Raw genomic sequence first — 57671 nt, 5'->3', positions numbered from 1 at the left:
TGTCCTTCGGCATCAACACCCAGACCACCCAGGTCTCCACCGTCTCGGCCTGCGTGGTCAAGGCGGCCGACAGGACCGACGCCTGCCCCAAGGGCGCCAAGGACTCCCCGGCCAAGGCCGCGGGCCTGCAGCCGCGCGACAAGATCGTCGCGTTCAACGGCACCCGGACCGACGACTGGGCGACCCTCCAGCGGGAGATCCGCAAGACCACCGGGCCGGCCACCATCACCGTCGTCCGGGACGGCGAGCGGAAGACGCTCGGCGCGGACCTGATCTCCAACCAGGTCCAGAAGTACGACAGCAAGGGCAACCCCCTCAAGGGGCAGTACGTCACGGCGGGCTTCCTCGGCTTCACCCCCGCGACCGGGGTCGTGCAGCAGTCCTTCGGCCAGTCCGTGAACCGCATGGGCGACATGGTCCAGTCCGGCGTCGAGTCGCTGGTCGCCCTCCCCGGCAAGATCCCCGACCTGTGGAACGCGGCCTTCGACGGCGGCGAGCGCAAGGCGGACTCGCCGATGGGCGTCGTGGGCGCGGCCCGCGTCGGCGGCGAGGTCTTCAACCTCGACATCCCGCCGTCGCAGCAGATCGCGACCATGCTCTTCCTGGTCGCCGGGTTCAACCTCTCGCTGTTCCTGTTCAACATGCTGCCGCTGCTGCCGCTGGACGGCGGGCACATCGCGGGCGCGCTCTGGGAGTCCGTGCGCAGGGCCTTCGCCCGTGTCTTCCGCCGCCCCGACCCCGGCCCGTTCGACGTCGCCAAGCTGATGCCGGTGGCCTACGTGGTGGCCGGGATCTTCGTCTGCTTCACCCTGCTGGTGCTGATCGCGGACGTGGTGAACCCGGTGCGCCTGACCTAGCCGGGACCCCCGGGCTCCATGGCCGGACGGGCAGGATTGCGCGAACCCGCATTTTCCAGCCCGTCCGGCCTTGCCGTAACCTCGAAGGCCGGAGCCCGCCGATCTCGGGACCATGATTCAGACCTTGGGGTTGCTCGCCAGATGACAGCGATTTCGCTTGGAATGCCTTCCGTTCCGATCAAGCTCGCCGACCGCAGGGTCAGCCGCAAGATCCAGGTCGGTTCCGTGGCCGTCGGAGGCGACGCACCGGTGTCGGTGCAGTCGATGACCACGACCAGGACGTCGGACATCGGTGCCACGCTCCAGCAGATCGCGGAGCTCACGGCGTCCGGCTGCCAGATCGTGCGCGTGGCCTGCCCGACCCAGGACGACGCGGACGCGCTCCCGGTCATCGCGAAGAAGTCGCAGATCCCCGTGATCGCCGACATCCACTTCCAGCCGAAGTACGTCTTCGCCGCGATCGACGCGGGCTGCGCGGCCGTCCGTGTGAACCCCGGCAACATCAAGCAGTTCGACGACAAGGTCAAGGAGATCGCCAAGGCGGCCTCCGAGACCGGCACCCCGATCCGCATCGGCGTCAACGCCGGCTCCCTGGACGCGCGCCTGCTCGCCAAGTACGGCAAGGCCACCCCCGAGGCCCTCGTCGAGTCCGCGCTGTGGGAGGCGTCGCTCTTCGAGGAGCACGGCTTCCGGGACATCAAGATCTCGGTCAAGCACAACGACCCGGTCGTGATGGTCAACGCCTACCGGCAGCTGGCCGCCCAGTGCGACTACCCCCTCCACCTCGGCGTCACCGAGGCCGGCCCCGCCTTCCAGGGCACCATCAAGTCCGCCGTCGCCTTCGGCGCCCTGCTCTCCGAGGGCATCGGCGACACCATCCGCGTCTCCCTGTCGGCCCCCCCGGCCGAGGAGATCAAGGTCGGCATGCAGATCCTGGAGTCCCTCGGGCTGCGCCAGCGCCGCCTGGAGATCGTCTCCTGCCCGTCCTGCGGCCGCGCCCAGGTCGACGTCTACAAGCTCGCCGAAGAGGTGACCGCCGGCCTGGAGGGCATGGAGGTCCCGCTGCGCGTCGCCGTCATGGGCTGCGTCGTCAACGGCCCCGGCGAGGCCCGCGAGGCCGACCTGGGCGTCGCCTCAGGCAACGGCAAGGGCCAGATCTTCGTGAAGGGCGAGGTCATCAAGACCGTCCCCGAGTCGAAGATCGTCGAGACCCTCATCGAGGAAGCCCTCAAGATCGCCGACCAGATGCGGCAGGACGGCGTCGCCTCCGGCGAGCCCGAGGTCAGCGTCAGCGGCTGACCCGCACCACTCCCGTACGGCCGTGCCCCGCTCCCCGGAGCGGGGCACGGCCGCATCCCGGCCGGTCGGAGGGCGTCCGGGGGAGGTGCCGAGGGGAACAGAGAGGTAGAGTTCCAAGACCTGTTCCCATGGCCTCCGGCCCGCGACGGTGAGGCATACCGACACGTGTTGACGACGACCACCACCAAGGTCCTGGGGCCCGGCGACATCGACGCCGCCCTCGCCGTCCTCGACCGCGATCCCGTCGCCAACGCCTTCGTCGCCGCCCGTGTCCAGGTCGCCGGACTCGACCCCTGGCGGCTCGGCGGCGAGATGTGGGGCTGGTACGCGGGCGGCCGCCTCGAATCCCTCTGCTACGCCGGGGCCAACCTCGTCCCCGTCTGCGCGGGCCCCGAGGCCGTACGGGCGTTCGCCGAGCGCGCCCGCCGCGCAGGCCGCCGCTGCTCCTCCCTCGTCGGCCCCGCCGAGCCCACCGCCGAGCTGTGGTCCCTCCTGGAACCCCACTGGGGGCCCGCCCGCGAGGTCCGCCCCCACCAGCCGCTGATGGAGACCCGCGGCATGCCCGCGGACATCCCGCCCGACCCCCTCGTCCGCCGCATCCGCAAGGACGAGATGGACGTGATCATGCCCGCGTGCGTGGCCATGTTCACCGAGGAGGTCGGCATCTCCCCGCTCGCGGGCGACGGCGGACTGCTCTACCAGGCGCGCGTCGCCGAACTCGTCGGATCGGGGCGCGCCTTCGCCCGGATCGAGAACGGCCGGGTCGTCTTCAAGGCGGAGATCGGCGCCGCCACCACCCGCGCCTGCCAGATCCAGGGCGTCTGGGTCGCCCCCGAACACCGCGGCCGGGGCCTGTCCGAGACCGGCATGGCGGCGGTCCTGCGCTACGCGCTGCACGACGTCGCCCCGGTCGTCAGCCTCTACGTCAACGACTACAACACGGCCGCCCGCGCCGCCTACCGCCGCGTGGGCTTCCGGGAAGTCGGCGCGTTCATGAGCGTGCTCTTCTAGCCGTTCCCCCGAGGCCGCGCCCGTACGGTGATCCGGCCCGATCCCGCCCTCCGTACGCGGCGGGAAGACCCGCCGCCCAGGTAGCCTCCCCGCATGGATGACATCGTGGTCGGGCCGCTCGACCTCGCGGCGCGCGTGGACGAGGCGCTGGCCGTGCAGGCAGTGGCCTTCGGGCTCACCCCGGAAGAGGTGGGCGTACGGCGCCACATCGTGCTCCGCCACCTCGGCTGTCCCGGCGCACGGGCCTTCGGGGCGACGACGGGGGACGGACGGCTCGCCGGCTTCGTCTACGGCATGCCGAACGACCGCACCCAGTGGTGGTCCGGCGTCGTCGAACCGTATCTGCGCGCCACCGGCACCGAGGCCTGGCTCGACGACTCCTTCGTCATCACCGAGCTGCACGTCCACCCCGACCATCAGAAGCGGGGCATCGGCCGGGCCCTCATCACCGCCATCACCGCGACCGCGGCCGAACCGCGCAGCATCCTCTCGGCCATCGACGTCGAGAGCCCGGCCCGCGCCCTCTACCGGAGCCTCGGCTACCGCGACCTCGCCCGCCAGGTGCTCTTCCCCAGCGCGGCGAGCCCCTACGCGGTCATGGGCGCGCCCCTGCCGCTGCTGCGCTGACCACCGCGAAAACCCGTTTCCCCGCCGTCGGTTCCCGCCGCTAACCTCCTGTCACCTCGCACCGAACCCGCAGGAGACCACGATGGCCCACGTCCAGCGCATGTCCACGGCGATGCTGAAGACGCTGCGCGACGACCCGGCCGACGCGGAGACCGCCAGCCACAGGCTGCTGGTCCGCGCCGGCTACGTCCGCCGCTCGACCGCGGGCGTATGGACCTGGCTGCCGCTCGGCAAGAAGGTGCTCGACAACGTCTCCCGCGTCGTGCGGGAGGAGATGGACGCCATCGGCGCCCAGGAGGTGCTGCTGCCCGCGCTGCTGCCCAAGGAGCCCTACGAGGCGAGCGGCCGCTGGGAGGAGTACGGCGACCTCCTCTTCCGCCTGAAGGACCGCAAGGGCGCGGAGTACCTGCTCGGGCCCACCCACGAGGAGATCTTCACGCTCACGGTGAAGGACCAGTGCGCGTCCTACAAGGACCTGCCCGTGACGCTGTATCAGATCCAGACCAAGTACCGGGACGAGGCGCGGCCCCGCTCCGGGGTGCTGCGCGGGCGCGAGTTCCAGATGAAGGACTCCTACTCCTTCGACACCACCGACGAGGGCCTCGCCGAGTCCTACCGGCTGCACCGCGCGGCGTATGTGCGGATCTTCGAGCGGCTCGGCCTCGACTATCGCATTGTCTCCGCCGTCTCCGGCGCGATGGGCGGCTCCGCGTCCGAGGAGTTCCTGGCCCCCGCGGCCGCGGGCGAGGACACCTTCGCCGACTGCCCCGCCTGCGACTACGCCGCCAACACCGAGGCCGTGACCGTCTCCGTGCCGCCCGCCGACGGCACGGCGCACGGGCCCCTGGAGGAGCTCGACACCCCCGCCACCCCCACCATCGAGACGCTCGCCGCCCGCCTCGGCGTCCCCGCCTCCGCGACCCTCAAGAACCTCCTCGTCAAGGTCGACGGCGAGATCACGGCCGTCGGCGTGCCCGGCGACCGCGAGGTCGACCTCGGCAAGCTGGGCGAGCATCTGGCGCCCGCCGTCGTGGAGTTGGTGACCGCGGACGACTTCACCGGCCGGCCCGAGCTCGTACGGGGCTACGTCGGCCCGCAGGGCCTGGCCGTGCGCTACATCGCCGACCCCCGCGTGGCACCCGGCACGGCGTGGATCACCGGTGCCAACAAGGCGGACACCCACGCCCGGAACGTGGTGTGCGGCCGGGACTTCGAGGTCGACCAGTACCTCGACGTCGTCGTGGTCGAGCCCGGCGACCCCTGCCCCCGGTGCGGGGCCGGACTGGAGATCGGCCGGGCGATCGAGATCGGCCACATCTTCCAGCTCGGCCGGAAGTACGCCGACGTGTTCGGCCTCGACGTCCTCGGCCCGCAGGGCAAGCCGGTCCGGGTCACCATGGGCTCGTACGGCATCGGCGTCTCCCGCGCGGTGGCCGCGCTCGCCGAACAGACCCACGACGAGGCGGGCCTCTGCTGGCCCCGCGAGGTCGCCCCCGCGGACGTCCACATCGTCGCCGCGGGCAAGGCCCTCCAGACCGAACTCGCCCTGGAACTCGCCGACAAGCTGGGCGCCTCCGGTGTGCGCGTCCTCGTCGACGACCGGGCCGGGGTCTCCCCGGGCGTGAAGTTCACCGACGCCGAGCTGATCGGCGTGCCGACGATCCTGGTGGTCGGCCGGGGCGCCGCGGCCGGCATCGTCGAACTCAAGGACCGCCGCACGGGGGAGCGGACGGAACTGCCGGTGCCGGAGGCGCTGACGCGCGTGCGGGCGATGGTCTGACGGTCGGGACCCGCAGATTCAAGGCCACGGTCCGTGAAATCCAGCCCGTCCGGCGTTTGAGGACCGGGGAGGGGAAGAGATGCCCTACAGCAACCCGGCGAATTCCAGCAGGAGTTCACCCCGCGCCTGATGCCCGGCGGCCACCGCCGCGGCGCCTTCCGTAACAGCGCGGAACACCGTCCACCCCCGCACCCGCTCCGGCCCGACATCGAGAGAATCCGAAAGCTTCGACACCCGCCGCCGCGCAGCGGCCCCGGCCCCCGGCGCGGCCAGCAACGTGTCGGCCCGGTCCCGCACCAGCCACGCCAAGTCGTACGCCCGCTCGCCGACCAGCGGCCGTGGACCCACGGCCAGCCACGGCGAACGGTCACCGGCCAGCACGGTGCCCTGGTGGAACTCCCCGTGCAGCAGCACGGACTCCGCTTCCACGTCGGCCGCCAGGCCGTCCCGCAGTTCCAGCGCCTCGTCCAGGACGGCCCGCGCGTCCGCCGCCCACGGCTGTTCCCGGTGGCCGCGCAGGGTCTCCGCGAGGGCCGCCGTGCGGGCGGTCACGCTCGTGAACGGGTGGGTGTCGCCGGCTGGCACCCACAGCCGCTGGAGCACCGCCGCCGCCTCCAGCTGGGCCTTCGGCTCCGGCAGCGAACGCAGGCTGATGTCGCCGCGCAGCCGTTCCAGGAGCAGCGCCCCGCCCTCCGGGTCCACCCGGAGCACCCGGACCGCGCACCGGCCGTCCCACTTCTCCAGCGCCGCGTGCTCCAGCGCGGCCGTGCCGTCGGGCGGACAGAGTTTGAGGGCGGCGGGCGTGCCGTCGGACTGCCGGACGAGGAGGACCATGCTGGTCCGCCCGCCCGGTGCCTGTACCCGTTCGAGTGTCAACTCCCAGCGGCGCAGGTACTCCTGAGCGGTGGCCGGCAGCGCCGCCAGCCACTGGCGTGCCACCCCGTCCGCGGGCTCGGAGCTCAGGGTCCGCACCAGCCGCTCCGGCGGTTCGAGGCGGTTGTTCGCGTTGCTCATCCCTGCGCTGTCCTTTTCGTTCTTGCTGGTCAGGAGGTTACGCCGGACTGCTGGGAGAGCCGGCGGACCCACTGGGAGCGGCCCGCTCGGCGAGCCCTGGGAAGGCTACGCTGCCGCTCCGCCAGCGCACCGCCCGCACCGCCGCCTCCCGCAGCGCTGCGGCCGCGTCCCGGCGGAGGGCGCCCGTGGCGGCCCGTACGAGATCGGCGTAGACGCCCGCGACCCGGTCCTCCAGCTCCGCCCCCAGCCGCACCGCCGCCGGCGCGTCGGACACCGGGAACGGCAGGGCGTACGCCGCGGCCGCCGCCTCCGGCGTACCGCCCAGGTCCCGGACGGCGCGGCTCATCGCGTCGCGCCGCCCCCGGTGCGCGTCGTACGCCTCCCGCGCCTGCGCGGCGTGCGCCTCGTCGACGTGCGCCCCGACCACTCCGTACCCGTACACGGCGGCGTGCTCGGCGGCGAGGGCCGCCTGCGCCGCGTCCAGGGTCCGGGTCCGCGCCGTCGCGGTGGGTGACTGCGTCATGAGCTGCCTCCGAGCAGGAAGACGTGGCCCGCGCCCGCCGCGGCGACGGACGCGAGGAGCCGGGCGAGCTCGGGCGGCGCGCCGACGAGGGCGGTCGTCCGGCTGTCCATGACGCGGCGCTCCGCCTCGGCGAGGGCGGCCAGGGCCTCCTTCTCGTCCCCGGGCACGCCCGGTGCGGAGGCAGAAGCAGAAGCGGAAGGGGAAACGGAAGAGGAAGCAGAGGGTGATGCCCCGTCCGCGCCGAACGCCTCGGCGTGCCGGGCGACTTCGGCCCGTAGCGGCCCGAGCCGCTCCGCGAGTCCGCCGTGCGCGGCGATCGTCGCGTCGTAGCGCCCCAGCAGTGTCACCGAGTCCCGCCCCGCGTCGGTGCGCAGCCGGTTCGCGGTGGACGTCCGCTCGTCGGATCCCCCGGCGCCGGTGGAGCACCCGGTCAGCAGCGCCGCGGCGGCACCGCCCAGCAGGGCCGCACCGCCCGTCAGTACCCCGCGTCTGCGCGGGCCGGCAGCGTCCCGCGTCGTCGTCGTGCGCGCCACGAGCCCCTACTTTCCGTATTTCCGCCAGGTACCGTCATGATCACCGCACGTGAGCGTACCGGCGCGCGGGCACGAGGCCGGGGAGCAGGGACCGAATCGTCAGTCGGCTGCCGGAACAGATAGGCTTTGACCTGACACGCGACTTTCCCACAACAGCACACGCGGCCGAGGAGTCACCCGGATGAGCACCACCCAGAGCGAGCGGCTGCGCGAGCTGCTGGCCCCTCTCGTCAGCGCGCGGGAGCTGGATCTGGAAGAGGTCGAGGTGACCACCGCCGGCAAGCGCCGCGTGCTGCGCATCGTGGTGGACTCCGACGCGGGCGTCGAGCTGGACGAGTGTGCCGACGTCAGCCGCGCGGTCTCCGAGAAGCTCGACGAGACGGACGCCATGGGTGGCGCTCCGTACGTCCTGGAGGTCACCTCGCCCGGCGCCGACCGTCCCCTGACCGAGCACCGCCACTATGTGCGGGCCACCGGCCGCCTGATGAAGGCGCAGCTGACCGAGGGCGGCGAGCTCGTCGCCCGGATCGTCGCGGTGGACGACGAGGGGCTGGACCTGGAGGTCCCGGGCGTGAAGGGCCGCAAGCCCACCGCCCGACGGCTCGCGTTCGGCGAGATCGCCAAGGCGCGCGTGGAGATCGAGTTCAACCGCAAGGCCGCGGACAAGGCCGAAGAAACCGACGACATTCAAGAGGAGGCGTAGCCGTGGACATCGACATGAGTGCCCTGCGGGGTCTGGTGCGAGAGAAGGAGATCTCCTTCGACCTGCTGGTCGAGGCGATCGAGTCGGCCCTCCTCATCGCCTATCACCGCACCGAGGGAAGCCGCCGCCGGGCCCGCGTCGAGCTGGACCGGTCCTCCGGCCATGTGACGGTCTGGGCCAAGGAGGACCCGCAGGACCTGGAGGAGGGCGAGGAGCCCCGCGAGTTCGACGACACCCCGTCCGGTTTCGGCCGGATCGCCGCGACCACCGCCAAGCAGGTCATCCTCCAGCGTCTGCGCGACGCCGAGGACGAGATCACTTTCGGTGAGTTCGCGGGCCGCGAGGGCGACGTCGTCGCGGGCATCGTCCAGCAGGGCAAGGACCCGAAGAACGTCCTGGTCGACATCGGCAAGCTGGAGGCCATCCTGCCGGTGCAGGAGCAGGTCCCCGGCGAGGAGTACAAGCACGGCACCCGCCTGCGGACGTACGTCGTCCGGGTGGCGAAGGGCGTCCGCGGCCCGTCCGTGACCCTCTCGCGCACCCACCCCAACCTGGTGAAGAAGCTCTTCGCCATGGAGGTGCCGGAGATCGCCGACGGTTCGGTGGAGATCGCGGCCATCGCCCGCGAGGCCGGTCACCGCACCAAGATCGCGGTGCGTTCGACGCGCTCCGGGCTGAACGCCAAGGGCGCCTGCATCGGCCCGATGGGCGGCCGCGTCCGCGCGGTCATGGCCGAGCTGCACGGCGAGAAGATCGACATCGTCGACTGGTCGGACGACCCGGCGGAGCTGGTGGCGCACGCGCTGTCCCCCGCACGGGTGAGCAAGGTCGAGGTCGTGGACCTCGGCGCGCGCTCCGCCCGGGTGACGGTGCCGGACTACCAGCTGTCCCTGGCCATCGGCAAGGAGGGCCAGAACGCCCGCCTCGCAGCCCGCCTCACCGGCTGGCGCATCGACATCCGCCCGGACACCGAGCAGTCCGACCAGGGCTGATCGCGGGACCGGCGCGCGCACCGCGCCGGTCCGCCGGGTCTGCGGGGCCCGCTCCGGGCGGGCTCCGCGACAGGCCGCACAGGGTGGCCGAAACGAATACGTGCCCGATCTCCGCCCCCCAGGGGTGAGGTCGGCGCGGGGAGGTAGACTTAACCAGTGTCTGGCCGGACGCATGCCCGCGCATGCCCTGAGCGAACCTGTGTGGGATGCCGGGAGCGAGCGGCCAAGGGCGATCTGCTGCGGATCGTGATGATCGAGGGCGCCTGCGCCCCCGACCCTCGCGGTACGCTGCCCGGCCGGGGTGCTTCCGTGCACCCCACACTGGTCTGTTTCGACCTGGCGGTCCGCCGTAGGGCGTTCCCCCGGGCCTTCAGGGCCCAGGGTGCGCTCGACACGGCGGCCTTGCGCCAATACATCGAACGGATCGAGCGGTAAGAGTTCGACCCCGCGCTTTCGCGGGGATGTCCCAGGCACGGGCGACCGTGCAGTCAGGTACCTCGCGAGTTGGAAGTAGGTCGAGATTGCGATGAGCACTCGATGAGTACGCGATGAGTACGCCCATGAAGTAGCGACGGTCCGGTGGACACCCCGGACCTAGAAGGAGCGAAGTGGCTAAGGTCCGGGTATACGAACTCGCCAAGGAGTTCGGAGTGGAGAGCAAGGTCGTCATGGCCAAGCTCCAAGAACTTGGTGAATTCGTCCGTTCGGCGTCCTCGACGATCGAGGCGCCGGTTGTCCGCAAGTTGACTGACGCACTGCAGGGCCCCGGCGGCAACGCCAAGCCCGGTGCGAAGCCCGCGGCGCCGCGCAAGGCTGCGCCCGCGAAGCCGGGTGCCCCCACTCCGGGCCCCCGTCCCGCCGCACCGGCCCCCAAGCCGGCGGCAGAGACCCCCGCCCCCAAGCCCGCGGGCGCCGCGCCGACCCCCGGTCCGCGCCCCGGCCCGAAGCCCGCTCCGGCGGCTCCGGCCAAGCCCGCCCCGGTCACCCCGGTCCCGGCCGCGGAGTTCTCCGCCCCGGCTCCGGCCCCGGCTCAGCAGGCCCCCTCCGGCCCGCGTCCCGGTGCCACCCCCGGCCCGCGTCCGGCCCGTCCGGCTCCGGCCGGCGGCCAGCGTGACGGCGGCCGTCCCGAGCGCGCCCCGCGCCCCGGCGGCCAGGGTCAGGCCCCGCGCCCCGGTGGCGCACGTCCGGCCGGTCCCCGTCCGGGCAACAACCCCTTCACGTCCGGTGGTTCCACCGGCATGGCCCGTCCGCAGGCCCCCCGTCCCGGTGGCGCCCCGCGTCCCGGCGGCGAGCGTCCCGGCCAGGGTGCCCCGCGTCCGCAGGGCGGCCCCGGCGGCGCTCCGCGTCCGCAGGGTCAGGGTGCCCGTCCGACTCCGGGCGGCATGCCCCGTCCGCAGGCTCCGGGTGGCGCTCCGCGTCCCGGCGGTGCCCCGGCGGGCAACCGTCCGAACCCCGGCATGATGCCGCAGCGTCCCGCTGCCGGCCCGCGTCCGGGCCCCGGTGGCGGCGGTCGCGGCCCCGGTGCCGGCGCAGGCCGTCCCGGTGGCGGTGCCGGTCGTCCGGGTGGCGGCGGCTTCGCCGGCCGTCCGGCCGGTCCCGGTGGCGGCGGTCGTCCGGGTGGCGGCGGCGGTTTCGCCGGTCGTCCCGGTGGCGGTGGCCCCGGTGGCGGCGGTGGCTTCGGCGGCGGTCGTCCCGGTTTCGGTGGCCGTCCCGGTGGCCCGGGTGCCCGTGGTGGCACGCAGGGTGCCTTCGGCCGTCCCGGCGGTCCGGCCCGTCGTGGCCGCAAGTCGAAGCGGCAGCGGCGCCAGGAGTACGAGGCCATGCAGGCCCCGTCCGTCGGCGGCGTGATGCTGCCGCGCGGCGGCGGCGAGACGATCCGTCTCTCCCGTGGTGCCTCCCTCACCGACTTCGCGGAGAAGATCGGCGCCAACCCGGCGTCGCTCGTCGCCGTGATGATGAACCTCGGCGAGATGGTCACCGCGACCCAGTCGGTGTCCGACGAGACGCTGACGCTCCTCGGCGACGAGATGAACTACCAGGTTCAGATCGTCAGCCCCGAGGAGGAGGACCGCGAGCTGCTCGAGTCGTTCTCCATCGAGTTCGGTGAGGACGAGGGCGGCGAGGAGATGCTCGTCGCGCGTCCGCCGGTCGTGACCGTCATGGGTCACGTCGACCACGGTAAGACCCGACTGCTGGACGCGATCCGCAAGACGAACGTCGTCGCGGGCGAGGCCGGTGGCATCACGCAGCACATCGGTGCGTACCAGGTCTCCACCGAGGTCAACGGTGAAGAGCGCGCGATCACCTTCATCGACACCCCGGGTCACGAGGCGTTCACCGCCATGCGTGCCCGTGGTGCGAAGTCGACCGACATCGCGATCCTCGTGGTGGCGGCCAACGACGGTGTCATGCCGCAGACGATCGAGGCGCTGAACCACGCCAAGGCGGCCGACGTGCCGATCGTGGTCGCGGTCAACAAGATCGACGTCGAGGGTGCCGACCCGGTCAAGGTGCGCGGTCAGCTCACCGAGTTCGGTCTGGTGGCCGAGGAGTACGGCGGCGACACCATGTTCGTCGACATCTCCGCCAAGCAGGGCCTGCACATCGACAGCCTGCTGGAGGCCGTGGTCCTCACCGCGGACGCCTCGCTCGACCTGCGCGCCAACGCGGAGCAGGACGCGCAGGGTATTGCGATCGAGGCCCACCTCGACCGCGGTCGCGGCGCCGTCGCCACCGTGCTCGTCCAGCGCGGTACCCTCCGCGTCGGTGACACGATGGTCGCCGGTGACGCCTACGGCCGTGTCCGCGCGATGCTCGACGACAAGGGCCAGAACGTCGAGGAAGCGGGTCCGTCGACCCCCGTCCTCGTCCTGGGTCTGACCAACGTCCCGGGCGCCGGCGACAACTTCCTCGTCGTCGACGAGGACCGCACGGCACGCCAGATCGCCGAGAAGCGCGCTGCGCGCGAGCGCAACGCCGCCTTCGCCAAGCGCACCCGCCGGGTGTCCCTCGAGGACCTCGACAAGGTGCTCAAGGCCGGTCTGGTGCAGGACCTCAACATCATCATCAAGGGCGACGCGTCCGGTTCGGTGGAGGCTCTCGAGTCCTCGCTGCTCCAGCTCGACGTCGGCGAAGAGGTCGAGATCCGGATCCTGCACCGCGGTGTGGGTGCGGTCACCGAGTCCGACATCAACCTGGCGACCGGCTCCGACGCCATCGTCATCGGCTTCAACGTCCGCGCCGAGGGCCGTGCCACGCAGATGGCCGAGCGCGAGGGCGTCGACGTCCGCTACTACTCGGTCATCTACCAGGCGATCGAGGAGATCGAGGCGGCCCTCAAGGGCATGCTGAAGCCGGAGTACGAAGAGGTCGAGCTCGGTACGGCGGAGATCCGCGAGATCTTCCGCTCGTCCAAGCTGGGCAACATCGCGGGTGTCCTCATCCGTTCCGGCGAGGTCAAGCGCAACACCAAGGCGCGCCTCATCCGCGACGGCAAGGTCATCGCGGAGGAGCTCAACATCGTCGGCCTGCGTCGTTTCAAGGACGACGTCACCGAGATCCGCGAAGGCTTCGAGGGCGGTATCAACCTCGGAAACTTCAACGACATCAAGATCGACGACGTCATCGCGACGTACGAGATGCGCGAGAAGCCGCGAGGCTGATCGCACAGCTCGAACCGGGGCCGGTCGGCGGGAAGAAATTTCCGTCGATCGGCCCCGGCCGTTGCATGTACGGTTCCAGTAGCCCGTACACCAGGTGCGGGATACACCTCACGCCTCCCGGGTGGGCCTCACCCGTCATGCATGTATGTAGGGACGCTGTCCTTCGACCTTCTCCTCGGCGACGTACGGTCGCTGAAGGAGAAGCGCTCCGTCGTCCGTCCGATCGTCGCCGAGCTGCACCGCAAGTACGCGGTGAGCGTGGCGGAGGTCGGCGATCAGGACCTCTACCGGCGGGCCGAGATCGGCCTGGCGGCGGTCTCCGGGGACGCGGGGCACCTCACCGACCTACTGGACCGCTGCGAGCGCTGGGTCGCCGCACGTCCCGAGGTGGAGCTGCTCTCGGTACGGCGGCGGTTCCACGGCGACGACGACTGAACGCGACGGCGATCGCGTCGGCGGCGCGCCACAAGCACAATGGACAAGAAGAAGGAGAAGGACCAGTGGCCGACAACGCGCGGGCGAAGAGGCTGGCGGACCTCATCCGCGAGGTCATCGCCCAGAAACTGCAGCGTGGCATCAAGGACCCGCGGCTCGGCACCCACGTGACCATCACGGACACCCGGGTCACCGGCGACCTCCGGGAGGCCACGGTCTTCTACACGGTCTACGGCGGCGACGAGGAGCGCGCGAGCGCGGCGGCCGGGCTGGAGAGCGCCAAGGGCATCCTGCGCTCCGAGGTCGGGCGCGCGGCGGGCATCAAGTTCACGCCCACCCTGACGTTCGTGGCCGACGCCCTCCCGGAGAACGCCCGGACCATCGAGGACCTCCTCGACCGGGCCCGTGCCTCCGACGAGCAGGTCCGCGAGGCCTCCTCGGGCGCCACCTACGCCGGTGAAGCCGACCCGTACCGCAAGCCGGGCGAGGACGAGGGCGCAGCGTCCGAATGAAGCAGAAGGCACCAGCTCCGCCGGACGGCCTGATCGTCGTCGACAAGCCGGCCGGTTTCACCTCGCACGACGTGGTCGCCAAGATGCGCGGCATCGCGCGGACGCGGCGCGTCGGCCATGCGGGGACGCTCGACCCGATGGCGACCGGTGTGCTCGTCCTCGGCATCGAGCGGGCGACCAAGCTGCTCGGCCACCTCGCGCTGACCGAGAAGGAGTACGTCGCGACGATCCGCCTCGGGCAGGACACCGTGACGGACGACGCGGAGGGCGAGATCACGTCCTCCGCCGACGCCTCGGGGGTCACCCGTGAGGCGATCGACGCGGGCGTCGCCAAGCTGACGGGCGCCATCATGCAGGTCCCGTCGAAGGTCAGCGCGATCAAGATCGACGGCAAGCGGTCGTACAAGCGGGCGCGCGAGGGCGAGGACTTCGAGATCCCGGCCCGGCCGGTGACGGTCTCCTCGTTCGCCGTGCACGCCGTGCACCCGGCGGAGGCGGCGGACGGCACCCCGGTGCAGGACCTGCTGGTCTCCGTGGTGTGCTCGTCCGGCACCTATGTCCGTGCCCTCGCCCGCGACCTGGGCGCGGACACGGGCGTAGGCGGCCATCTGACGGCGCTGCGGCGCACCCGGGTCGGCCCGTACGGCCTGGGCGAGGCCCGCACGCTGGACCAGCTCCAGGAGGAGCTGACCATCATGCCGGTCGCGGAGGCGGCCGAGGCGGCCTTCCAGCGCTGGGACGTCAACGAGGAGCAGGCCCGCCTGCTCGCCAACGGCGTACGGCTGCGGATGCCGCTGTTCGACACCACCGGCCCGGTCGCGGTCTTCGGGCCGGACGGCCGCTTCCTCGTCCTGGTGGAGAACCAGGGCGGGCGGGCGAAGAGCCTGGCCGTCTTCGGCTGAGGCCGGCGGGCTCCCGGAGCGGAGCCCGGACGCACGCACAACGTGGGGCGGGGCGCGTATGACACGCCCCCCGCCCCACGATTCCCCTCCCTCGGCTGTCATATCCACCCCACGCCGAGGATTCACCCCATTGGGCAGGCGCTCGGAGTGAACCGAGGGGGTGGAAGGGGGCGCGTTCCTGGTGCTGTCTGTCCCGCCGATCATCCGCTCCCTACCGTCGACGTAAGTGCACGGCGGGGAGGTTCGACGGATGAACGGTCGGCGGACCGATGCGGACGAGTACCTGGTGCGCATCAGAGACCTCGCCGGGCGGCCGCGCGGCACGGGGTTCCTCGCGGACGACCGCGGCACGATGATCACCAGTCACGAGGCGGTCGACGGGCTCGCCCGCCTCGTGCTGCTGGCGCCCGGCGACCGCACCTGTCTGGTCGGCGCCGACGCCGTGACGCCGCTGCCCGGCTCCGATCTCGCGCTCGTGCGGACCGAGGGCCTCGGGGTGCAGCCGCTGCCCGTCGCCGCGGCCGAGTGGCTCGAGGACGGCGCGGAGGTGCGGCTGCGGGCCGGTCGCTGGCAGACCGCGCAGATCATCGGCGAGGCCCTCGTCACCTACACCGCCACCGACCGCTTCCACCTGCTCGACGCGGCGGTCGAGCTGTCCCTCGGGGAGCGCGACGGCCTGCGGCTCGGCGAGGAGGCCACGGGCGGGCCCGTCCTCGACGCCCGCACGGGAACCGTGACCGCCGTCCTCGGTACCGCGCTGCATGCGGAGCGCCGGACCGGCGGCTTCGCGATCCCGCTCCGGGCGGCCGCCGGCGTCTCCCCGAACGGTCCCCTGGCCGCCCTCCTGGAGCGCAATTCGGCCACCATCCCCGCGTTCGGCCCCGACCTCAACCTCGCGGGCGCGCTCCAGCTCACCGCGACCTCGCTGGGCACGGTCGCCACCTCCCGGGCCTGGCGCGACCCCGTGCCGCGGCCCGAGATCGCCAGGGAATTCGAGCGCTTCCTGGAGGACCCCCGCCGCCCGGCCGACAGCGCGCGGGCCGCCCCCGACACGGACGGCTGGGCCGGGCCCACGGGCGAGCGCTGCGGCCGGGCGCCCTACGCCCCCGGGGAGCCGCCCGACGGCCTGGCGGCGCCGGACCCCGACGGCACGGAGGGCGCCGCGGACCCGGAGACGGATCCGGACCTGGGCGATCCGCCGCCCTGCCCGCCCCTCGTCCTCGGGCTCGTGGGCGGCCCCGGCACCGGCCGCACCACCGAGCTCGGCGCGCTCGCCTCCCGCCGCGCGCGCGGCTCGGAGCCCGCGCCGACGATCTGGCTCCGGGGCGCCGACCTGCGCGACGGCGACGAGAGCGTGCGGGACGCCGTCGCCCGCGCCCTGGAGTCCGCCGGGCGGATCGTCACCGCCTCGGCGGGCGCGGCGGGCACGGTCGGCGATCCGGCCGACGCCACCCCGGAGGCCGTCGCCGCCCTGGCACACCGCGTGGGCCGTCCGCTGCTCGTCGTCCTCGACGGCCCCGAGGAGATCCCCCCGGTCCTCGCCCACGGGCTGCCCGCCTGGACGGCCGCGACCGCGGAGTGGCTGGAGGAGACGTCGGCCCGGCTCGTCGTCGCCTGCAGGCCGGAGCACTGGGAGACGGCGGGCGCCCTCTTCCCGTCCGCCACGCTCCATGTGTCGGAGGCCTCGCCCGCCCCCCGGGGCCTGCCGCCCTGCGTCCGCCTCGCCGACCTCGCCCCCCGCCAGGCCGCGGAGGCCCGCGCCGTCTACGGCGTGCCCGAGTACGCGATCCACCCGGCGGACGCCGCCCACCCGCTCGCCCTCCGGCTGCTCGCCGAGGTCCGCGCCGCCCTCCCGGACCGCGCGGCACGGCCCGGTGAGACCGGACCGGACGAGGGGGCCCGGCCGCCCGACCGCTGGGACATCTTCTCCGGCTACCTCGACCTGACCTGTCTGCGGATCGCCGTGCGCCTGTCCGCCGACCGGAGACCACCGCTGCGCGGCACCACGGTGCGGCGGCTCGCGGCGCGGGTGGCGGGTCAGGTGCACGAGGCGGCCCGCCGCTGCCTCGGGCCCGGCCAGGGCGAGCTCGAGCGCGAGGCATTCGAGGAGCTGTTCCCCTGGCGCAACGGCTGGGCCTCCGCCGTCCTCACGGAGGGCCTCCTCGTACCGGCGGGCAGCGGCTACCGCTTCGCGCACGAGGAGTTCGCCGACTGGCTGCAGGGCGCCCACCTGGACCTCGACGCCGCGCTCCACGCCCTGGTCCACCGCTGGTACGAGCCCGAGGGCCCGGCCGTGGAGGCCGACGAGCGGCTCCCGTCCCGGCCCGGCGCGGGACCGGCCCCCGAGGGCCATGTGCCGCCGCCCCCCGGCTCCCGGCGGCCACCGCGGGGAGCCGGCCGCCGCCGCACCCGGCGCGGCGGCACGGCGGAACGGGACAAGCCCAGGCCCCTGCCCGTGCCCCGGCACCGCATCGGCCCCGTGCTCCAGTCCCTGCTGCTCCTCGCCCGCCGCTCCGGCCCCACGGCGCTCGCCGACCGCCTCAGCACCCTGGTGCACGCGGTGGAGGCCCTCTCCCCGGCCGGGCGCGCCGCCCTCGGACAGCCCGCGGCCGTCGCCGACGGCCGGGTGCCCACCCTGCCCGACCCCGCCTGGTGGGCCGCGCACCTGCTCGGCGAGACGCTGCTCCGCGTCCCCGACGCCGCCCCCTACCTGGGCACGCTGCGGCTGCTCGCCGAGCGGATCACCGACCGCGCCGTCGAGCTCGGCGGCTTCGACGCCGACGCCGGCCGGGCCCTGGGCGGCCTCGCCGAGTTCGGCCCCTGGTTCTGGCTCCGGCTGCCCCTCGGCCTCGCCGACCGGCTCGACCTGCTGCGCCTGCTGCTGCCCGCCGACGGCCCGCCGCCGGGCGCCACCCAGGCGCCCGCACAGGCGCACATCCAGCCGCACTCGGGCGCGCAGGCGCCCCCGGCCGACCGCTTCCTGCCCGCCGTGGCCACCGTCCTCGCCGAGGACCCGTGCGCCGCCCAGCCCCTCATCTGCCGCTGGTTCACCGACGAGCGCCCCTTGCAGGCCGCGCCCTACCCCGGCAGCGCCCGGCTGACCGTCTCCACCGCCGCTCAGGTCCTCCTCCACACCCACCGCCACCGCGCCGTCGACGACCTCGCCGAGGCCCTCGTGGACGCCGGGCACCCCCGCGCCGACGAACTCCTCACCGCCCTCGCCGAGGACGAGCCCTCCGCGCTCTGCCGCGCCGTGGACCGCTGGGCACACGACGACCGCCTCGAACGCCATGTGGCCGCGGCCTCGTACGCCCTCAAGACCGCGCCGCACGTCACCATCGGCGCCGACCGCGAACTGCTGCGCTACTCCGCGCTCGCCCTGCTCGCCCGCCCCGCCGAGGGCGCCCTGCACGGCACCGCGCTCGCCCTGCTCGTCCGCGACCCGGAGACCCGCGCCAAATACCTCCCGCAGGCCGTCGTCCGCTTCGCCGCCGGGGATCCGCACCTGCCCGCCGAGGCCCTCGCGGCCGCCCTCACCACCCACCCCGAGCCCGTGTTCGCCATCTTCCGGGCCCGGCTGTACGAACCGGGCGACGGCCCCGGGCAGGTGCTGCGCGCCCTCGCCGGGGTCAGCAGGCCCACGCTCGCCCGCCGGGCCGCCGCCCTCGTCCAGGAGCACATCGAGCACCGCCCCGAGGGCGCCGGGCACGCCGCGGCCTTCGTCGACCGGCGGCTGGAGGACGGCCCCGCCGCCCGGTCGGTCCTGTTCCCGCTCGTCGTGCAACTGCTGAGCAGCCGCTCCGCCCAGGTCCGCCGCGCCCTCGCGCCCGTCCTGGCCGCCCCCGGCACCTCCCTGTCGCGGCCCCTGCGCCAGGAGTTGCTGGAAGTGCTGCTGGAGCGCGAGCAGTACGGGCCGTACGAGCGCGACATCACCGTCCTCGACGCCCTGTTGCGCGCCGTGGCCGCGGGCGCGGGCGAGCGCACCGAGGCCCGCACCCGCGATCTGGTGCACCGCACCGGGCTGCTGATGGCGCGCTCCGCGGAAGGGGCGGCCTGCTTCGACCGGCGGCTGGTGCAGCTGGCCCGGGAGATCCCGGTGTTCGGCGGGCAGGTGCGCCGCTGGCTGCGGTCCGCGCCCGCACAGTGGGCCGTGGTGGTGGGCCCGCGGGCCCGGATCAAGCTCACGGCAGGGGTGGACGAGGCCGATCTGACCGTCGGTGGACCGGCCGATGCGGACCGTCGAGAACCGGCATGGCACTCTTAGTCCTGCGTATATCGACAGACAACAGTTCGGGTTCGGGCGAGGAGCGGGCACAGTGCAGCGCTGGCGTGGCTTGGAGGACATCCCCCAGGACTGGGGGCGCAGCGTCGTCACCATCGGCTCGTACGACGGGGTGCACCGCGGGCACCAATTGATCATCGGGCGTGCGGTGGAGCGGGCGCGCGCGCTCGGTGTGCCCGCGGTGGTGGTGACCTTCGACCCGCATCCGAGCGAGGTCGTGCGGCCGGGCAGTCACCCGCCGCTGCTGGCCCCGCACCACCGGCGCGCGGAGCTGATGGCGGAGCTCGGCGTGGACGCGGTGCTGGTCCTGCCGTTCACGGCGGAGTTCTCCAAGCTGGCGCCCGCGGACTTCGTGGTGAAGGTCCTGGTCGACAAGTTGCGCGCCAAGCTGGTCGTGGAGGGCCCCAACTTCCGCTTCGGGCACCGGGCCGCGGGCAATGTCGACCTCCTCAAGGAGCTCGGTGTCACCTACGACTACGACGTCGAGGTCATCGACCTCTATGTGACGGGCGAGGCGGGCGGCGGGCTGCCGTTCTCCTCCACCCTGACCCGGCGCCTGGTCGCCGAGGGCGACATGGCGGGCGCGATGGAGATCCTCGGCCGCCCGCACCGCGTCGAGGGCGTCGTCGTCCGCGGCGCGCAGCGTGGCCGCGAACTGGGCTACCCCACCGCGAACGTCGAGACCCTGCCGCACACCGCGATCCCGGCCGACGGGGTCTACGCGGGCTGGCTGACCGTCGGCGACGAGGCGATGCCCGCGGCCATCTCGGTCGGTACGAACGTGCAGTTCGACGCGACCGAGCGGACCGTCGAGGCGTACGCCATCGACCGCACCGACCTCGATCTGTACGGCCTGCACGTGGCCGTGGACTTCCTCGCCTATCTGCGCGGCATGGAGAAGTTCGAGTCCATCGAGGCGCTGCTGCACTGCATGGCGGGCGATGTGAAGCGGGCCCGCGACCTGGTGGCGGCGCACGAGGCGGCCCACGTCGGGGCGTGAACCTCAGGGCGTGAACCGCTGAAGGAATCGGGAAGGGCCCCGGGCGCTGTCGCCCAGGGCCCTTCCCTGTCGTCCGCTCAGGTCTGCTGCGGCGGGTACTGCTGGGGGTAGCCGTAACCGCCGCCGGGCTGGGGCTGACCGTACGGATAGGGCTGCTGCGGATAGGCCTGCGGCTGCGGCTGTCCACCCGTGTACGGGTCGTACGGCTGCGGCTGCGGCTGCGGCTGCGGCTGGTACGGACCGGGCGCCGGCTGCCCGGGAACGTACCCGCCCGGCACCGGCGGCGCCTGGTGCGCGGGCGGGTTCTCCCCGGTCCACAGCCCCCGCTGCTGCTGGGCCCGCGTGAAGTCCTCGGCCACCAGGGCGGACAGGTTGAAGTACGCCTCCCGCGTCTTGGGCCGCATCATCTCCAGGTCGACCTCGGCACCCGTCGCCAGGTGCTCGTCGAACGGGACGACCACCACACCGCGGCAGCGCGTCTCGAAGTGGGAGACGATGTCCTCCACCTTGATCATCTTGCCGGTCTCGCGAACGCCCGAGATCACGGTGACGCTGCGCGAGACGAGGTCGGCGTAGCCGTGCGCGTGCAGCCAGTCGAGCGTGGTGCTCGCGCTGCTCGCGCCGTCGACGGACGGCGTGGAGACGATGATCAACTGGTCGGCGAGGTCGAGGACCCCGCGCATCGCGCTGTAGAGCAGTCCGGTGCCCGAGTCGGTGAGGATGATCGGGTACTGCTTGCCCAGCAGGTCTATCGCCCGCCGGTAGTCCTCGTCGTTGAAGGTCGTGGAGACCGCCGGGTCCACGTCGTTGGCGATGATCTCCAGCCCGGACGGGGCCTGCGAGGTGTAGCGGCGGATGTCCATATAGCTGTGCAGGCCCGGGATCGCCTGCACGAGGTCACGGATCGTCGCGCCCGTCTCGCGGCGCACGCGGCGCCCGAGCGTACCGGCGTCGGGGTTGGCGTCGATCGCCAGGATCTTGTCCTGCCGCTCGCTGGCCAGCGTCGCCCCGAGCGCCGTCGTCGTGGTCGTCTTGCCGACGCCGCCCTTGAGGCTGATGACGGCGATCCGGTAGCACGACAGCACGGGCGTGCGGATCAGCTCCAGCCTGCGTTGCCGCTCCGCCTCCTCCTTCTTGCCGCCGAACTTGAACCGGCCGTTGCCGAGTTGCTTCTTCGGCTTCGGCTTGCTCCGCAGCAGCCGCTCCGAGGACAGCTCCATGGACGCCGTGAAACCGAGCGGCGCCCCGTGCACGGACCGCTGCCGCTGCTCGGGCGTCACGGTCGGCCACCCACCGGCCCGCGGGTCGACGGGCACCCCGCCCTGCGGGTTCGCATCCGCGAGGGGCGGCAGGGCACCGGCGCCCTGGCCGTCCTGCTGCGGGACGGCGGGGGCTTGCGCCTGAGCCTGCGGCATGGGGGCGTACGGGGACGGCGCGCCCTGCTCCGGGGCGCCGCCGGAGACGGGTGCCTCCGGCTGCGGCCGGTTGTCCTGCTGCGGGACGACGGGTGCCACGGGGGCCACGGGTGCAACTGGGGCCACGGGTGCCTGAGGCGGTGTCACCGGCGGTGTGTACGCGTGGTGCGGCGCGGGCGCCGGGGGCGTCACGGGCGCTGCCGGAGCGTAGGGCGACGGGGGAGCGTACGGGGTCGGGGCCGGAGTCTGGGGGGCGGGGTAGCCGTACCCGGCTTGCGGCGTGCCGGTCGGCGGACCGGGATACCCGTACCCGCCCTGCGGCGGCATCGCGGCGGCAGGCTGGAAGTCCGGCGGCAACGGCGGCAACGCCCCCTGCGGCAACGGCGGCGGAGCCCACTGCGCGTTCTCGCTCCGGGGAGCGGCGGACTCGTGCGCGCGCTGCGCGAGTTCGTCCTGGGGCGGGACGGGGGCGGCCGGTGCGCTGTCGCCGGTGGGCTCCTGCGTACGGTTCGCGATCTCGTCCTGGAGCGCGGCCGCGGAGAACCGCATCGTGCCCCGGTCGGCGGCGGGCTTCTCGTCCTGCGGGGCGGCGGGGGAGAACCGCATGGTCCTGTCGCTGCGCACGTCACCGCTGCCCGACGGCGCCTGCGCGCCGTCCGCGTCCGGGACGTCGACCGCCTCCGCACCGAACGGAAGCCGGTCGGCTTCGCCCCACGGTGCGTCGGCGTTGTCAGGGGCCGCGCCTGCGGCGTCAGTTGCCTTCGCGCCGAACGGGAGCCGGTCGGCTTCGCCCCACGGCGCGTCGGCCTGCGACGCGTCGGCACTGTCGGGGGCCGTGCCGCTTCCTTGCGGTGCGTCAGCCGCCTCCGCACCGAACGGGAGCCGGTCGATGCCGTCCCACGGTGCGTCGGTCCGCGGCGCGTCGGAGGTATGCGCGGCGGCGAGCCTGAAGTCCTCGCTCGGCGGGGCGCGATGGACGTCGGCCTCCGGCGCGTCAGCCGAAGCCGACCGTACGCTGTCGCCTTGCGGCGCGTCGGGTGTCGCTACCGCCTCGGCCGTCGCCTCGCCGAACGGAAGTCGGCCGGCGTCATCCCACGGTGCGCCGGCCGCCTGCCCGTTGCCGCTCGGGTCGCCGTCGGCGAGGGGCGCGTCAGGGGTACGCACGGCGGCGAGCCCGGGGTCCGCGCTCAGCGGGGCGAGCCCGGCGTCGGCTCGCGGCGCGTCAGCCGGACGTACGCCGTCGGTGCCGGTGCCGGTGTCGGAGCCGTTGCTGTACGGGGCCCGCTCGGCATCGTCGACCCGTGGACCCTCGGGGTTCCCGGAGCCCGCGCCGTCGGCCGCGGCCATGCCGAACGGGGGCCGCATGCCGTCGCCCTGCGGCGCGTCAGGCGTGTGTGCCGCCTCCGATGCCGTATCGGTACCGAACGGAGGCCGCGCGCCGTCCCCTTGCGGCACGCCAACCGGACGTACCGCCCCAAAATCCTCCTCCGCGGCGCCAGTCGCACCCGTTCCGAGCGGGAGTCGGTCATCGCCCCGTCGCGCCTCGGGCGCCGTACCCGTACCGGACGGGAACCGTCCCACGCCCTTGTCCTGCGGCGAGTCGCCCGGACGTACCGCCTCAAATCCCGCACCCGCGGCGGCAGCCGCCCCCGCACCGGACGGCAGACCAGGGGAAGCCAAAGGTTCACCCGAAGGCGGCGGCGGGGCCACCGGGCCCGCGTCACCCGGGGCGCCGAAGGCCCCGGGGCCCGCCGCGTCGGCGGCACCCGCATGACCCGGGCCCGCCGCAGGCGACACCGCGTTCTGCGTGTACCAGGCAGGCGGCGTGTAGTCGATCGTGAACTCCCCCGTGTGGTCGGGTTCGTTCTCGTGGCCCGCGTCGGACCGGTCCTCGCCGGCTGTGGTCCCGCCCGCGCGGAGCCCGTCCCGATCGCTGCTCACATTGCCTCCTGCTGATGTGGTCCGATGCCCTTGAATTGCCTGTCGGGCCCGACCGTTCCCGTCGTCCGACCGCCCGGGGTTCCCCCATGTGCGACGGAGAGGCCCGGCGTGGGGTTCTCCAGTACGTACACCCACCAAGACTAATCGTCATACGCATCGCTACGGCAGGGCTGCCCCCGGCCCACCGGCCGCCCCCTCCGCCACCTGTGGAATCCCGCCCGCCGCGACCGCCCCCGCGTACCGCCGTGGTCAGGTGATAGAAAGACTTCCCGCTCAAGTGCCATGACGGCGCGGGATCCGCGCCCGATTCGCTCCTTTCCGATGGATTGTCATGTTCCGTCGGATCGCGGGGGGAGGCAGAACGAGCGGCGGGCCCGCACACAAGAGGTATTGCGCTGATGGTCCAGCCGCCACCACCCCCACCGATGCCCCCGAACCAGCCCTCCGAAGGCGGCTTCGGCGCACCGCAGGATCCGGCCGCGAACATGCCGCAGGCGCCCCAGCAGCCCCCGACGACTCCGGGCGAGCCCCCGGCGGTCGCTCCGAACGAGAGCCCGGCGGCCGCTCCGGCGACCCCGACCGCGGTCGCCCCGGCTACGCCCGCCGAGCCCCCGGCGGCCACTCCGGGCGCGCCCGCCGAACAGCCCGCTTCCCTGACCAAGCCCCCCACGGCCCCCGCGCAGCCCGACGCCCCGGCCCAGCCGCCGATGCCCCCGGCCCAGCCGCCCGCCTGGGGCGGACCCCCCGCCCCCGCGCAGCCGGGTCCGGCCGGGCCCACGCCGTACCCGCCGAACCCGTACGCCGAACAGCAGCCGAACCCGTACGCCCAGCCGCAGGCGCACTCGTACGCCCAGCCGCAGGCGCAACCGCAACCCCAGCCGCAGCCCGGCCAGTTCGGCGCCTACCCGCCGCCCCCGGGCCAGCCCTTCGGCGCGCATGGCATGCCCGGCGCACCCGGCATGCCGCCCGCCGGTGGTCCCGGCCGCGGCCCGGACAAGAAGCGGACGGCCGTCATCATCGGTGCGGCCGTCGCGGTCCTGGTCGCGGCGGGCGGCGGCGTATGGGCGCTGACGGGCAGTGACGACAAGGGCGCGGGCAAGCCCAGTGCCCACAGCAGCACCACTCCGGGCAAGGGCGGCAAGAGCGACAGCGCCGGCACCGCGGGACCGCGCGACGGAGGTGACGACGACAACCCCAACAACCGCCGCGCGGACGGCGAGGCGAAGGTCCTCATCGACCAGAAGGGTCCCGACGTGGACTCCGCCAGCGCCTCGGTCCCCGGTTTCTGGACGATGGGCGACTACGTCGTCAAGACCGTGCAGGACAAGGTGATCGCCTACTCCACGGCCGACGGCAAGGAGAAGTGGACCATCCAGCTGCCCAAGCGGGTCTGCGCGGCGCCCAAGGACACCACCGACGACGGCAAGGTCGTGGTGGCGTACGACGGCGACAAGAAGGACGAGTGCGCCAACTACGCCTTGCTCGACCTCAAGTCGGGCAAGAAGGGCTGGGACAAGCCCATCCCCAAGTCCGGCGGCTTCGCCGAGAGCTTCATCGGCCTGGACATGGCCATCAGCGGCAACGCCCTGGGCGCCTCCTGGTTCGGCGGCTCCGGCATGGTCCGGGTCAGTGACGGCGAGACGATCGCCACCCCCGAGATCAAGGCGGGCTGCGGCGTCGACGGCTACGCGGGCGGCAAGGCCCTGCTGCGCTCCTGGCAGTGCGTCGACGACAAGACCTCGCACATCGAGAAGGTCGACCCGGCCACGGGCAAGGCCGTCTGGACGTGGGACGGCCGCCAGGGCCTGATGACGAAGAAGATCTACTCCACCGAACCGGCCGTGGTCTCCCTCGCCTCGGACGACCGGAAGAGCGGCGGCGTCTTCGCGCTCAAGGACGGCAAGGAGCGCTCGGTCATCGACCTCGGCTCGCAGTCGTACACCCCCACGTGCGGGATGTCGATCGTGAACCGCGACCTCGGCGGCTGCCAGGGCGTGGCCGTCACGGACGACACCCTGTACCTGCCGACCGAGGGCAACTACGGGTCGGGCAACGAGATCCACGCCTTCGACCTCGACACCGGCAAGCGCAAGTGGGCCGCCAAGAACAGCGACAAGCGCGAGCTGATGCCGCTCAAGGCGGACGGCGACAAGGTCATCGCCTACCGGAAGGGGCCGTACGACCAGGCGGGCGCGGTCGTCAGCGTCGGCTCCGACGGCGACCCCAAGGTCCTGCTCCAGATCCCCGACTCGATGAAGTCCGCCGAGAACTACTTCTTCGGCGCGCGGTACGTGTACGACAGCGACCGCTTCTACATCGTCTCGACACGCCTGTCGACCGGTAAGTCGGGCGACGGCAACAAAATACTGCTGGCCCTCGGCAAGGGCTGACGGGCATGACCGTTGGACGGGCCGGGAACGGCTCGTCCAACGGCGACCACCGGTCGGTCCATCCGGTCAGTCCATCCGCCGTGCCGCCCCCAGCAGCCCGGTCTCCGCCGACGTCGCCCGCGTGTCGACGTACATGCGGGAACGCCGCGCACACCACAGCGTGACCCCGTCCCGGAGCGTGGGCAGCGCCGCGACGTCGTCCGGCCCCAGCCCCAGCAGCCGCCCGAGCTCGGCCGCCTCCTCCGGGGATACCCGCTGCACCCCGACGAGATCCGCGCTCCCCATCAGCCGCGGCGCCTCCGGGCTCACGAAGGGCAGCAGCGTGAGGACGGGCTGCCACGGCGCGGCGACGACCCGCCCGCGCGGCGGACGCGCACCGCAGTCACGGACGACGAGCACCGGGCTGTGCACCGAAGCGCCCTGCGGCGGCACCCGCCCGACATCGTGCAGAGTGACGCACGGCTGGCCGCTGTTGGCGGCCTGCGCGAGCGGGGTCCACAGCTCGCGACGGCCCGTCTCGACGGCGACGCGCGCACCCGTACCGACCGTGCGCAACGCGATGACCTGCGCCGTCCACGCGCCGCCGACCAGAACGGCGTCGAACGGCGCCGGACGGCCCACTCCGAGGACGGCGGGTGCGTCGCGCGAGTCCGTGCCGATGACGACACCGTCGTCCCCTACGGGCAGCGCCAGCGCCTCGAACTGCTCCGGCGCGAGCTCGTGCCGCCCCCGGTGGGGCCCCAGCAGCCCGAAGCCGAAACGCCGACGTGCCGGGGGAGCCGCCGGGGGAGCGGGAACGGGCGGCGAAGAGGCCGTGGTCATCAGCGAGTCCCTCCCAGCGGCAGCGTGGCGAGGACGCCCGGCACCTGCTCGTTGTCCAACCGCACCAGCCCGGCCCGCACGCCTCGCGCGGCCCGCTCCAACTCACCGCGCGTCGCCGCGAGTTCATCGGCGCTCCGGCCGGTGACCCGCACATGCGCGGATATGCTCGGCGCGTGCACGCCGCCCGGAGTACGGCCCCGCCCGAGCGTCAGACTCAGCGTCGTCGACAGCGCGGGCAGCGAGGTGAGCAGCGCGGCCAGCTGCGGCAGGGGAGTGGCCTCCGGCCCCAACTGGGGCCAGCGCGCCACCCAGTACGTGCTGTGCCACCGGTCGTCGCACCGCCAGGCCCGCGAACTCTCGGCCGTCCGCCGCGTCGGCGTACCGCTGCGGCCCGCCTGCGCCGAAGCCGTCGGATTGACGCTCGCGGCGGTCGAGACAGCGGCCGCCAGACCCTCCTCGGACAACAGCTCCGCCCGGAACCCGGCCCCCTGCAGCCGGCTCGCGAGCTGATCCGCGGCCCGCAGCAGACAACGCCGCGCACCCTCCGCACCCGACCCGCGGGCCTCCACCGCCTCCCGGCACAGCTCCGGGTCGAGCTTGAGCGCCACCCATGTCAGCCGCACGGCCGGGGTCCCGGCCATCGCCTGCAGCGGCGCGTAGTTCCGGGCCGCCAGAGCGTCCGCGGGCAGATGCCGAGCAGGCGCGGGCAAGGTGCTCTGCACCACCTGTACGGACTCCAGCCGGATGCCGTCGACATCCATCGCGTCCCGCAACAGGCCGAGCGGCAGCGCCTTCTCCACCCGCAGCGGCCGCAGCGGCGCGTCGACGGCGTCGACCCGCAGCACAGCCGTCAGGAACGTACCGTCCCCGACCAGACCGACCTCGCGCCGCTCCCGGTCGGTGAAGGAGCCCGTCCGCAGTGCCGGTTCCCACTCCAGGACCGGCGCGAGCCCCGGATCCGTACCCGCCGGAGCGGCCGCCGCCCGACGGGCACGCCGCCGCAGCAGCACGGCCGCGGCCAGCCAGTCCGCTATCGGCCGCCGGCCCCGGCGCACGAGCGCGAGGAGCACCAGCACGGCGGCCACCACGACCGCCGGCACCAGCAGCAGCGGACCGGCGACCCACGCGACCAGCACCAGCGCCGCCGCCACCTCGATCAGCACCAGCTGCTGGAGCCGCACCGGCCCGACGCTCCCGGGCCGCGACACGGCCCGCGGCGCGACCGCGCCCGGCGGCGTCGCGGTGACCCCCGACGCCCGTACGCGCGTTGCGGCACCCATGCCGTCAAACCCCCTCGACCTCACGCTGATCCCTTACCGGCATAGTAGGGGGCCGGTACGACAACCGGACCGAGAGCAAGGCCCGCTCGTCCGGTGCGCCTACTGTCCGTCCACCGAAGCCGACCACTGGGGAGAAGCGGCGACACATGGCATCACGCCGGGATCAGCTCAACGCCTACACCTTCGCGAAGAAGCGGACGGTCGCCGCCTTCCTGCAACCTTCCCCCAGCGGAACGGAGGAAGGGGCACCGCGCCCGTTGCGCGCGGTGCTCCCCGGGGTGGTCGTCGGGGCGCTGCTCGTCGCCGGATTCGGGGCCTGGGGCATGTTCCGGCCGGTCGCTCCGAAGGGCTGGGACGACACCGCCGCCCACGTCATCGTCGGCAGCGAATCCACCACCCGCTACGTGGTGCTGGAGACGGACAACAAGAAGCAGCTCCACCCCGTCCTCAACTTCGCCTCCGCCAAACTGCTCCTCACCCCCGACAAATCCACCGTCATCAAGGTGAAGGAATCCGAACTCGACAGCGGCCACATTCCGCGCGGCCCGACGCTCGGTATTCCGTACGCGCCCGACCGCATGCCCGGCGCCGACGAAGCGGGCCGGAAGAAGCAGTGGGCCGTCTGCGAACAGCCCGGAGGAAACGGGAAGACCACTCAGAAAGCCGTCTTCCTGTTCGCCGACCGCGACCCGAAGTTGAAGAAGCTCACCGGACCGGACCGCCTGCGCGACAACCAGGCCCTCTACGTCCAGGGCCCGGACGACGCCCGCTACCTCATCGACCCGCAGGGCACCAAATACCTCCTCGGCGGCGCTGATTGGAAGGCCCTCGCGGACACTCCGGACTACAACCTGCTGCTGCGCTCCGTCTTCCGCGACGGCGCCCAGCCGCACCGCGTCACCAAGGACTGGCTGGCCACCTTCAACGACGGCGCTCCCATCGCCTTCCCCGAGATCCGGGGTGAGATCGGCGCGAACGCCGGGGTCGGCACGCTCTCCCCGAAGGCCGATCGCGTGGGCATGGTCCTCCAGGCACCGACCGGCACGGGCACACAGCACTACCTCGTGCTCCAGGGCAAGGTCCAGCGCGTCTCCGAATTCGTCGCCAAGCTGCTCCTCAACAGCAAAATGCTGACGCCCCTCGGCCAGGCGGGCATCCCCGAGCACGTGAGCGCCGCCGACTTCACACCGGACGACGAAGAGTTCTACGGACAGAACCACTGGCCTTCCCGCGTGCCCCAGCAGGCCAATTCCCTGGAGGCGGCCGCGGGCGGCGACGCCAAGAAGACGGTGTGCAGCATTTTCGGCGGGCTCTCCTCCTCGGGTACCCCCGAACTCGCCACCTGGGCCGGTACGGAATACCCGGCCACCATCCCCGACGGCGCCACCAGTGCCTATGTCACCCCCGGCTCCGGGCTGCTCTACCGCCAGGTCACGGGCCGCCAGACCAGCAGCGGCGCCATCTTCCTCGTCACCGACACGGGGCTGCGCTACGCGGTGCAGTCCAACAACGACAGCGACTCCGGAAAGTCGAAGATCGGTGAGAAGCCCGCGCCGTCCCCGGGGACGGACGATTCACCGGACGCGGCACCGTCCGCGGCGCCCTCCGAAACCGACACGGCCCGCAACCGGCTCGGCTATCAGAACGTGAACCCCATGGCCGTCCCCGCCAACTGGTCGCAATTCCTGCCGACAGGCCCGCGCCTGGACACCAACAGCGCCCGGCAGCCGCAGGGATCGTGAGGCGACGCATGCGACGTATCGCTACGGCGGTTGTGGCAGCCGCGCTCGCCACGCCCATCATGCCTATTACGGGTGTCTCGGGGCCGGTTGTTCCGGGGCCGGGAACTGCCGCCCCCTTGGCGCTGGACGGTGTCGGCGAATGCCGATATCCCGCCAAACCCATCAAGGGCACCCCTTGGTCGCTCCAACGCGTCCTCCTCGACCAGCTCTGGCAGGACACCAAGGGAAAGGACGGCGACGGCCGACCGGTGCGCGTAGCCGTCATCGACACCGGCGTCGACATCCGCAACCCTCAGCTCAAGGACGCGGTCGACGCCAAGAGCGGAGCCGACCTGCTCACCGGCGCCCAGACGGAGGCCGCGGACGGCATCGGCGTACGGGAAGCCGACAACGACCGCCGCGAGGTGGCCACGAAGGACCGGACGGAAAAGGCGAAGCCCACCCCGAAACCCTCGGACGGACCCAAGGCCACGCCCGCCCCGACACCCACCCCGAAGCCCTCGGATTCGGCGTCGGCTTCGGCGAAACCGAGCCCCAAGCCGTCGGACAAGCCCACGCCGAAACCCGAGCCCGAAAAGCCGGCGGCCCAGCCCGATCCCACGCTCGACCTCGTCGGCCACGGCACGAAGGTCGCCGGCATCATCGCGGCCCGCCCGTCCGCGAGCAGCGGTTTCGTCGGCCTCGCACCGGAGTCGGTCATCATCCCGATCCGGCAGAACGACGAAAAGGGCACCGGCACATCACGCACTCTCGCCCAGGGCATCAACCTGGCCGTCGCGGCCGGCGCCCAGGTCATCAATATCTCCCAGGACACGGCAAAGGCCCTGAAACCCGATTCCGATCTGGAACTCGCGGTGAAGGACGCGCTCGCCAAGGACGTCGTCGTGGTCGCCTCCGCGGGCAACGACGGTCTCGACGGCACGGTGAAGGAAACATATCCCGCCGCCTACAAGGGCGTTCTCGCCGTGGCCGCCTCGGACCGGAACAATGAGCGGGCACCGTTTTCCCAGCCGGGCGAATTCGTGGGCGTCGCCGCCCCCGGTGTGGAAATGGTCTCGACGGTTCCGTTGGGTGGTCAATGCGTGGACAACGGCACCAGTTTCTCCGCCCCGTATGTCGCCGGGGTCGCCGCCCTCATCCGCGCCAAACACCCCGACTGGAAACAGCACCAGGTCGTCGCCCAGATCGAGCAGACGGCGGAGCGCGTCACCAATGGGCACGACCGCTATATCGGCTGGGGCGTGGTCGACCCGGTCCGCGCCCTCACCGACGACGCCCACCCCCTGGACCGGGTGACCCCCGACAAACCCATGTCCCGCAACGTCAAGGCCCCGGCCCCCGCCCGCATGGCGGCGGGCGAATCCCCGGAACAACGCCAGGAACGCCTGGCCACCTACGCCCTCGGCGGCGCGGCCCTGCTGGTGGCGGCGATCGCCGGAGTGGCGGTGGTGCTACGGGACTTGAGGCGCCGCCGTTCACTCTGAGGTGTGAACCGCGGCACATCGCGGGTGCGGTGACGAGGGGGCGTTTGAGTACGCGTACTCAGGCGCCCGGGGCATGCCTGCAGGCACCATGAAAGCCAAGCCGGGAGTGACTAGAGTGGCGTAGTGTCTCGCTGATGTCACAGGGGAGGGGCGCAGTGGGCAAGAGCGATCTGGCGAAGGAAGCCGAGACGCTTGCGACGTTCAAGGGCCGAATCGACAAGATTCTGGAGAACCTGGAGGATTCGTCGTCGTCGCTGAAATCCATCGCCGACCAGACGATTACCAAGGACGCCTACGGCACGGGATTCGATTCGGCCCAGCACTTGGCCGAGCTGTATGAGCAGGTCCACGAACGGCTGAAGACTTTGTCCAAGACCTTCGGCGACCAGGTGGAGGCCATGGGCCTCGCCGCCCTGATCGCCGACCGCGGCTACGACGGCATCGATGCGGAACAGGCCGCGCGCATGCGGGCGATCGAGGAACGGACGCGGAAGTTCCACAAGGGTCCGGTCGTGCCGCCGAGAACGACGGACGCGCCGGGCAGCGGCGCACAGCCACAGCCGCCGGCGGACAAGAGCGTCAGCGGTACCGGCGGGGCCGACGGACTGTGACCTCGGGGGGAGGAGAAACAAAGTGAGCAAGGGAAAGTTCGACGACCTGAGCCACGAAAAGCTCTACGCGATGATCGAGCACGCCAAGCCCGACCACTTGACCCGTGTGGGGTCCGCCCTGACCAGCGCGGGCGACTCACTCGATGCTGTCAGCCTGATGTTGAAGGTGTTCATCGACCAGGTCCACTGGCAAGGCGAGGGCGGCGAGGCCTTCCGTAACTGGGGCGCCGAAATGACCAATCAGGCAGCCCGGTTGGGCGACCATGTCCGATCCGTCGGCACCCACGTGGGCCACGCGGGCAATGGCCTCGCCGAGGTCAAGTCAGCCATGCCGAAGCCGGCGGTGGATGGTCAGTGCTTCGCGGATGCGGAGAAGGAGAAGCAGCGGCTGGCGAGCAACGAGGAGCATCGCAAGGCTGCTGTTGACTTGATGAACAAGCTTGATTCTTATTACTCGGTGGCGCGTACGGACATTAAGGGGCTTAAGGAGCCGCAGTTTCCGTTGTTGCCGCCGACGCTTAACCCGCCGGAAGACGCCTACAAGCACCCGAGCGCGGTCCCTTCAATAGAGGGAGCTGTGGCACCTAGAGGCGGCATCGTGATGCAAGCTGCATCTGCAACCGCGTCAGGTGATCCGTCTGCAGTGGGGTATTCCCGTCACAGAACAGAAAACTCCAGCCCTCGTGTGCATCCAGGTATTGATTCGTCGGTACACACAAGTGTCGATTCCACGACGGTGACTCCGAAGCCGCATGTTCCTGTTGGCCCGGGGTCCAACAGCCATGTACCTGATGGCCCCGGGCAGCAGTCGGGGGCTCCGGAGCCACGTGTTGTTCCAATACCGCGCCCTGTGGTGCCCAGCATGCCCTCCGCAACGCCGGGCGGTACGCGTGCGCCTGGAATCCCTGGTGGTCGTTCTGAGAGCAAGGTAGTTATGCCTCGCCCGGTGGGCAGCAGCGATGGGATCGTTGGTGGTACCCCAGCCCGTCCCGGCACTCAGCCGGGTGTTGCGCGGCCGCCAAGAGGCGTAGTCATCGGGGACGAGAGGTCACCCGCCGGGCAGGGTCTTGTGGGAACGGGGAGCCCAGCCCGTGGCACGGCAGTAGGCGGGGAGCCCGGTGCGACAGGGCGGGGGCCCATGGGAATGGGGCACCCTGCCGCCGGAGGTGGCGCTGCCGCTCCTAGGCAGATCAGTCCTGGACGGCGGTTCGCCTCGGAGCCCGGTGGCGTCGTCGGCGACCTCCGAGGAAAGAGTCAGGGGCGTTCCGAATTCACTCCGGGCGGTACGGGGCTCGTACGTGGTGGCCAAGGTTCAACCGGTATGCCACTCATGAACGGTGCTTCGCCTGGAAAACCTCAACGGCGCCAAGGCACCCAGCGGCCCGATTACCTGACAGAGGATGAGGAGACCTGGACAGGCGGGCAGCGTCATACCGTCCCCCGAGTCATCGAGTAGCGCACGCCATAACCGTCAGATGCCAAGGAGAACATCGGCACATGTCATTCACCACCTCGAGAGTGCTCGTTCGCACCCTGATGGTTCCGGTGTTGACCGGTGCCGTGCTCATGGCTTCTGGCGGTCTCGCCCCTGCGATGGCTCAGGGCATTCGCTCGAAGCAGTGGTACCTGGATGATATGCAGGCCGACCGCATGTGGGAGGTGAGTAAGGGGCAGGGGATCACCGTTGCCGTCGTCGATACCGGGGTAAAGGACGGGCTGCCGGAGCTGCGCGACCAAGTGCTGGACGGTACGGATGTGTCCAACACTCCGACAGGTGCGCACAGGGATGATGACGGCCACGGAACGGATATGGCCACTCTTATTGCGGGAACTGGGGCCGATGGCGGGGTGCAAGGGCTGGCTCCTGGAACGAAGATCCTCCCAGTGAAGGCAGTGGTCAATCAACGAACCGATGCAGTTGACCCCTTGCTCAGCAGAGCTATCCGGTACTCGGTTGATCATCAAGCCCGAATCATCAATATCTCGCTGGGGCCAGGAGGGGGGAGTGAAAACTACCCCGAAACGCAGCGAGCTGTGAATTATGCTCTCGGCAGGGGTTCGCTTATTTTTGCTAGCGTGGGCAACGAAGGCGACAAGGGTAATGCCCCCATTTTTCCCGCAGCCCTTCCGGGCGTTGTTGGCGTCGGAGCTATTGATCGCACGCGCACAGCAACCAAGTGGTCCACCCACGGCGAGCAGGTATCGCTGGCAGCTCCGGGTGACGAACTCCCTGAACGCTGCTCCGATACAGAAGGCGTCTGCATTGGTGGCGGAACAAGTCAAGCCTCCGCCATCGCCTCCGCCTCCGCTGCCCTCATCTGGTCCAAACACCCGGACTGGACCAACTACCAAGTCCTCCGCGTAATGATGGACACGGCCGGTAAGCCGGTGGACGGCAAGGTCCCCAGCCCGTATCTCGGCTATGGGATCGTCCGCCCCCGCAAGGTGCTTCTCGACGGTGAGGGCAACCCCGGACCCGCGAACGTCAACCCGCTCCTCACGGGTCGGACGGCAACGTCAAAGCCGTTGCCTGCCCCGAAGCCCAAGCCGTCCGATTCCGACAAATCCGCCGCCGCCGAATCGGGTTCGGGTGACGGAGGCCTCGGAACCATCGCCTGGGTCTCCCTTGGCGCAGGCGCAGCCGTCCTGGCGGCAGCCACCGCCTTCACCGTCCTCCGCCGCCGCAAGGCATAAGCACAGACCCCACCACCAGCAACAGAAGAGAGGTGACGCATGTCGGACACTCAGAAGATCAGTGATCCCGCATTCATCAAATTCGAGGGGAAGATCCGGGAGACGAGCGAGGCCCTCTCGGGCAACCTCCGTGCCCTGGCCGATGCCATCGCCACCGTCGAAAGCGCCTGGACCGGCGCGGGCGCCCAGGCATTCCGTACGGCTCAGTTGGCGCTCAACGACGACCACGACGCTCTGCGTCGCCTGATCGACGGCATTCACGACGCCGTGGCCCTGACCCGTAAGGCCAGCCACGCCAACGACGCCGACATCATGGCCACGTTCAACAAGATCGACGTGAACGGTGCCGCCCCGGGCGGGCACCTCGGCTCCCTGGGAGCCGATGCCGGCATCAGCGCCGGTCTCGACAGCAAGATCAACGGTTACTGAGCACAGCGGCTCAGTTCCGCACCCGTAGGACCCGTAGAAACACCAACCACCAATAAGGGGGGTACATGTCCGGGGCGAATGACGACCTCAAGGTTCATTACAGCTCGGTCGAGAAGACCGCGGATGACATCACCAAGGCGGCCGGCGTCGTCGACCAGCAGCTGAAGGACATCTGGGCTGCGGTCAACGAGGTCACCTCAGGCTGGCAGGGCGAGGCCCACACGATGATGCTCCAGGCCAAGGCGCAGTTCGACGCGCGTGGCACGCACATCCACGGGATCCTGACGGAGATCGCGGCCAAGATCAAGCAGGGCAGCATGGACTACCAGCACACGGACCGCAAGGCGTCCCAGCTGTTCGACATCAGCTACTGATCCGCTGATGGCCGACCTGGTGGGGTGGGCGGCTCGCTCACCCCACCGCGCCCGTGCTCAGGTCAGGTCGAACTCGCCGTCCCGCGCGCCCAGGACGAATGCCCGCCACTCGCCCTCGGTGAAGCGCAGCACGGTGTCCGGGTCCTCCGAGGACCGCATGGCCACCGCGCCGTCGGGGAAATACGCGATTTCGACGCGCACCTCGGTCGTGGGCTCGGGCGCGCTCAGCCACTCAAGACCGCTGATGTCCCGGGCATAGAGCTCTTCCGTGATTTTTGCTTTCTCGAGCGGATCCATGAGGAAGGCCGCCTTTCAGAGTGCGCGAATGTCTCCATATCGCCGCGCGTGCACGCGAGTTGACACGTCGCGGACTGGTCCGTGAGCAGCGTACTCCCGCAGGGGTCCGTGCATCCGTGGATCACGGATCACAGCAGCCTCAGAGCTGCGCGTAGTTCCGCGCCGCTTCCCGCGAGAAGGCCACCCACATCTTGCTGCCGTCCATCGGCCCCTGCGCCTCGTCCAGACCGCAGCAGAGTCCGCCACAGGCGGCCAGTACCGCGTCCAACGTACCCAGCGCCGCCCGCCGCTGTGCCTGGCAGGACTCCAGCTCGGCTTTCGCGTGCCGCGGGTGCTCGTCGAACACGGTGAGCCGCAGCACGCCGAACCGCCAACGGATGGACAGGGTTGTCGCCCGTCCGGGCGTGAAGAGGCAGGCGTTGCCGAGGAGTTCGGACGCGGCGAGCGTGCCGAGTTCGGCCATGTCGGCGAGGCCGTGTTCATGCAGCAGGCGGCACACGGTCGTACGGGCCATCCCGAGGCAGTACGCACTGCCGGGCATCCCGAGAGAGTAGTTGAGGTTGCTCGGCAGGGGAGCCGACGGCGTCGGGGCTTGTGGGGCATCGGCCATGCAGGGCGCGTTGTTGCTCATGCGCGGTCACTCCAGACACGTGGATGAGGTGGTGGAGCCGTCGCACGCAGGTGGCCACCGGTGGCTCGCCTCCCTGGACGCGGGCACACCCGTACCAGGGAAGGCAGGCATGCTCGCGCGGTGCACTTCCGGTGCTCTCGCGTGTGAGCGGTGCGTTACTGAATGTAGGGGCAACGGCGTCGCGCGGACAACCTTGTCTGCAAAGACAACCCTGTCGGTGGACCGGCTCGGGGGCTGCACGGCATGCTTCGCATAGATCGCGAGGAGGGGCAGGCATGCCGTCGAGGAGTCATCCAACCCAGCGGCAAAGGCGCTTGGGTATCGAGCTACGCAAGCTGCGTGAAGCCGCGAGGGTGAGCGCGCAAGACGCGGGCGCGGTGGTGGGCATCAAGGCGTACCAGGTCAGTCACATGGAAGCCGGTCGTGTCGGCGTCCCGCCCAACAGGCTGCGCGCATTGGCGAGCAGCTATGGATGTATGGACGAGACGTTTGTCGACGCCCTGGTGGTGATGTCCGACGAACGCGACAAGGGGTGGTGGGAGGAGTACAGGGGCCCACTGCCCGACTTCTTCCTCGACATCGTGGAGATCGAGTGGACTGCGAAGAGACTCCGCAATGCCTTGACGTCGCACATCCCCGGCCTCCTGCAGACAGAGGACCACGCCCGAGCGATCTTCGAGATGGTCATTCCCGAGCTCACCGCCGAGGAAGTGGACGTCCGTGTGGCGCATCGCTTGCGGCGCTGCGCTGTTTTGGACCGCAAGAGCCCTCCGGCGTATGACGCGATCATCCATGAGAGCGCCCTGCGGATGCAGTTCGGCGGACGCGACGTGGCTCGTGCCCAGTTGCGACATCTGCTCGATTTCAGCGAGCGTGATCTCGTCAGCCTGAGAGTGATTCCCTTCGAGGCCGGTGGCTTCCCCGGCGCGGGCCAGACTGTGCTCTACGCATGCGCGGCAGTGCCTCAACTGGACACCGTTCAGCTGGACACTTCCTATGGCTCTGTCTTCGTAGACTCCGAAGTGGAACTCGCCAACTACCGGCGGCTCTTTAGCAAGATGGAGATCTCTGCGCTGGACGAGAGCGACTCGCGCCAGTTCATCCATTCAATTGCCCAGCAGCTTTGAGGGAAGTAGACGATGTCTGAAATCAAGTGGCAGGAACCGCTCTGCGGCGGTGGTGGCAACGCCTGCCTGCAAATCGGCCACACCTCCACCGGCACTCCCATACTCCGCGAAACGACCCGCCCCAACGAGCTGGTCACCACGACCCGCGAGGGTCTCCGCAACTTCATCGAAGCTGCCAAGCGGGGCGAACTCGACCACCTCGTCTAGGCCGGCTTGCGGGCCAGCAGGCACGCCTGCGGCGTCCGCTCCGGGAACGCGCCGTCGACATCGGGCTCGCGCAGGAGCCGAGCCCGTACGTCGAAGCCCGCCCGGCTCAGCAACTCGGCGATGAGATCCGGCCGACGCCGGTGGAAGTCGAGTGAGACCTTGTGGCCCAGCGCCTCCGCCAGGTGCAACGGCTCGTCGCCGACCTGGAACGCGAGCTGTACGTAGCCGCCGGGCGCCAGCACTCGGTGGAACTCGGCGAAAACATCCGGCAGGCGCTCCTCCGGGATGTGAATGATCGAGTACCAGGCCATGAGCCCGCCGAGGGCACCGTCCGGCAGGTCCAGGTCGAGCATCGACCCCACATCGAACCGCAGTCCAGGATGCGCCCGCCGGGCCACCGCGACCATCTCCGGCGACAGATCGACCCCGAAGACGTCCACCCCCAACCCATGCAGATGCGCCGTCACGCGCCCGGTCCCACACCCGACATCGGCAACCGCCCCGCCCCCCTTGACGAGCTCGGCGAACGCGGCGAGCATCCCCCGCTCCAACGGCTTTGCCGCCAACTCGTCACGGAAGCGCTCGGCGTAGCCGGCGGCGATGGCGTCGTAGGACGCACGGGTATCGCGCAGGAAGTCAGGTTCGGTCACGGACGGGAACCCTACCCCGCAGGCCCAACTGACCGTGACGCGACGGCGGAACAAGCATGCTGCATCAGAGGTGAGCGTTCGAATACACGCCCTTTGGGGGCAGCGTTTTCTTGCGTCCAGAACAATCGTGTCTGCAGCGCCGTTGCATCCTTGCTGTGATGCGGTTGCAGGGTTTCGCTGTTCGCGGAGACGAGTTCGTAGCCGACGAAGAACCGGGAGGGAACGTCAGCCATTATCAGGACTGTTGGAAACACTAGAGTCTCGGAAACACCTGGAATACAGGGTGACTTCAATCAGCGGGGCTTTGCCGTCAAGCCCTTTCATCCACGTGACTTCAAGCTGAGTGTGAGTCTCCGAGTGGATGGCAAGAATCTCCAGGTTCTTGTTCCTGCTGGTGTCCGTCCCGTATCTTTCCACCTTCCAACCCTGCGTCGGGAGCTTGTCGTTGAGGTTGTTCATCCCTTGCTGCAGAGTGTCGTTATCCACCCCGTACAGGGACCAGGGGTGCCTGACACTGCGGTAGCCCGCTGCGTCACCCCCACTCGTGCCGCATGCTCCGACTCCGGGGCCGGGTTCAGTGACCTTCCCTTTGACCTGCAGCATGTCCAGAACCTTGCTGGACAACGAGCCGACTTCCTTCTCGACAGCCCGGCTGTCGCGCGTTTTCGGCTCATAGTCGAGATTGCCGGATTTTTTATCCATGGCAGAACACCCCATAGTCAATGTCAAGATGCCTAGGATTACCAAACCCGTCTGGGTGCGACTTGCATTCCGTCGGGTCATCAATTCCTACTCTTCCAGCGTGACGTCGCCGTATCTGCCCACTATGACTCTGGCCTGATTTTTCAAGCTGATCGATGCCTTCTCCCCGTCCTCGTCCCAGAATCCACCGTGGTCCTTGGCGTCGCTTTGCATCACGTTTGCACCGAACTCCTTGTCCGTGGGAATGGTCCAGTCGCCCCCTAGGCCAACAAGCCGTCCGCCTTCCCGGACGAAATTATCGCTACCGCCTCCCTTCATCGCCCACATGTGGTGGGGATCGATACCAAGGTCGGCGGCGCGCTTCGCTTGCATACCGGGGCTGCCTGCGACCACCACGTCGTTGGCGGCCATGGGGCGGTCTTGGAAGGAGCCGGACTTGGCCGCGTCCCCAATGGCTGTGCTCCCATAGCTGTGCCCGATAACGGTAGTGTGCGCAGTGTCCCCGGTTGCGTTCGTATGGGCTGCTCTGTTGCCGTCGAGGAACTGCCGTAGTACGGGGCCGGCTTTTTCCGCGTACCGGTCGTGCATGGCTTCGGGGAGAATGTCTCCCTTATCGCCGGGGTATGCCGAGCGTGGGGCGTTGTAGTCGAACCAGGTGATGGTGGAAACTTTGTCGCCGGGGGAGAGCCTGTGGCTTTCCCGCCAGAGCTTTGCGCCGCGATCGAGGTTGCCCTCGATGCCGCCGAGGTCCGTTCCCGTTCCTGGCACGTACACGGCCGTATGGTCGGCGGTGTCCGGGTTGCCGTTTGCCACTATAACTTTTCCGTCACCCTTGCCCTCTGGGTCAAAGCCGAGCAGATAGGCCTCGGGCAAGTCTTTTGCTCCCCCAGTGCTGTCGAAGCGTTTCTGGATGGCGTCCATTCCTGCCAATACGCTTTTGAGGTGCTGAACCTCATCCCCATATTTCTTGTTCCATGCGAGCCACTCGCCGGTGTATGCCATGCCGGGGACGGCGTGGCGGATGTCAACGAATTTTTTGGGTTCGTCGGGTATTGCGTCCAGCCGTGCCCTGTACTCGCCGTGCTTCTCGTCGAGCACGATACGGTTGGCTTCGTCACGGACATCCGCAGGAAGGCCGTCCAGCGCGCCGACCGTAGCTGGGTGGACCGAGATGTAGTCGGCCTTCTCCCGCTGGGAGAGCCTCTTCCACCAGTCGGCGTTAGCTTCTGGGTCGCCGTTCTCAGGCGGGGGCTTGATGTGGTCCAGGTAGTCCTTCGCACCCTCGCGGACGCCACTCATATCCCCCTGTGCGTCAGCCCAGTCGCTGTCGGAGACCGTCAAGTCGTCATCGGCCTTCAGGCTCCGCAATTTGGGGGCCCATTTTTCGTCCGCCGCCGTGGCCTGTTTGATGGCTTCGGCTATTCGGTCGGCGCACTCCTGCGCGTGGGCGTAGTTCGGGTTGGGGGCGAAAGTGGCCGCTTGGTGGTTGATCGCGCGGGCGGTTTCGTCGGTAGCGCCTTGGGCTGTGCCACCCTGCGGCGTCTTGCCGTCGATCTTCTCGCCTGCGGCCGGGTAGGCAACCGAGCCGTCGGCCGCCACCGTGAACTTCCGGGCACGCGCATCATCGACCGCTGCATCGAGCTTCTTCTTGGCCGCTCGCATGTCGGAAGCGAATGCGTCGAGAGCCGTGCCGATCAGGCCGCACTCGACCTGCACGTAGTGGAAGTCCTTGGCGAGTTCTCGGAGTTGGTTAAGGGCCGCATTGGCCGCTTCGCCTTCGAGTGACTTCCGCATGCTGGCAGTGATTTGATTTTCCAGGCTGTCCTTGGCCTGGCTGGCCATATCGCTGGTCGTGCGGTACCCATCCGCCGCGTCCTCGTACTGAGAGGGGCTGAGGGCACTGAGCGCTGCGTAGTCCACCGGTCCCGATCACCGACCCCGGCTCTGCCCACCGACGGCGGGGGTGTCCTTGTATCGGTCCTTCAGCTCGTTGAAGGCGTTTGAGGTGTCCTGATCGTTCTTGTACAGGTGGTTGCCCGCTTTCTCAAGCCGTTCCTGGAGCGCACCGCACCTGCCGGTCACCTCGTCCAAGTAGTGCTTCCACGATTGGTGGACCTCCCGTTGGGCTGTCGCGCTCACCACGCCACCGCCGGTTTCGTTGCCGAGGTGTTTCTGCCCTTGCTCAAGAGCCGTCTGTGCCTTCTTAACGTTTCCGCTCAGTCGACCGACCCCGTCTCCCGCTGAGGTCCACGCGTTCTTTGCGGACTTCACACCACTCGAGCCGCCGTCAGTCCAGCCGCTCTTACCATCGGCACCTGCGAGACTCATTCCGGCATCGGCGGAGGTTTCCCGCTTGATCTGCGCCCACTCTTGCTCGAACGACACCATGGCCCTTGCACCCCACCCTTGACCGCGGTCCACGACAAACGACCGTCAGCCTAGGTAGATGGGTGAGGTACGCGCATGAGTACGCGTACTCATGCGCATACCAACAGCCGACAGTCCCTACTCCTCCGGCAGCCACCCCACCTGTACCAGCGGAGCCCCCCGCTTACGGGAGACGAAGAAGCCCCGGCCCGGTGGCATCGGGCGCGGGCGGACGCCGCCCAGCAAGTCGCCCTCGCCCGGGTCGCCCGACAGAATGACGCCCTGCGCGCCGAGTTCCTTGATGCGCTGCATGAAGGACTCGTACATCGAGCGCGACGCGTCGGCCGAACTGCGGGCGATGATGAAGCGGATGCCGACGTCGCGCGCGAACGGCAGGTTTTCCGTCAGTACCGACAGCGGGTTGCCGCTGCTCGTGGAGACGAGTTCGTAGTCGTCGACGATGAAGAAGAACCGCGGGCCCGACCACCAGCTCCGGTCGCGCAATTGCTGCGGGGTGATGTCCGGCTGCGGGGCGCGGCGTTCCATCAGGCCGTTGAGGGCGGTCGCGTGGGCCGTGAGGGCGGAGGTGATCGGCGCGTATTCCAGGAGGTGGGTGTCCGGGATGACGTCGAGGAGCGTACGGCGGTAGTCGCCGACCACGATCTTCGCCTCGTCCGGGCCGTAGCGCTCGGTGATCTGTTTGGCCAGCAGACGCAACAGCGCCGTCTTGCCCGATTCGCTCTCGCCGAACACCAGGAAGAACGGGTCGGTCTCGAAGTCGACGAAGACCGGCTCCAGATTGGTCTCGTCGATACCGATGGCGACACCCTGCTGCGGGTTCTCGAATCCCTTGGGGAGTTCGTCGGCGCGCAGCTTGCGGGGGAGGAGCCGGACGCGGGGAGCGTGCGGGCCCGGCCATGCCTCGTCGACCGCGCGGATCAGTTCCGCGGTCGCGTCCGTCATCGTTTCCGGGTCGCTGCCGGAATCGACGCGCGGCTGCCCGGCCATGAAATGGAGCTTTTCGGGGAGCTGGCCGCGGCCCGGTACGCCGGCGGGGACGTTGGCGGCGACCTTGCGGTCGAATTCGGAGTCCATGGTGTCGCCCAGCCGCAGCTCCAGACGGTTGAGGAGCTGGTCCTTGAGCGAGGCGCGGACCTCCATGTTGCGGGAGGCCGTCACGACGAGGTGGACGCCGTAGCCGAGGCCCCGCGCCGCGAGGTCGGTGACGACGCCCTCCAGCATGTCGTATTCCTGCCGGAAATTGCCCCAGCCGTCGATGACGAGGAAGACGTCGCCCCACTGCTGGTCGGCGAATCCGCCCGCCGCCCGCTGCCGCCGGTACGTCGCGATCGAGTCGATGCCCTGGGCGCGGAAGTACTCCTCGCGCCGGGCCAGGATGCCGGCCACCTCGGCGACCGTACGGCGCACGCGCTCCGGGTCGAGCCGGGACGCGACCCCGCCCACATGGGGCAGCCCCGCGACGGCGCTCATGCCGCCGCCACCGAAGTCGAGCCCGTAGAACTGCACTTCGGCGGGGGTATGGGTGAGCGCGAAGGACGCGATGAGCGTCCGCAGGAGCGTCGACTTGCCCGACTGCGGGCCACCGACGACGAGCATATGGCCCGCCGCGCCCGAGAAGTCGCGGTGCAGGACGTCACGCCGCTGCTCGAAGGGCTTGTCGATGAGGCCGATGGGAACGACGAGCCGCCCGAGGCGGCCGTGGCCGGGGGCCGTCAGCCCGCGGCCCTCCACCACGGAGAGCGGCGGCAGCAACTCGTCCAGGGACGGGGCCCGGTCCAGCGGCGGCAGCCACACCTGATGGGCGGGCGGGCCCTGGCCCTCGATCCGCCGCACCACGACGTCCAGGACCGTATCCGCGTGCGGGTCGTCGCCCGCACGGGCCGCGGTCGCGCCCGCGCCCCCGGGCTCCGGCACGGTGTACGTGACCGGCACGGGGTCGGCGGTGAAGAGCACCGGACGGCGCTCGATCGGCAGGTCGCCGTCCCCGAGCCCGGCGGCGGGCGCCGTGCGGTACGGGCCCGAGACGTACGCCGCCTTGAAGCGCGTCATCTCGTCCGTGCCGAACTTCAGATAGCCCGAGCCCGGCACGGACGGCAGGTGGTACGCGTCCGGCACGCCCAGCGCCGTCCGCGACTCGGCGGCGGAGAAGGTGCGCAGACCGATGCGGTACGACAGATAGGTCTCCAGACCGCGCAGCCTGCCCTCCTCCAGACGCTGCGAGGCCAGCAGCAGATGGACACCCAGCGAGCGGCCGATACGCCCGATCTGAATGAACATGTCGATGAAGTCCGGCTTCGCCGTCAACAGCTCGCTGAACTCGTCGATCACCAGGACGAGTGAAGGCAGCGGCTCCAGGGGCGCACCGGCCGCCCGCGCCTTCTCGTAGTCGTGCATGTTGGCGTAGTTGCCCGCCGAGCGCAGCAGTTCCTGCCGCCGCTGGAGCTCGCCGGTGATCGAGTCCCGCATGCGGTCGACCAGTGTCAGATCGTCCGCCAGGTTGGTGATCACGGCCGCGACGTGCGGCAGCGCCGACATGCCCGCGAAGGTCGCACCGCCCTTGAAGTCCGCCAGGACGAAGTTCAGCGTCTCCGAGGTGTGCGTCACCGCCAGCCCCAGCACCAGCGTGCGCAACAGCTCCGACTTGCCGGAACCGGTCGCGCCGACGCACAGCCCGTGCGGGCCCATGCCGTCCTGCGCGGCCTCCTTCAGGTCGAGCATCACGGGGCTGCCGTCCTCGCTGACACCGATCGGCACCCGCAGCCGCTCCGCCGACGACCGCGGCCGCCACGTCCGCGCCACATCCACCGAACCCGCGTCGCCCAGCCCCAGCAGATCGGTGAAGTCGAGGTTGGCGAGCAGCGGCTCGTCACCGTCGTCACCGCCCGTGCGCAGCGGCGCGAGCTGCCGCGCCAGCGCCTCCGCGGCCTCCATGGACAGCGTGTCCGGCACCCCGTCGTACGCGGCGACCTGCGACATCAACTCCAGCCGCCCCGGCTCCACCACGACCGACAGACCGCCCCGCGGCTCACCGAGATCCCCCGGCACCACCTCGACGATGGTCACGCCCTGGAGCCCCTCCGGCGCCGCGAACACCGAGTCCGCCGGGACCGAACCGCCGTCGAGGACGAGGACCACATGCGGCTGGTCCAGCACCGGCTGTCCGTCCCGGCCGAAGCGCGTACGCCCCTCCAGCCGGGGCCGCAGCAACTCCTCCAGCTCACCGGACTCGTCACCGATCAGCCGCCGCGAGCCCGCGCCGTCCACCGCGCCCGGCACCTGCACGTGCGGCAGCCACTTCGCCCACTCCCAGTACGAGGCCGCGCCGCGCGCCGCGACCACCGCGACCACCAGGTCGTCCGGCGAGTGCAGCGTCACCAGCTGCGCCACCAGGGCGCGCGCCGTCCCGTGCACCGTCTCCGGGTCGCCCGACAGCGTCACGTGGTAGAAGGCGCGCAGCGACAGCGCCATCGGCATCCCGTCCAACGACCCGTGCGTCGCCAGGAACCGCTGCATCGCGCCCGTCGTCAACGGCTCCAGGTCGTCTATCGGCGCGGTCTCCGGAGCCACCAGCGGCGTCGCCAACTGCTGCGCCCCCAGCCCGATCCGCACCTGCCCGAAGTCGTCGTCGGTCGCCCGCCGCTCCCACAGCCGGGTGCCCTCCGCGACGACCGACCACAACTGGTCGGGGGAGGGGTGCAGATAGAACTGCGCGTCACGCTGCGCCCGCGCCGTCCTCCGTACGGTCCGCCGCGTCTGCGCGAGGTACTTGAGGTAGTCGCGGCGCATGTCCGCGGTCTGCCCCTGGGAGCCCTGACGGTGCCGCACGACCATCGCGACGGTCATGCCCAGCGTCGAGCACATCATCATGACGCCCATGATCTTCATCATCGGGGCGGCGCCCGGCATGAAGAAATAGACCATCGACGAGGCCATGCCCAGCGTCGGCAACAGCTGCATCAGCACGCTGTCCTGACGGCCCCGCGGCAGCTCGGGCGGCGCCTCCAGCCGGATCTCCTCGCCGGGCACCTCCGGCGGCAGGCTGCGGGGCGGGCGATGGACGACGACCTGGCTCACCGGATGCCTCAACCCCTTCTCACGGCCGAGGACATCCGCCCGGCGCCCCTCCGGCACCGGCCTCCCCTCCGCGGAACGGTGATCCTATCGACGTACGGCCGGAGGCTCCCGATAGGGTTGCCGCCGCGCGCATGCGTGAGCGAGGACCGTGAGCGAAAGACGCGGCGAAGGCAAAGGCACACGGCAACGAAGGCCACCGCCCGTCCGCGCGGCGGCGAAGAACACTTCAGTGAACCAGGGGGCCCGACAGGTGAGTACGTCCGCTGCGACCGGCTTCTGCAGGGTGACCGTCGTCGCACCCGACAGCCGGATCGATGTCGCCCTCCCGGACGGCATCGCCGTCGCCGACGTCTACCCGGAGATCCTGCGCCTCACCGGCCAGACCCAGCCCGTCGGCACCCCCACCGGCTACCACCTCGTACGCCGCGACGGCACCGTCCTCGACGGCTCCCGCACGCTCGCGGCCCACCGCGTCCTCGACGGGGAACTGCTCTCGCTGCGCCCCTTCGCCGAGTCCCTGCCGCCCGCCGTCCACGACGACGTGACGGACGCCGTGGCCTCCGCCGTCACCCGGGACCGCACCCTGTGGGACGACCGCCTGCTGCGCGCGGCCGGACTGTGCGGCGGCTCGCTGCTGCTCGCCCTGATGGGCTTCGCCCTGTGGTTCGCCGACCCGGTCCGGCACGACATGAGCGGCACCCCCGGCGCCGTCGCCGCGGCCGTCGGCGTCCTGCTGACCGCCCTCGCGGGCGTACGGGCCCGGGTCTACGCCGACCGCGGCTCCGCCGTCGCCCTCGGCCTCGCCGCCCTGCCCCACCTGATGATCGCCGGGTCCGGGATCCTCGCCCCCGCCGCGGGGGAGGGCGCGGGCCGCCTCCAGTTCCTGCTCGGCTGCGCCGCCGTGCTCGTCGCCGCCGCCGTGCTCGTCGCCACCGTGCCCACGGGGGACGCCCCCTTCGTCGCCGCCGTCGCCGCGGCGGCCACCGGCACCCTCGCCGCCTTCGGTACGGTCCTCGCCGGATCGGGCCCCGCCGACGCCGCCGCCGTCTGCGCCGTCGTCGCGATCGGCGCCATCGCCTTCCTGCCGGGCCTCTCCGCCCGCGTCGCCAGGCTCCCCATCGGCTACGCCGCCCCCCGCTCCGCCTCCGGCACCGACCCCGACGCCCCCGGCGGCGACCAGCCCGCCGACCCCATAGACGCCGAGCGGATCGCCGACCGGGTCCGCCGCGGCCACGAGCTGCTGCTCGGGCTCGTCGGCGGCTGCGCGGCCGTCGTCACCGTCTCCGCCGCCGTCCTCGCCTTCTCCGACGACGGCGGCCCGTGGGCCCGCCTCCTCGCCCTGGCCGCCGGGCTCACGATGCTGCTGCGCGCCCGCCTCTTCCGCTACACCGCGCAGGTCACCACCGTCCTCGGCGCCGGGCTCGCCGCCCTGGCCCTGCTGGTCCTCGGCATGTCCCTGAACCCGCCCGCCGGTGCCGCGGGCGGCCCGGCCGACGTCCGCACCCTCTGGCTCGCCGCCGCCGTCACCGTCGGCGGCGGCCTCCTCACCGCCGTCGCCCTGATCGTCCCGCGCAAGGGTCTGTCACCCTTTTGGGGGCGCGTCTCCGATCTCTCCGAGAGCGCCCTCCTGCTGGCCCTCGTACCGCTGTGCCTCGCCGTGCTCGGCATGTATGGGACAGCCCGCGGTCTGTCCGCCGGCTGACCGGGTCCGGACCGGACCGGACCCGGCCCGGGAGGGGCCCGACCGGGCCGGACAGGGACGGCGGGCCGGGCCCACTGGCCGGGCTGGTACTGTGGGCGATGGCCGTTTGTGTACGCGCCTCCGGAAACGCCCTTCAAGGCTTCTGGGGACAGCGCCCAGCGGACCTCGCCTCCCGAGTAACGGAAGCTCCCCTGAGACCAAGACCAGGGGCACTCGGTGGCCGAAAACAGAGATTTCAAGAGGAGTACGCGTGTCGCTCGACGCCGCTACGAAGAAGCAGATCATGGCCGAGTTCGCCACCAAGGAGGGCGACACCGGCTCCCCCGAGGTCCAGGTTGCGATGCTCACCCGCCGCATCGCGGACCTGACCGAGCACCTCAAGCAGCACAAGCACGACCACCACTCCCGTCGTGGTCTGCTGCTGCTGGTCGGCCAGCGTCGCCGCCTGCTGCAGTACCTGGCCAAGAAGGACATCACGCGCTTCCGCGCCCTGGTGGAGCGCCTCGGCATCCGCCGCGGTGCCGCGGGCGCCAAGTAAGACATCGTGAAGGGAGCGGTTCCCACCGGGGGCCGCTCCCTTTGCGTATCTCGTGGAACGCCGAAGCTTTGTAGTCTGGTGTCCACGACGAAGTAACAACAAAACAGTATGAGGAGGCGCGCCCCGCTCGCCGCCGGTCCTCGGTAGTGGCCCCCGGATCAGGGAAATCCGGGTGCTTCGATCGAAGACCGGCCAGCCGACGCGCACCTCCACCCACCGTCCCCGCCACACGGGCGAGGACGCGGACGAGGAGATATCCCTGGTGGAGAACGAGACCCACTACGCCGAAGCCGTCATCGACAACGGTGCATTCGGTACCCGCACGATCCGCTTCGAGACGGGCCGCCTGGCCCGTCAGGCCGCCGGCTCCGCCGTGGCCTACCTGGACGACGACACCATGGTGCTGTCGGCCACCACCGCTTCCAAGCGCCCCAAGGACCAGCTCGACTTCTTCCCCCTGACGGTGGACGTCGAGGAGCGGCAGTACGCGGCCGGCAAGATCCCCGGCTCGTTCTTCCGCCGCGAGGGCCGCCCCTCCGAGGACGCGATCCTCACCTGCCGCCTGATCGACCGCCCGCTGCGCCCGTCCTTCGTCAAGGGCCTGCGCAACGAGATCCAGATCGTCGAGACGGTCATGGCGCTCAACCCCGACCACCTCTACGACGTGGTCGCCATCAACGCCGCCTCCTGCTCCACGCAGCTCGCGGGCCTGCCGTTCTCCGGTCCGATCGGTGCGACCCGTGTCGCCCTGATCAAGGGCCAGTGGGTGGCGTTCCCGACCCACACCGAGCTCGAGGACGCCGTCTTCGACATGGTCGTGGCCGGCCGCGTCCTGGAGGACGGCGACGTCGCGATCATGATGGTCGAGGCCGAGGCCACCGAGAAGACCGTCCAGCTGGTCAAGGACGGCGCCGAGGCCCCGACCGAGGAGGCCGTCGCCGCCGGTCTCGAGGCCGCGAAGCCCTTCATCAAGGTGCTGTGCCGCGCCCAGGCCGAGCTGGCCGCCAAGGCCGCCAAGCCGGTCGGCGAGTTCCCGGTCTACCTGGACTACCAGGACGACGTCCTGGCCGCCCTGACCACGGCCGTCCGCGACGAGCTCGCCCAGGCGCTCACCATCGCCGGCAAGCAGGAGCGCGAGGCCGAGCTGGACCGCGTCAAGGACGTGGCCGCCGAGAAGCTGCTCCCGCAGTTCGAGGGCCGCGAGAAGGAGATCTCCGCCGCGTACCGCTCGCTGACCAAGTCCCTGGTCCGTGAGCGCGTCATCAAGGAGAAGAAGCGCATCGACGGCCGTGGGGTGACGGACATCCGTACCCTCGCCGCCGAGGTCGAGGCCATCCCGCGCGTGCACGGCTCCGCGCTGTTCGAGCGTGGCGAGACCCAGATCCTGGGCGTCACCACCCTCAACATGCTCCGCATGGAGCAGCAGCTGGACACCCTCTCCCCGGTGACCCGCAAGCGCTACATGCACAACTACAACTTCCCGCCGTACTCCGTCGGCGAGACCGGCCGCGTCGGTTCGCCGAAGCGCCGCGAGATCGGCCACGGCGCGCTCGCCGAGCGTGCGATCGTGCCGGTCCTCCCGACGCGCGAGGAGTTCCCCTACGCGATCCGTCAGGTGTCCGAGGCCCTCGGCTCCAACGGTTCGACGTCCATGGGCTCGGTCTGCGCCTCCACCATGTCGCTGCTGAACGCCGGTGTGCCGCTGAAGGCCCCCGTCGCCGGTATCGCCATGGGCCTCATCTCCGAGGAGATCGACGGCAAGACGCACTACGTCGCCCTCACCGACATCCTCGGTGCGGAGGACGCGTTCGGCGACATGGACTTCAAGGTCGCCGGTACGAAGGAGTTCGTCACCGCCCTCCAGCTCGACACCAAGCTGGACGGCATCCCGGCCTCCGTCCTGGCCGCGGCCCTCAAGCAGGCCCGCGACGCGCGTCTGCACATCCTCGACGTGATGATGGAGGCCATCGACACGCCGGACGAGATGTCCCCCAACGCCCCGCGGATCATCACCGTCAAGATCCCCGTGGACAAGATCGGTGAGGTCATCGGCCCCAAGGGCAAGATGATCAACCAGATCCAGGAGGACACCGGCGCCGAGATCACGATCGAGGACGACGGCACCATCTACATCGGTGCCGCCGACGGCCCGGCCGCCGAGGCCGCCCGCGCCACGATCAACGGCATCGCCAACCCGACCATGCCGGAGGTCGGCGAGCGCTACCTGGGCACGGTCGTCAAGACCACGACCTTCGGCGCGTTCGTCTCCCTGATGCCGGGCAAGGACGGCCTGCTGCACATCTCGCAGATCCGCAAGCTCGCCGGTGGCAAGCGCGTGGAGAACGTCGAGGACGTGCTCGGCGTCGGTGCCAAGGTCCAGGTCGAGATCGCCGAGATCGACCAGCGCGGCAAGCTCTCGCTGATCCCGGTCATCGAGGGCGAGGACGGCGACGAGGCTAAGGACGAGTCCGCCAAGTGACGTCCCGTAGTACACGGAAGACGGCCCGCACCTCTTCGGAGGGGCGGGCCGTCGCCCGTACCCAAACGCTTCTCAAGGGCGAGAACGGCATCGGCACGGTCCGTCGCACCACCCTCCCCGGTGGCCTGCGCATCGTCACCGAGACCCTGCCGTCCGTGCGCTCCGCCACCTTCGGCATCTGGGCGAACGTCGGTTCCCGCGACGAGACGCCCACGCTGAACGGCGCCACCCACTACCTGGAACACCTGCTCTTCAAGGGCACGGCCAAGCGCAGCGCGCTGGACATCTCCGCCGCCATCGACGCGGTCGGCGGTGAGATGAACGCGTTCACGGCGAAGGAGTACACCTGCTACTACGCCCGGGTCCTCGACACCGACCTGCCGCTCGCCATCGACGTCGTCTGTGACATGCTCACGGGCTCGCTCATCGACGCCGCCGACGTCGACGCCGAGCGCGGGGTGATCCTCGAAGAGATCGCCATGACCGAGGACGACCCCGGCGACTGCGTGCACGACCTGTTCGCGCACACCATGCTGGGCGACACGCCCCTGGGCCGCCCGGTCCTCGGCACCGTCGACACCATCAACGCCCTCGACCGCGACCGGATCGCGCGCTTCTACAAGAAGCACTACGACCCGACCCACCTGGTCGTGGCCGCGGCCGGCAACGTCGACCACGCCAAGGTCGTCCGCCAGGTGCGGGCCGCCTTCGAGAAGGCCGGTGCCCTGGGCCGTACGGACGCGGTCCCGGTCGCCCCGCGCTCCGGCTCCCGCATCATCCGCACCGCCGGCCGCGTGGAGCTGCTGGGCCGCAAGACCGAGCAGGCGCACGTCGTCCTCGGCATGCCCGGCCTGGCCCGCACCGACGAGCGCCGCTGGGCGCTCGGCGTGCTCAACACGGCCCTCGGCGGCGGCATGAGCTCCCGGCTCTTCCAGGAGGTCCGGGAGAAGCGCGGACTCGCCTACTCCGTCTACTCCTACACCTCGGGCTACGCCGACTGCGGCCTCTTCGGCGTCTACGCCGGCTGCCGCCCGAGCCAGGTCCACGACGTCCTCAAGATCTGCCGCGACGAGCTCGACAAGGTCGCGGCGGACGGGCTGACGGACGAGGAGATCACCCGCGCCGTCGGACAGCTCTCCGGCTCCACGGTGCTGGGCCTGGAGGACACCGGTGCACTGATGAACCGCATCGGCAAGAGCGAGCTGTGCTGGGGCGACCAGATGTCCGTCGACGACATGCTGGCCCGCATCGCGGCCGTCACCCCGGACGAGGTCCGCTCGGTGGCCCGCGATGTACTGGGGCAGCGTCCTTCGCTGTCCGTCATCGGCCCGTTGAAGGACAAGCAGGCGGCCAGGCTCGACGAAGCCGTGGCCTGAGCGGCCTCAGCGGCCTCAGCGGCCTTTCGAGCCCGAGAGTAAGGAAGCACCAAGGATGAGCAAGCTGCGCGTGGCGGTCATCGGCGCCCACGGCCGGATCGGCTCCGAGGCCGTACGGGCCGTCGAAGCCGCCGACGACATGGAACTGGTGGCCGCGCTGGGCCGGGGCGACAGGCTGGAGACCCTGACCGAGGCCGGTGCCCAGGTCGCGGTCGAGCTGACCCACCCCGACTCGGTGATGGACAACCTCGAGTTCTGCGTCGCCAACGGCATCCACGGCGTCGTCGGCACCACCGGCTGGACCGAGGACCGCCTCGCGCGGCTGACCGGCTGGCTCGACGCCAAGCCGGGCACCGGCGTGCTCATCGCGCCGAACTTCTCCATCGGCGCCGTGCTCACGATGACCTTCGCCCGGCAGGCGGCCCGCTTCTTCGAGTCCGTCGAGGTCGTCGAGCTGCACCACCCCAACAAGGCGGACGCCCCCTCCGGCACCGCCACCCGTACCGCCCAGCTCATCGCCGAGGCCCGCCGGGAAGCGGGCTGCGCCCCGCAGCCCGACGCCACCACCACGGCCCTGGAGGGCGCGCGCGGCGCGGACGTCGACGGGGTGCCGGTGCACGCCGTACGGCTGCGCGGCCTGCTCGCCCACCAGGAGGTGCTGTTCGGTGACGCCGGCGAGACGCTGACCATCCGGCACGACTCGCTGCACCACAGTTGCTTCATGCCGGGCATCCTGCTGGGCGCCCGCCGCGTGGTGGACACCCCCGGGCTGACCTTCGGCCTGGAAAACTTCCTGGACCTGGGCTGAGCACCGTGCGCGCCAAAATCGTCTATTTCGCCCTGGCCGCCGTCCTGGTCGTGTACTTCGTCCTGGTCGGCAGCCGCGGCGTCATGCTCATCCAGCAGGGCACGGCCATCACCGTCACCTTCGGCGCGGCGGTGCTGGTCCTGCCGTTCATCGGTGCCTGGTTCCTCTACCAGACCACCAAGTTCGCGCGCGACGCCAACCGGCTGGCACGGGAACTGGAGGCCGAGGGCGGCCTTCCGGTCGACGAGCTCGTACGGACGCCGAGCGGCCGCATCGACCGGGACTCGGCGGACGCGGTCTTCGCCCGCCGCCAGGCGGAGACGGAGGACGCCCCCGGCGACTGGCGCAGCTGGTTCCGGCTGGCCGTCGCCTACCACGACGCCCGCGACACACCCCGGGCCCGCAAGGCGATGCAGCGGGCGATCGCCCTGCACGACGGGCGGCCGGTACGGGCGGACGCGTAGATCTTCTGAAACGTTGTGAGGGGGGCACCTTCGGGTGCCCCCCTCACAACGTTTCCCACGGCGCTAGCCGCGCACTTCCGACCGGATTCCCACTCTGACGAGCCGCAGCGCGACGGCGATCGTGACGGCGGCGACCACCAGGCAGACGCCCGCGATGGGCCAGGAGCCCGCCAGGACGATGATCAGCGCGGAGAAGAGCAGATAGGCGGCGAGGAGCAGCAGCAGCGCGGCGCCGCCGACTTGCCAGGGCGTGGGGCGGTACGGGCGTCGACGCTCGTCGTCCCCGTGGGACGAGGGCGTGGCCGTCAGAAAGGGCAGGGGCATTGGGCGAGGCTATCGATGCACGAGAGGTCCGGCCACGTCAGGGTGGCCGGACCTCGGTCGTGTCGTCGGTCAGCGCCTGATCAGCGGCTGTCCCTGGCTTCCGACTGCTGGGTGTGGTGCGTGCTCTGCGCGCCTGCCTGGAGCGAGGGCATTCCGAACAGCAGCGCCCCCACGAGCCCCGCCGTGACCGTCAGCCCCACGAGCGCACGACCGGCTATCTGCGAGCGGCTCGCGCGGTCTCGGGGCGGCGGCGTGACGTTGCTGCGGTAACGCTCTGCCTCGGCGACGAAGGCGAACGGCACGGGCTCTCGCCGGCGGAACATGAAGCTCTCCTAGGAACCTCGAGGTGTGCTGTCACACAGAAAGACGTTCGAATCACCCCTATGGTGCCCGTTTTCTGTGACTTCTGTGAAAAATCTCAACCGGGGCCACGGCTTTCCCGGTGGCCCCGCTCTGTCGGAGGCCGACTGTCAGTGGCGGCCCGTAGGCTGGGCGCCGCCCCAGAACGCAATTGGAAGGACCCCGCCGGTGACCGACAGCCCCACCGAGAGCGCCAAGCCCACTTTCCGCGGCGATGTGACCGTCGAGCTGGTCAAGCACAGCGCGGCCGACACCGACGTGCTGTGGGCGGCCCGCGTCTCCACCGCCGGTGAGCAGTCCCTGGAAGAGATCACCAAGGACCCCGAGCGGTCCAAGGGGCTCATCAACTACCTGATGCGCGACCGCCACGGCAGCCCCTTCGAGCACAACTCGATGACCTTCTTCATCAGCGCCCCGATCCTGGTCTTCCGCGAGTTCATGCGCCACCGCGTCGGCTGGTCGTACAACGAGGAGTCCGGCCGCTACCGCCAGCTCGAGCCGGTCTTCTACGTCCCGGGCGCGGACCGCAAGCTGGTCCAGGAGGGCCGTCCCGGCAAGTACGTCTTCGTCGAGGGCACCCAGGAGCAGCACGACCTGACCACCCGCGTCATGGAGGACTCCTACCGCCAGGCGTACGAGGCGTACCAGGAGATGCTCGCCGCGGGCGTCGCCCGCGAGGTCGCCCGCTCGGTCCTGCCGGTCGGCCTGTTCTCCTCCATGTACGCCACCTGCAACGCCCGTTCGCTGATGCACTTCCTCGGGCTGCGCACCCAGCACGAGCAGGCGGCCGTGCCCTCCTTCCCGCAGCGGGAGATCGAGATGGTCGGCGAGAAGATGGAGGCGGAGTGGGCCAAGCTCATGCCGCTGACCTACGCCGCCTTCAACAAGAACGGTCGCGTCGCGCCGTAGGGCGTGGACGCTGTGTGACGGGGCACGGGGGCGGGCCGACGGGGAGGCCCTGGCGTACGCACCAGTAGCAAGGTGTCCGTATTGCGGCTTTTCGTTACCTTCATCTAGGCTGAACAAACGGACCCGGCACTGCTTGAACCCCCGAGCAGGCAGTGCCGGGATCCCTTTCGCACTCCCCGAGGGAGCACCTCACGGTGAGCAACGAGTAGCGTGGCCCCCATGGCTCCGACCTCCACACCGCAGACGCCCTTCGGGCGGGTCCTGACCGCCATGGTCACGCCCTTCACCGCAGATGGCGCCCTTGATCTCGACGGTGCCCAGCGACTGGCTGCGCATCTGGTCGACGCCGGGAACGACGGCCTCGTCGTCAACGGCACCACCGGCGAGTCCCCCACCACCAGCGACGCGGAGAAAGCGCAGCTCGTCCGCGCGGTGGTCGAAGCGGTCGGGGACCGCGCCCACGTCGTCGCCGGAGCCGGCACCAACGACACCCACCACAGCGTCGAGCTCGCCCGCGCGGCCGAGAAGGCGGGCGCCCACGGCCTGCTCGCCGTCACGCCGTACTACAACAAGCCCCCGCAAGAGGGCCTCTTCCGGCACTTCACCGCGCTCGCCGACGCCACCGGACTCCCGGTGATGCTCTACGACATCCCCGGCCGCAGCGGAGTCCAGCTCGAGACCGAGACCATCGTCCGGCTCGCGGAGCACCCCCGGATCGTCGCCAACAAGGACGCCAAGGGCGACCTCGGCAGCGCCGGCTGGGCCATGGCCCGCTCGGGCCTCGCCTGGTACTCCGGCGACGACATGCTCAACCTGCCGCTGCTGTCCATCGGCGCCGTCGGCTTCGTCTCCGTCGTCGGCCACGTGGTGACCCCCGAGCTGCGCGCCCTGCTCGACGCCCACCTCGCCGGCGACATCGCCGAGGCGGCCGCGATCCACCGGCGACTGCTCCCGGTCTACACCGGCATGTTCCGCACCCAGGGCGTCATGACCACCAAGGCCGCCCTCACCCTGCAGGGCCTGCCCGCGGGCCCGCTGCGACTGCCGATGATCGAGCTCACCCCGGAGGAGACCGAACAGCTCAAGCGGGACCTCGCCGCAGGCGGAGTCAAGCTCTAGCGGACGGCACACCCCGCGCCCCCGTCGCACGGCGGGCGCCCACAGACTTCACAACTGAACATCGAAAACAACTGCAAGTGCACGAATGTCGCGTGCGTCATGGGCCCAAAGGCGGGCCTGTGGCACGCGTGGTGAGGAGAGTCTTTTGAGCCACCCGCATCCTGAACTCGGTCCGCCGCCGAAGCTTCCCGAGGGCGGTCTGCGCGTCACGCCCCTCGGCGGTCTCGGTGAGATCGGCCGCAACATGACGGTCTTCGAGTACGACGGCCGCCTGCTGATCGTCGACTGCGGAGTGCTCTTCCCCGAGGAGGAGCAGCCCGGAGTCGACCTGATCCTGCCGGACTTCAGCTCGATCCGCGATCGTCTCGACGACATCGAGGGCATCGTGCTCACGCACGGTCACGAGGACCACATCGGTGGTGTCCCGTACCTGCTGCGCGAGAAGCCGGACATCCCGCTGATCGGCTCCAAGCTGACCCTCGCCCTGATCGAGGCCAAGCTCCAGGAGCACCGCATCCGCCCCTACACCCTTGAGGTGCAGGAGGGGCACCGCGAGCGCGTCGGCCCGTTCGACTGCGAGTTCATCGCGGTCAACCACTCCATCCCGGACGCCCTCGCGGTCGCCATCCGCACCCCGGCCGGCATGGTCGTGCACACCGGCGACTTCAAGATGGACCAGCTTCCGCTGGACCGCCGCCTCACCGACCTGCCCGCCTTCGCGCGGCTCGGCGAGGAGGGCATCGACCTGCTGCTCGTGGACTCCACGAACGCCGAGGTCCCCGGCTTCGTACCGCCGGAGCGGGACATCTCCAATGTGCTGCGCCAGGTCTTCGCCAATGCGCAGAAGCGCATCATCGTGGCCAGCTTCGCCAGCCACGTCCACCGCATCCAGCAGATCCTGGACGCCGCGCACGAGTACGGCCGCCGGGTCGCCTTCGTCGGCCGCTCCATGGTCCGCAACATGGGCATCGCCCGTGACCTGGGCTATCTGCGGGTCCCGGCGGGCCTCGTGGTGGACGTCAAGACGCTGGACGACCTGCCGGACGACGAGGTCGTGCTGGTCTGCACCGGTTCCCAGGGCGAGCCGATGGCCGCGCTGTCCCGGATGGCCAACCGCGACCACCAGATCCGGATCGTCCAGGGCGACACGGTCATCCTGGCCTCGTCCCTGATCCCGGGCAACGAGAACGCGGTCTACCGCGTGATCAACGGCCTCACCCGATGGGGCGCCAACGTCGTCCACAAGGGCAACGCCAAGGTCCACGTCTCGGGCCACGCCTCCGCGGGCGAGCTGCTGTACTTCTACAACATCTGCAAGCCGAAGAACCTGATGCCGGTCCACGGCGAGTGGCGGCACCTGCGGGCGAACGCGGAGCTCGGCGCCCTCACGGGCGTTCCGAAGAACCACATCGTGATCGCCGAGGACGGCGTCGTGGTGGACCTGGTGAACGGCGCCGCGAAGATCGTCGGCAAGGTCCAGGCCGGTTATGTGTACGTCGACGGCCTGTCGGTCGGCGATGTCACCGAGTCCTCGCTCAAGGACCGCCGCATCCTCGGTGACGAGGGCATCATCTCCGTCTTCCTCGTCGTCGACAGCACGACGGGCAAGCTCGTGGGCGGCCCGCAGATCCACGCGCGCGGCTCGGGCATCGAGGACTCCATGTTCTCCGCGGTGAGCCCGAAGATCGAGGAGGCCATCGCCAAGTCGGCCTCCGACGGCGTGCTGGAGCCCCACCAGGTCCAGCAGCTCGTCCGCCGGACCGTGGGCAAGTGGGTGTCCGACACCTACCGCCGACGCCCGATGATCCTCCCCGTGGTCGTCGAGGTCTGACGCTGAATCAGCCGACTGGACGGCCGCCCCGGCCCCGATTTGCGTCCGGGCGTGGCCGTCCAGTAGGTTTACGGCTCCACCGCAGCGGGAACCCCAAAGCGCTTCAGGCGTGCGGGATCTTCCAAAGCGGCTGGGAAATCCGACTCGGAGAGATCTGATAAAGTCGGTGAAGCCGGAAAGCGAAAGCGAGAAGGCAAACCCCGCTCCAACAGGGGGCCGGAAACGGAATTCGGGCCGGAAACGGGCCGGGAAACGGATCTGGTAAGGTTGGAAACAACGAAGGGAAGCGCCCGGAGGAAAGCCCGAGAGGGTGAGTACAAAGGAAGCGTCCGTTCCTTGAGAACTCAACAGCGTGCCAAAAGTCAACGCCA

48 protein-coding genes and 1 pseudogene (1 of these 49 running past the window's edge) are annotated in these 57671 nt (G+C 70.7%); 32 read left to right on the top strand and 17 right to left on the bottom strand.

Going from position 1 to position 57671, the window contains the following annotated elements:
* The 5 genes from ACWD4A_RS14435 to ACWD4A_RS14415 form a co-directional block, all read left to right on the top strand.
* Positions 1–857: the 3' portion of a M50 family metallopeptidase gene (locus tag ACWD4A_RS14435; protein ID WP_451193626.1), read on the top strand. Its footprint begins 445 nt before the window's first position; the window shows 857 of its 1302 coding nt (coding positions 446–1302); its start codon lies off the left edge, out of view; the stop codon is at positions 855–857.
* A gap of 141 nt (positions 858–998) precedes the next feature.
* The gene (ispG, locus tag ACWD4A_RS14430; protein ID WP_451193624.1) at positions 999–2156 is read left to right on the top strand and encodes a flavodoxin-dependent (E)-4-hydroxy-3-methylbut-2-enyl-diphosphate synthase; all 1158 of its coding nucleotides are present in this window, start codon (positions 999–1001) and stop codon (positions 2154–2156) included.
* 165 nt (positions 2157–2321) lie between these two features.
* Positions 2322–3167 carry a GNAT family N-acetyltransferase gene (locus tag ACWD4A_RS14425; RefSeq protein WP_451193621.1) on the top strand — a complete coding sequence of 282 codons (846 nt, stop codon included), beginning with the start codon at positions 2322–2324 and terminating at the stop codon, positions 3165–3167.
* Positions 3168–3260: 93 nt separating this feature from the next.
* Positions 3261–3794 (top strand): GNAT family N-acetyltransferase, encoded by a 534-nt coding sequence (locus ACWD4A_RS14420; RefSeq protein WP_451193619.1) that lies wholly within the window; start codon positions 3261–3263, stop codon positions 3792–3794.
* Between the two features lie 82 nt (positions 3795–3876).
* Positions 3877–5574, top strand: coding sequence for a proline--tRNA ligase (locus ACWD4A_RS14415; RefSeq protein WP_451193618.1), 1698 nt, complete (start codon positions 3877–3879; stop codon positions 5572–5574).
* 84 nt (positions 5575–5658) lie between these two features.
* Here ACWD4A_RS14415 and ACWD4A_RS14410 read toward each other — a convergent pair whose 3' ends face one another.
* From ACWD4A_RS14410 to ACWD4A_RS14400, 3 genes are read right to left on the bottom strand one after another with little or no spacing between them, the layout of a single operon-like run.
* Positions 5659–6588, bottom strand: a complete 930-nt coding sequence (locus ACWD4A_RS14410) for an aminoglycoside phosphotransferase family protein (protein WP_451193616.1) — start codon at positions 6586–6588, stop codon at positions 5659–5661.
* Between the two features lie 37 nt (positions 6589–6625).
* Positions 6626–7111 (bottom strand): ferritin-like domain-containing protein, encoded by a 486-nt coding sequence (locus tag ACWD4A_RS14405; RefSeq protein ID WP_451193613.1) that lies wholly within the window; start codon positions 7109–7111, stop codon positions 6626–6628.
* Positions 7108–7644 carry a hypothetical protein gene (locus ACWD4A_RS14400; protein WP_451193612.1) on the bottom strand — a complete coding sequence of 179 codons (537 nt, stop codon included), beginning with the start codon at positions 7642–7644 and terminating at the stop codon, positions 7108–7110. The genes ACWD4A_RS14405 and ACWD4A_RS14400 overlap by 4 nt, the downstream gene beginning before the upstream one ends.
* Positions 7645–7825: 181 nt before the next feature.
* Here ACWD4A_RS14400 and rimP point away from each other — a divergent pair, with 181 nt between their 5' ends.
* From rimP to ACWD4A_RS14355, 9 genes are all read left to right on the top strand, one after another.
* Positions 7826–8347 carry a ribosome maturation factor RimP gene (rimP, locus tag ACWD4A_RS14395; RefSeq protein ID WP_451193610.1) on the top strand — a complete coding sequence of 174 codons (522 nt, stop codon included), beginning with the start codon at positions 7826–7828 and terminating at the stop codon, positions 8345–8347.
* A gap of 2 nt (positions 8348–8349) precedes the next feature.
* Positions 8350–9339: a transcription termination factor NusA gene (gene nusA, locus ACWD4A_RS14390; protein ID WP_451193607.1), complete on the top strand. Its 990-nt coding sequence runs from the start codon at positions 8350–8352 to the stop codon at positions 9337–9339.
* 156 nt (positions 9340–9495) lie between these two features.
* Complete coding sequence (locus ACWD4A_RS14385; RefSeq protein WP_451193605.1) at positions 9496–9774, top strand: YlxR family protein; 279 nt, start codon at positions 9496–9498, stop codon at positions 9772–9774.
* A gap of 173 nt (positions 9775–9947) precedes the next feature.
* Positions 9948–13001 (top strand): translation initiation factor IF-2, encoded by a 3054-nt coding sequence (gene infB, locus ACWD4A_RS14380; RefSeq protein ID WP_451193603.1) that lies wholly within the window; start codon positions 9948–9950, stop codon positions 12999–13001.
* Between the two features lie 141 nt (positions 13002–13142).
* Positions 13143–13436 carry a DUF503 domain-containing protein gene (locus ACWD4A_RS14375; protein ID WP_451193601.1) on the top strand — a complete coding sequence of 98 codons (294 nt, stop codon included), beginning with the start codon at positions 13143–13145 and terminating at the stop codon, positions 13434–13436.
* 65 nt (positions 13437–13501) lie between these two features.
* On the top strand, positions 13502–13948 hold the full coding sequence (gene rbfA, locus ACWD4A_RS14370) for a 30S ribosome-binding factor RbfA (RefSeq protein WP_451193600.1): 447 nt from the start codon (positions 13502–13504) through the stop codon (positions 13946–13948).
* On the top strand, positions 13945–14850 hold the full coding sequence (gene truB / locus ACWD4A_RS14365; RefSeq protein WP_451193597.1) for a tRNA pseudouridine(55) synthase TruB: 906 nt from the start codon (positions 13945–13947) through the stop codon (positions 14848–14850). Before rbfA ends, truB begins: the two co-directional genes overlap by 4 nt.
* A 250-nt stretch (positions 14851–15100) precedes the next feature.
* Positions 15101–19114, top strand: a complete 4014-nt coding sequence (locus tag ACWD4A_RS14360; RefSeq protein WP_451193595.1) for a serine protease — start codon at positions 15101–15103, stop codon at positions 19112–19114.
* A 52-nt stretch (positions 19115–19166) separates the two neighbouring features.
* A complete protein-coding gene (locus ACWD4A_RS14355; RefSeq protein WP_451193594.1) occupies positions 19167–20132 on the top strand; it encodes a bifunctional riboflavin kinase/FAD synthetase in 966 nt (321 codons plus the stop codon).
* A 77-nt stretch (positions 20133–20209) separates the two neighbouring features.
* Here the strand turns inward: ACWD4A_RS14355 and ACWD4A_RS14350 are convergent, their stop codons facing one another.
* Together ACWD4A_RS14350 and ACWD4A_RS14345 are read right to left on the bottom strand one after the other, a co-directional pair.
* Positions 20210–22912: an AAA family ATPase gene (locus tag ACWD4A_RS14350; RefSeq protein WP_451193665.1), complete on the bottom strand. Its 2703-nt coding sequence runs from the start codon at positions 22910–22912 to the stop codon at positions 20210–20212.
* Positions 22913–23356: 444 nt separating this feature from the next.
* Positions 23357–23488, bottom strand: a pseudogene (locus ACWD4A_RS14345) (SCO5717 family growth-regulating ATPase); the annotation flags it as partial.
* 425 nt (positions 23489–23913) lie between these two features.
* On the opposite strand from ACWD4A_RS14345, the gene ACWD4A_RS14340 reads away from it, so the two are divergent.
* Positions 23914–25878 carry an outer membrane protein assembly factor BamB family protein gene (locus ACWD4A_RS14340; RefSeq protein WP_451193591.1) on the top strand — a complete coding sequence of 655 codons (1965 nt, stop codon included), beginning with the start codon at positions 23914–23916 and terminating at the stop codon, positions 25876–25878.
* 66 nt (positions 25879–25944) lie between these two features.
* Here ACWD4A_RS14340 and ACWD4A_RS14335 read toward each other — a convergent pair whose 3' ends face one another.
* Positions 25945–26700, bottom strand: coding sequence for a hypothetical protein (locus ACWD4A_RS14335; RefSeq protein WP_451193589.1), 756 nt, complete (start codon positions 26698–26700; stop codon positions 25945–25947).
* On the bottom strand, positions 26700–27980 hold the full coding sequence (gene eccE, locus ACWD4A_RS14330; protein WP_451193587.1) for a type VII secretion protein EccE: 1281 nt from the start codon (positions 27978–27980) through the stop codon (positions 26700–26702). The genes ACWD4A_RS14335 and eccE overlap by 1 nt, the downstream gene beginning before the upstream one ends.
* A 146-nt stretch (positions 27981–28126) precedes the next feature.
* On the opposite strand from eccE, the gene eccB reads away from it, so the two are divergent.
* The 3 genes from eccB to ACWD4A_RS14315 all read left to right on the top strand — a co-directional run bounded on the left by eccB (position 28127) and on the right by ACWD4A_RS14315 (position 31817).
* Positions 28127–29722 (top strand): type VII secretion protein EccB, encoded by a 1596-nt coding sequence (gene eccB, locus ACWD4A_RS14325; RefSeq protein ID WP_451193585.1) that lies wholly within the window; start codon positions 28127–28129, stop codon positions 29720–29722.
* Positions 29723–29838: 116 nt separating this feature from the next.
* Positions 29839–31206 carry a type VII secretion-associated serine protease mycosin gene (gene mycP, locus ACWD4A_RS14320; RefSeq protein ID WP_451193583.1) on the top strand — a complete coding sequence of 456 codons (1368 nt, stop codon included), beginning with the start codon at positions 29839–29841 and terminating at the stop codon, positions 31204–31206.
* Positions 31207–31361: 155 nt separating this feature from the next.
* The gene (locus ACWD4A_RS14315; protein WP_451193581.1) at positions 31362–31817 is read left to right on the top strand and encodes a hypothetical protein; all 456 of its coding nucleotides are present in this window, start codon (positions 31362–31364) and stop codon (positions 31815–31817) included.
* A gap of 136 nt (positions 31818–31953) precedes the next feature.
* Here the strand turns inward: ACWD4A_RS14315 and ACWD4A_RS14310 are convergent, their stop codons facing one another.
* Positions 31954–32082 carry a hypothetical protein gene (locus ACWD4A_RS14310; protein ID WP_451193580.1) on the bottom strand — a complete coding sequence of 43 codons (129 nt, stop codon included), beginning with the start codon at positions 32080–32082 and terminating at the stop codon, positions 31954–31956.
* 1232 nt (positions 32083–33314) lie between these two features.
* On the opposite strand from ACWD4A_RS14310, the gene ACWD4A_RS14305 reads away from it, so the two are divergent.
* The 3 genes from ACWD4A_RS14305 (at position 33315) to ACWD4A_RS14295 (ending at position 35314) form a co-directional block, all read left to right on the top strand.
* Entirely contained in the window at positions 33315–34511 is a 1197-nt protein-coding gene (locus ACWD4A_RS14305; protein ID WP_451193578.1) for a S8 family serine peptidase, read from the top strand.
* Positions 34512–34550: 39 nt separating this feature from the next.
* Entirely contained in the window at positions 34551–34940 is a 390-nt protein-coding gene (locus tag ACWD4A_RS14300; protein ID WP_451193576.1) for a WXG100 family type VII secretion target, read from the top strand.
* A gap of 65 nt (positions 34941–35005) precedes the next feature.
* Positions 35006–35314 (top strand): WXG100 family type VII secretion target, encoded by a 309-nt coding sequence (locus ACWD4A_RS14295; protein ID WP_451193574.1) that lies wholly within the window; start codon positions 35006–35008, stop codon positions 35312–35314.
* A gap of 57 nt (positions 35315–35371) precedes the next feature.
* Here the strand turns inward: ACWD4A_RS14295 and ACWD4A_RS14290 are convergent, their stop codons facing one another.
* Together ACWD4A_RS14290 and ACWD4A_RS14285 are read right to left on the bottom strand one after the other, a co-directional pair.
* Positions 35372–35611, bottom strand: a complete 240-nt coding sequence (locus ACWD4A_RS14290) for a DUF397 domain-containing protein (protein ID WP_451193572.1) — start codon at positions 35609–35611, stop codon at positions 35372–35374.
* Between the two features lie 139 nt (positions 35612–35750).
* Positions 35751–36242 carry an ATP-binding protein gene (locus ACWD4A_RS14285; protein ID WP_451193571.1) on the bottom strand — a complete coding sequence of 164 codons (492 nt, stop codon included), beginning with the start codon at positions 36240–36242 and terminating at the stop codon, positions 35751–35753.
* A 314-nt stretch (positions 36243–36556) separates the two neighbouring features.
* Here ACWD4A_RS14285 and ACWD4A_RS14280 point away from each other — a divergent pair, with 314 nt between their 5' ends.
* Both ACWD4A_RS14280 and ACWD4A_RS14275 read left to right on the top strand, forming a co-directional pair.
* Positions 36557–37369 (top strand): helix-turn-helix domain-containing protein, encoded by an 813-nt coding sequence (locus ACWD4A_RS14280; RefSeq protein WP_451193569.1) that lies wholly within the window; start codon positions 36557–36559, stop codon positions 37367–37369.
* Positions 37370–37381: 12 nt separating this feature from the next.
* Positions 37382–37576 (top strand): hypothetical protein, encoded by a 195-nt coding sequence (locus tag ACWD4A_RS14275; RefSeq protein WP_451193568.1) that lies wholly within the window; start codon positions 37382–37384, stop codon positions 37574–37576.
* On the opposite strand, the gene ACWD4A_RS14270 is transcribed toward ACWD4A_RS14275, so the two are convergent.
* The 5 genes from ACWD4A_RS14270 to eccCa all read right to left on the bottom strand — a co-directional run bounded on the left by ACWD4A_RS14270 (position 37573) and on the right by eccCa (position 45390).
* Entirely contained in the window at positions 37573–38226 is a 654-nt protein-coding gene (locus ACWD4A_RS14270) for a class I SAM-dependent DNA methyltransferase (protein WP_451193566.1), read from the bottom strand. The two genes, ACWD4A_RS14275 and ACWD4A_RS14270, sit on opposite strands and share 4 nt — an antisense overlap.
* 225 nt (positions 38227–38451) lie before the next feature.
* The gene (locus tag ACWD4A_RS14265; protein WP_451193563.1) at positions 38452–38928 is read right to left on the bottom strand and encodes a hypothetical protein; all 477 of its coding nucleotides are present in this window, start codon (positions 38926–38928) and stop codon (positions 38452–38454) included.
* Positions 38929–39015: 87 nt separating this feature from the next.
* Positions 39016–40848 (bottom strand): alpha/beta hydrolase, encoded by a 1833-nt coding sequence (locus tag ACWD4A_RS14260; protein WP_451193561.1) that lies wholly within the window; start codon positions 40846–40848, stop codon positions 39016–39018.
* A gap of 9 nt (positions 40849–40857) precedes the next feature.
* Positions 40858–41316: a hypothetical protein gene (locus ACWD4A_RS14255; protein ID WP_451193559.1), complete on the bottom strand. Its 459-nt coding sequence runs from the start codon at positions 41314–41316 to the stop codon at positions 40858–40860.
* 117 nt (positions 41317–41433) lie between these two features.
* Positions 41434–45390: a type VII secretion protein EccCa gene (gene eccCa, locus ACWD4A_RS14250; protein WP_451193557.1), complete on the bottom strand. Its 3957-nt coding sequence runs from the start codon at positions 45388–45390 to the stop codon at positions 41434–41436.
* Between the two features lie 250 nt (positions 45391–45640).
* On the opposite strand from eccCa, the gene eccD reads away from it, so the two are divergent.
* The 6 genes from eccD to ACWD4A_RS14220 all read left to right on the top strand — a co-directional run bounded on the left by eccD (position 45641) and on the right by ACWD4A_RS14220 (position 52757).
* Positions 45641–47092, top strand: coding sequence for a type VII secretion integral membrane protein EccD (eccD, locus tag ACWD4A_RS14245; RefSeq protein WP_451193555.1), 1452 nt, complete (start codon positions 45641–45643; stop codon positions 47090–47092).
* A gap of 250 nt (positions 47093–47342) precedes the next feature.
* Positions 47343–47630 (top strand): 30S ribosomal protein S15, encoded by a 288-nt coding sequence (rpsO, locus tag ACWD4A_RS14240; RefSeq protein ID WP_121799820.1) that lies wholly within the window; start codon positions 47343–47345, stop codon positions 47628–47630.
* Between the two features lie 262 nt (positions 47631–47892).
* Entirely contained in the window at positions 47893–50109 is a 2217-nt protein-coding gene (locus ACWD4A_RS14235; protein WP_451193663.1) for a polyribonucleotide nucleotidyltransferase, read from the top strand.
* A complete protein-coding gene (locus tag ACWD4A_RS14230) occupies positions 50106–51485 on the top strand; it encodes a M16 family metallopeptidase (RefSeq protein ID WP_451193552.1) in 1380 nt (459 codons plus the stop codon). Before ACWD4A_RS14235 ends, ACWD4A_RS14230 begins: the two co-directional genes overlap by 4 nt.
* Before the next feature lie 55 nt (positions 51486–51540).
* Positions 51541–52293, top strand: coding sequence for a 4-hydroxy-tetrahydrodipicolinate reductase (gene dapB, locus ACWD4A_RS14225; RefSeq protein ID WP_451193550.1), 753 nt, complete (start codon positions 51541–51543; stop codon positions 52291–52293).
* A gap of 5 nt (positions 52294–52298) precedes the next feature.
* Complete coding sequence (locus tag ACWD4A_RS14220; protein ID WP_451193548.1) at positions 52299–52757, top strand: hypothetical protein; 459 nt, start codon at positions 52299–52301, stop codon at positions 52755–52757.
* Between the two features lie 63 nt (positions 52758–52820).
* Here ACWD4A_RS14220 and ACWD4A_RS14215 read toward each other — a convergent pair whose 3' ends face one another.
* Both ACWD4A_RS14215 and ACWD4A_RS14210 read right to left on the bottom strand, forming a co-directional pair.
* A complete protein-coding gene (locus ACWD4A_RS14215) occupies positions 52821–53081 on the bottom strand; it encodes a hypothetical protein (RefSeq protein ID WP_451193547.1) in 261 nt (86 codons plus the stop codon).
* A gap of 80 nt (positions 53082–53161) precedes the next feature.
* Positions 53162–53404, bottom strand: coding sequence for a hypothetical protein (locus ACWD4A_RS14210; RefSeq protein WP_451193545.1), 243 nt, complete (start codon positions 53402–53404; stop codon positions 53162–53164).
* Between the two features lie 205 nt (positions 53405–53609).
* On the opposite strand from ACWD4A_RS14210, the gene thyX reads away from it, so the two are divergent.
* The 3 genes from thyX (at position 53610) to ACWD4A_RS14195 (ending at position 57300) form a co-directional block, all read left to right on the top strand.
* On the top strand, positions 53610–54350 hold the full coding sequence (gene thyX, locus ACWD4A_RS14205; protein ID WP_451193543.1) for an FAD-dependent thymidylate synthase: 741 nt from the start codon (positions 53610–53612) through the stop codon (positions 54348–54350).
* 219 nt (positions 54351–54569) lie between these two features.
* Complete coding sequence (gene dapA / locus ACWD4A_RS14200; protein WP_451193541.1) at positions 54570–55469, top strand: 4-hydroxy-tetrahydrodipicolinate synthase; 900 nt, start codon at positions 54570–54572, stop codon at positions 55467–55469.
* Between the two features lie 145 nt (positions 55470–55614).
* The gene (locus ACWD4A_RS14195) at positions 55615–57300 is read left to right on the top strand and encodes a ribonuclease J (RefSeq protein WP_451193538.1); all 1686 of its coding nucleotides are present in this window, start codon (positions 55615–55617) and stop codon (positions 57298–57300) included.
* The last annotated feature ends 371 nt before the right edge of the window (positions 57301–57671 follow it).

It is taken from the genome of Streptomyces sp. NPDC002537 (assembly GCF_053594975.1).
Note: the sequence above shows the minus strand (reverse complement) of the source record. Positions and strands in the feature narration are given on the sequence as shown.

Coding starts and splice junctions, on each gene's coding strand:
- ispG (WP_451193624.1), top strand. CDS start 999: ATGACAGCGATTTCGCTTGGAATGCCTTCCGTTCCGATCAAGCTCGCC.
- ACWD4A_RS14420 (WP_451193619.1), top strand. CDS start 3,261: ATGGATGACATCGTGGTCGGGCCGCTCGACCTCGCGGCGCGCGTGGAC.
- ACWD4A_RS14415 (WP_451193618.1), top strand. CDS start 3,877: ATGGCCCACGTCCAGCGCATGTCCACGGCGATGCTGAAGACGCTGCGC.
- ACWD4A_RS14410 (WP_451193616.1), bottom strand. CDS start 6,588: ATGAGCAACGCGAACAACCGCCTCGAACCGCCGGAGCGGCTGGTGCGG.
- ACWD4A_RS14405 (WP_451193613.1), bottom strand. CDS start 7,111: ATGACGCAGTCACCCACCGCGACGGCGCGGACCCGGACCCTGGACGCG.
- rimP (WP_451193610.1), top strand. CDS start 7,826: ATGAGCACCACCCAGAGCGAGCGGCTGCGCGAGCTGCTGGCCCCTCTC.
- ACWD4A_RS14375 (WP_451193601.1), top strand. CDS start 13,143: ATGTATGTAGGGACGCTGTCCTTCGACCTTCTCCTCGGCGACGTACGG.
- truB (WP_451193597.1), top strand. CDS start 13,945: ATGAAGCAGAAGGCACCAGCTCCGCCGGACGGCCTGATCGTCGTCGAC.
- ACWD4A_RS14360 (WP_451193595.1), top strand. CDS start 15,101: ATGAACGGTCGGCGGACCGATGCGGACGAGTACCTGGTGCGCATCAGA.
- ACWD4A_RS14350 (WP_451193665.1), bottom strand. CDS start 22,912: ATGCGGCCCCCGTTCGGCATGGCCGCGGCCGACGGCGCGGGCTCCGGG.
- ACWD4A_RS14340 (WP_451193591.1), top strand. CDS start 23,914: ATGCCCCCGAACCAGCCCTCCGAAGGCGGCTTCGGCGCACCGCAGGAT.
- ACWD4A_RS14335 (WP_451193589.1), bottom strand. CDS start 26,700: ATGACCACGGCCTCTTCGCCGCCCGTTCCCGCTCCCCCGGCGGCTCCC.
- eccE (WP_451193587.1), bottom strand. CDS start 27,980: ATGGGTGCCGCAACGCGCGTACGGGCGTCGGGGGTCACCGCGACGCCG.
- eccB (WP_451193585.1), top strand. CDS start 28,127: ATGGCATCACGCCGGGATCAGCTCAACGCCTACACCTTCGCGAAGAAG.
- ACWD4A_RS14310 (WP_451193580.1), bottom strand. CDS start 32,082: ATGGTCGCCCAACCGGGCTGCCTGATTGGTCATTTCGGCGCCCCAGTT.
- ACWD4A_RS14305 (WP_451193578.1), top strand. CDS start 33,315: ATGTCATTCACCACCTCGAGAGTGCTCGTTCGCACCCTGATGGTTCCG.
- ACWD4A_RS14300 (WP_451193576.1), top strand. CDS start 34,551: ATGTCGGACACTCAGAAGATCAGTGATCCCGCATTCATCAAATTCGAG.
- ACWD4A_RS14295 (WP_451193574.1), top strand. CDS start 35,006: ATGTCCGGGGCGAATGACGACCTCAAGGTTCATTACAGCTCGGTCGAG.
- ACWD4A_RS14290 (WP_451193572.1), bottom strand. CDS start 35,611: ATGGATCCGCTCGAGAAAGCAAAAATCACGGAAGAGCTCTATGCCCGG.
- ACWD4A_RS14285 (WP_451193571.1), bottom strand. CDS start 36,242: ATGAGCAACAACGCGCCCTGCATGGCCGATGCCCCACAAGCCCCGACG.
- ACWD4A_RS14275 (WP_451193568.1), top strand. CDS start 37,382: ATGTCTGAAATCAAGTGGCAGGAACCGCTCTGCGGCGGTGGTGGCAAC.
- ACWD4A_RS14265 (WP_451193563.1), bottom strand. CDS start 38,928: ATGGATAAAAAATCCGGCAATCTCGACTATGAGCCGAAAACGCGCGAC.
- ACWD4A_RS14255 (WP_451193559.1), bottom strand. CDS start 41,316: ATGGTGTCGTTCGAGCAAGAGTGGGCGCAGATCAAGCGGGAAACCTCC.
- dapB (WP_451193550.1), top strand. CDS start 51,541: ATGAGCAAGCTGCGCGTGGCGGTCATCGGCGCCCACGGCCGGATCGGC.
- ACWD4A_RS14215 (WP_451193547.1), bottom strand. CDS start 53,081: ATGCCCCTGCCCTTTCTGACGGCCACGCCCTCGTCCCACGGGGACGAC.
- ACWD4A_RS14210 (WP_451193545.1), bottom strand. CDS start 53,404: ATGTTCCGCCGGCGAGAGCCCGTGCCGTTCGCCTTCGTCGCCGAGGCA.
- dapA (WP_451193541.1), top strand. CDS start 54,570: ATGGCTCCGACCTCCACACCGCAGACGCCCTTCGGGCGGGTCCTGACC.